This window comes from Pseudomonas alkylphenolica (assembly GCF_000746525.1).
GTDB lineage: Bacteria > Pseudomonadota > Gammaproteobacteria > Pseudomonadales > Pseudomonadaceae > Aquipseudomonas > Aquipseudomonas alkylphenolica.
Genome location: NZ_CP009048.1, coordinates 2,785,190 through 2,840,992, shown reverse-complemented (window position 1 = coordinate 2,840,992; position 55,803 = coordinate 2,785,190). Strand labels below are relative to the sequence as shown.

The following is a 55,803-nucleotide window of genomic DNA, read 5'->3' as shown; positions in this document are numbered from 1 at the left end:
GTCGGCCATGCCGGAATTCAGGCTGCGCCGTGATGGGTTGATGGCAGGGGCGCTTGACTGCGTTGCTCGCAGAGGCTTTTCAGGCGTTGGGTGGCGCGCTTCATGCGTCCGCCGATGATCAGCCGCATCAGCCATTGCGTACCGGGAATGCGGGCTTTGAAACGAATGCTGTAGTCAACGAAAACCCGGCCATCAGCGTGCTCGTGCAACTCGATGCGACCGAAGTGGAACTTCACCGGAGCGCCACTGATCACGCGGTAGTCCATGCGTTCCAGCGGCTTGAAGGCGAGTACTTCCTCGACCACCCGCTCGTTCAAGTAACGCAGTTCACGCTTTGCCCCGACACCTGCCGGATGGTCGCTGCCTTCTTGCAATACACGGCCGCGGTAGCACCACCAGTCGCCAATGTTGGCGTGGTCGGCCAGGATGTCCCAAATCAGTTGGCGAGGTGCACTTACCAGTTCCTGGTGATGCACCAAGGTGTCGAAATGACCGGCCGTGAACCCCATGAAACGGTCGTAGTAGGGGCGCACATTGAGCAATTCGTAAGAAAAGCCCTGCGTGTCTTTGACGTAGGTAACGGCCCAGTGGAAAACACTGAGCGGGAAGGGCAGTCCTGCCGTGGCACCTGAATTGATGGTGCGCTTGAAGACCCGACGCATTTCGCTTTCATGACGGAAACCAAATGCAATGTTGAGAATCCCAAGATCACTGATCAGGTAGTCTTCAGGTTGCGGCCGACCTATGGGTTGCTGGTACTGCACGACTTCGATCAGGATGTCGTCGGCCCAGAACAGCGCGCTTTCACGCTGGGCGCCGGGCAGCCCCCACATGGCCTCGTGCTCGGGACCGTGCAGGCGGGAGTCATGGGACTCCACCAGATTCAGTGCGCGGGTGAAAAAATCCCGTGTTTGTGCGATGTCAGCGACCGACATCGTAATGGAACGTACAGTGGAGCGCTGGCCGCCGCGTGGACGCACACGGGGGTTGGATGAACGTGGATCATCTTCCATCAGTTCCAGTACGGCCCCGTCGGGATCGCGCAGGCAGACACGACGTTGTCCAGGAGCACCGACGATATCGCCCATCAGCGGCGTATCCAGGAATGTGGCGCGCTCAAGGGCCGCATCGAAGTCAGGAACATGAATGCCGACAAGGTTGTAGCCGATGTCGCACATGCGCCAGTCCTGGGGCAAAGGGCGCGCGACCGGACGCTCATACTCGAAGAGTTCGACCTGAAACTGCTCCTGGGTGTCCAACAGCCACCAACAGGTGGTGCGGGCACCGGGCACACCTTGAACTTTGGAGCAAGCCCAACCTTTGAACGATTCGGTGCCATTGGCAGGCGTAAAACCGAACAGATCCTGGTACCACTGGTGAGAGCGTCTAAGGTCGCTGACGCTAAAGGCTATCTGGCAAAGCCGCTGGCTCATGGACGGGACCTTGATTGTTGTGATTAAAGGGGGTCGTTCCGTTGCCCACGCGTTTGGCGGGGTTGTCGAATTATTCGGTGGGCGTGCCGGGGAAACTTGGCCGATGGCGCCATTGGATGTGCATTACGTGACAAAGCGGCGCAGTGAACGCGCTGGACATTAGCGTGCGGCATTTACTCGCGCGCGCAGTACGGTCTGCGTGGGATTGGGCGCAAATGGGGCCAAAGGCCGAGTTATTGGCGCGATTTGCTAAATAAGTAAGGCCTTCGCCGATTAGTCTGCCTTTAGGCCAGGCAGGCGTGTCTGTCGTGCCCCTATCTTTAATACACAGCGAGTCGAGATGCTCATGCATTACAAAGCAATTACTTTTGTTAAGCGCCCCACGACCGACATCACTCCTGACACGTTTGAAACGATCACCTTGGAGACACCTGCGCTCAAGGAGGGTGAGTTCCTGGTCAAGCAGACGCACATGTCACTCGATCCGGCAATGCGCACCTGGATGCAGGACAACCCCAGCAGTTACATCCCGCCGGTTGCTATCGGTGAGGTAATGCGCGCCTTCGGCGTGGGTGAAGTTGTTGAGTCGAAGAATCCGGCATTTACCGTAGGGGCTCGCGTGGTTGGCGTTACCGGTTGGGCCGAGTACGTGTTGGGCGGGCCAGATATGCAGGTGGTTCCTGCCGAGCTGCCTGTCGAAGCGCTGCTGTGCGTGCTGCATGTACCCGGCCTGACCGCCTATGTTGGCTTGATGGAAATCGCCCGTCCCAAGGCTGGAGAGACCCTGGTCGTGTCTGGCGCCGCCGGCTCGGTGGGCTCGTTGGTCGGGCAAATGGCCAAGGCCGAGGGCCTGCGGGTAGTGGGTATTGCCGGTAGCGAAGAGAAGTGCCGCTGGCTGGTCGAGGAGCTCGGTTTCGACGCTGCTTTGAACTACCGCTCTGCGAATCTGGCTGCTGAGTTGGCCGAAGCCACCCCGAATGGCGTGGACGTCTACTTTGAAAACACCGGCGGTGCCGCCCAGCATCTGGTCTTTGATCGACTCAACCGTTTTGGTCGCGTGACTGTCTGCGGCATGATTGCCGACTATAGCCGCGAAGTACCAGCACCAGGCCCAAGCTGGGTCGACATCAACATCAAGGCGCTGCGCGTCGAAGGCTTTGTGATCGTTGATCACTACGACAAGATTCCTCAGGCTACCCAAGCGCTGAGCGGGTACCTGCAAAAAGGCCAGCTGAAATACCGTGCACACGTGCTCAAGGGCCTGGACAGCGCCATCGATGGCGTCAATCTGCTGTTCAGCGGCGAGAACAAAGGCAAGTTACTGGTCGAACTCTAAATTATCGGGGCTGCCCTGCAGCCCTCTCAGCACACAAGGCCGCGCCTACCTAGTGATTGGGTAGGCGCGGCCTTTTGCCGTGTGTGGGGGGCAAAGAAACGCGCCGGTGATCAGAGGTCACCGGAGCGTGATGTTACTCAACGAATGACGGTATCGCCGAAGTGGCGGGGAAAGCGAGGTTGACCGTTCCAGGCGGTCACACCACCGTCCACGGCGATTTCCTGACCGGTGACGTATGAGGCCAGGTCCGAGGCCAGGAACAGCATGACCTTGGCGATTTCCACGGGTGAGCCGGCTCGGGACATGGGGATATTGTCCATGTAACTCTGCAGTACGTCCGGGTGACCACGCAGCGGCGAAGTCAGCGGGGTCTCGATCAAACCGGGGGAAATGGCATTGACGCGTATGTTGTCCAGCGCGTAATCCAGCGCAAGACCACGGGTGTAATTGATCACCCCGCCTTTGGCTGCGGTGTAGGCGTTGAAACCATAATCGGCGCGGGTACCAGACACCGAAGCGGTGTTGATGATGCTACCGCCTTGTTTCATCAGGTGGGGTACGGCATGACGGCAGGTGTGGTACAGGGCATTAAGGTTGACGTCGACAATGCGATGCCAGTCTTCAGGGTCGATCAAATGAGTGCGGCCGTAGATGCCGTAGCCTGCGTTGTTGATCAGGATGTCCAGTCCGCCGAGGGTTTCCACGGCTTGTGCAATCATGGATTCAATTTGCTTCGGTTCGGTGAGATCGACCGCGCAGAAATGTACGTTCTCACCCAGCTCGTCGGCCAGTGCCTGGCCGAGTTCTCTGTTCCGGTCTGCAATCACCACGTGCGCGCCGTTTGCTACAAACAGGCGAACTGCTTGTTCGCCGATGCCAGAGGCACCTCCGGTGATGATGGTCTTCTTATTATTCAGCAATCCCATGAGAGGGCTCCTGTAGGGGGGGAATTCCCGGCCTTTTTGGCTAGCCGTCCAACGGGTGTCGGTGCACGGTGACAGTGTCAGCGCGCCGACGTGCCGCATGGACTGGCGAGCAGGCGGGTCAAATAGAGACTATTCAGGGTTGAGGTAGCGAACTTTGCAAAATGCGCCGCAAAGTTGACATTTGAATGGAGGAGGGCACGGGGGTGCCCTTTGATGAATCGCTGAAGCTCAGCGCAGTGCGCGCAGGTGACGACTGCGCAGCAAGCGCGGCTGTAGTCCTGGATGTTGACGCTTTTTCCACTCCCTGGGGGTGACCCCAAACCAGCGGTGGAAAGCGCGGCAGAATGCCGTCAGATCCGCGTAGCCGAGTAATCCGGCCATCTGTGCAACGCTGATGGAGGCGTCTTCGAGGTATTGCTGGGCCAAATGTTGACGCGTCTGATCCAGCAGCACCTGGAACGCGGTATCTTCTTGAGCGAGTTTGCGCTGCAGCGTTCGTGGGTTGAGGGCCATGCAGTCAGCAACTTTTTCGATGGTCACCCGACCGCTGGGCAGCAAGTTGCGTAGCAGTTGCCTGACGTAGTTAGGGAGCTCGTCCGGTGTCAGGCGCTCCATGCACTCGATGTGCTGAGCGATCAGTCCATGCAGCATCTGGTCTGATGCCGCCAGCGGCAGCGCAAGGACCGCAGCGTCGAACATCAAGCCCGGGCAATTCGCACTGAACGTCGGAAGGAAGCCCAGTGTGCGTCGGTAGGCGGCCGGCTCTGCTAGCGGCAGATGACGCAAGAGCACAGCACCTGGTTGCCAGTGGCTACCGACCAGGGTGCGCATCAGTTGAATACCGATGCCGGTAGCCAGCTCTTCAGCCTGGGCGACCCCGCTCAGCTCCTGATCGCTGATGTGGTAACTGAGCACGGCCAGGGAGCCTTCGATCTCGAAACCGACTTCGGCTGCGCCATTTTGCAGGGAATAGTTCTGGCGCAGTTCTTCCAGTGCCTCCCCTACGGTGCTGGCGTTGCGAATAAGGTAAAGCAACGGGCCGAAGATGCTGACACCTTGATGCAGGCCGTACTGCAACCCATACAACGGGTTGCCCGACTCACGCGCGCACAGCTCCAGCAGGGCACAGAAACGTCGGTAGGACAGAATGCCCTCCTGGCGTTTGAGTAACTCTAACGGAAGTGAAGAACGACGCAGCATGTCGTCAGCCTTGAGCCCCTGACTGCAGGCAAAGTCCTCGAAATGGCACAGACTGAGGGCGCGAACAAAGGGATTGACAGCCATTTTTTTGTAATTCTCGCTGTATTAGAAGTCGACGCAGGCAAGCCCCGCTGGCAGGGCACAGACATCAAGCGATTACTTCTCGGCTTGACGTTTTACTTGAAGATGTCGGGCGTAGTTCCTGGCGGTGGAGCTTTTTCCACTGGCGTGGACTGAGCCCATTCCAGCGGGTAAAGGCGCGGGAAAATGCACTCAAATCAGCATAGCCGAGCAGGCCTGCCACCTGGGTCATGTTGATGGACGAGTCGCAGAGGTAACGTGACGACAAAGATTGCCGGGTCTGGTCCAGCAGCTCCTGGAAGCTGGTGTTTTCCTCCAGCAGATAGCGTTGCAGGCTCCGTTGGCTGATCATCATGTAGGCCGCGACTTGCTCGATCTTCACTTTGCCGTGAGGGAGCATGTCACGCAGCAGCTTCTGCACGAAAGCTGGCAGCTCTTGCAGCGAGAGCTGCGACAGTTCTTCAATATGCTGTTTGACAAGTTGCTGCAGGTGTTCATCTGCAGCGCTTAACGGGATCTCCAGTAGCGCAGCATCGAACACCCAAGCGTTGTAAGGGCAATCGAATCGTGGGCTTATTCCGAGCAAGCGTCGATAGTCGGCGACGGCAGCCATGGCCGAGTGACGAAACTGTAAGGCACTGGGGCGCCATCGACGTCCCAGCAGGCTTTGCATCAGTTGCTGGCCGACGGCCAAGGCTAGCTCCACGTCCGGGCGCACTGAGGTTACATCGCCAACGGTAATCTCATAGGACAATCGCGCCTGTCCGCCAAACAGCTCGAGGTGAATCTCGGCACCACTGTTGTGGATGTGGAAGTACTGTCGCAGTGCTTTCAGTGCCTCTCCCACGGTGCTTGCGTTCTGGATCACGTACAGCAAGTTGCCCAGGATCGCAACGCCTTGATGAAGCCCGAATTCAAGCCCAAACAGCGGGTTGCCAGAGCGCTTGGTCCCCAATTCCAACAAGGCATTGAACTGGCTGTAGGGGATAACGCAGTCGAGATGATCCTGGGCATCGGTAGGCAACCCCACCTCGGATAACAATTGGCTGGCGTGCAGCCCCTGTTCAGTCGCGAAAGGGGCAAATCCAAGGAGTGCGCTGCCACGGACGATTGCAGTCATAGTCAAGTTCGGCCTGAGTCTGCTTGCGACCGACGGCGCCATCAGGTAAGCGCATCCGGTCGAGCCTGTCATTATTTTTATGGTTAGCCCGGCTAATACCGACAGCGGGGATAGTTCGGCGATGCCAGTGAAAGCTGATCCTACTCCGACTATGGCGCAGGTGATAAGGGTGGCGTGAAAAGCATAGTTAATGGCGCCAAATGCAAAGTCATAAGTTGTAGTCACGCCACAGAATCGGGTTACCAATAACAAGAAATACTTCGTCTGGCGTGTAGCCGGATGTTGGAGGCTACAGATGCGCCAAGCCCTGTTCGTATGCCTTGTGACCGCCCTTATCGTGAGCGGCTATCTACTCGCTTGCCCACAAGCACAACTACCGACTCATGCCACTGTTGGCGTACCTATTGCTGATATCGGGGCTGTGTTCAATCGAAACTGAGCCCTGGAATCGAAAACGGGTCGGCAAGCATCGACGCGATGTTGATGAGTACAGCGACAGCTGGTGCTTCTCCGATCTTTGGTCAACCTCCCCTGAAAGGCGTCTTGCATGACTCACCTGAGCACGCGTTTAAAGCACTGGTGTGTGGCAACCTTGTGTGCAGCATCCATGTGTTCCACCGCGCTGGCAGTTTCTGCCGAAAAACCGAATATCCTGGTGATCTTCGGTGACGACATCGGTATCACCAACATCAGCAAGTACAGCCACGGCATGATGGGCTACCAAACCCCCAACATTGACCGTTTGACCAATGAAGGCATGATGTTCACCGATTATTACGGCGAGCAGAGTTGCACCGCCGGTCGCGCAGCGTTCATCACTGGTCAGCACCCTGTGCGCACCGGCTTGACCAAGGTCGGTATGCCCGGCTCGCCAGTGGGTATTCAGAAGGAAGATCCAACGCTGGCCGAGCTGCTTAAACCGTTGGGCTACAGCACAGGTCAGTTCGGCAAGAACCATCTGGGGGACCGCGATGAATTCCTTCCCACCCAACACGGCTTCGATGAGTTTTTCGGCAACCTTTATCACCTCAACGCCGAAGAGGCGCCTGAAGATCCGGACTGGACCAAAAACCCGGCTATCGACAAATTGGTGCATCCACGTGGCGTCATTCACAGTACCGCCGATGGCAAGGTCGAAGACCTCGGGCCGCTGACCAGCAAGCGCATGGAAACCATCGACGACGAGTTCCTCGCAGCGTCGATGAAGTTCATTGATCGCGCAGCCAAGGACGACAAACCGTTTTTTGTCTGGTTCAACTCGGCGCGCATGCACTACTACACCCACATAAGTGACAAAGTCGCAGGCAAGTCGGGGCAGGATTTCTATAACGATGCGATGCTTGAGCATGATGGACATGTCGGCCAGTTGCTCAAGCAACTCGATGACCTGGGCATCGCCGACAACACCATTGTTCTCTACACCACCGATAACGGCGTGCACTTCAACCAGTGGCCGGATGCGGGTATCACCCCGTTCCGTGGCGAGAAGAACACCAACTGGGAAGGTGGTTTCCGTGTGCCAGCCGTTGTGCGCTGGCCTAACCATATCAAGCCCAACAGCGTATCGAATGAAATCATGTCGCACCAGGACTGGGTGCCGACTTTGATGGCCGCTGCTGGTGTCAACGACATCAAGGGGCAACTGCAGAAGGGCTACCAGGCAGGCGCCAAGAAGTTCAACGTGCACCTGGATGGCTACGACTTCCTGCCATACTTGGAGGGCAAGGCACCGAAAGGCCCACGCACCGATTTCTACTACTTCAGTGACGACGGGCAGTTGCTGGCCTCGCGCGATGGCGATTGGAAGCTGGTATACGCCGAACAGCGCGCACTGGGCTTCGACGTCTGGCGCGACCCTTTTGTCGAACTGCGAGCTCCCAAGTTGTTTAACTTGCGCCGCGATCCGTTCGAGCGCGCTGACAAAGAGTCCAACAGTTACAACCTCTGGTGGGACAAAAAGATCGCCGCTGTCGGCTTTCCTGGACTCATTCGTGTGCAGCAGTTCCTCGCCACGTTCGAGAAGTCCCCTCCGCGCCAGCGTCCGGCAAGCTTCACGATCGACCAGATGGTGGAGAAGTACATGCATTACCAGAAGTAAGAGGCAGTGAGCTAAGCGCTGCGATCGAACTTCTTAGAGACAGGTTCCATGTACCTTTGCGGCCTTCGGGCCGCTTTTTTTCGCATGATGAGGAAATAGGACAATGACGCAGTCACTGTGGGCGGCCACTTATCAGTCGCTGGGCATCGTGCCGCGAATTGAAATGGGCACAGAGGTTTCACTGGTGTCGGCACTGGATCAGGCATTGTTGACCTATGCCGGTCGCGCAGCCTTTCAAGTGCCGCAAGGCAAGTTGAGTTACGCCGAACTGGATCGTCAGTCCGCAGCCCTCGCAGCCTGGTTGCAGAATCAGCTGGGTGTACAGCGCGGCGACCGTATTGCAGTGATGCTGCCCAATATTCTGGCGTACCCGGTAGTAATGCTCGGTGTGCTGCGCGCGGGTTGCGTGCTGGTCAACGCCAATCCGCTGTACACCGTGCGTGAGTTAGAGCATCAGTTGCACGACGCAGACTGCAAGGCGATTTTTGTATATTCCGGCAGCACTGCAACCCTGGCTCAGGTACTTCGCAACCCGGCGCTGGCGAGTGTCATCTGCGTCGGGGACGGGCTGCCGGGCGCCGGGCATGGGTGCCTGGGGCTGAACGACGAGCAAATCGACGACGCTCTACACCTGGAGCAGGTACTGGCCGTCGGCCGTCAGATGCAGCGTACCCCGGTATCGCTAAGCGCAGACGACCTGCTGTTTCTTCAGTACACGGGCGGCACTACTGGCCTGTCCAAGGGCGCGATGCTTAGCCACGCTAACTTGCTGGCCAACATCGCCCAGTACAAGGCTGTGATGCCATCAATGCTGCGCCCCGGCGAAGAAGTACTAGCTACCGCGATCCCGCTCTATCACATCTTCGCCCTAATGGTCAGTCTCACCTACATGACCGTTGGCGCCACCAATTGGCTGGTGGCCAACCCGCGAGACATGGACGGATTTATTGAATTGCTCAAACAGGCTCGGCCGAGTGTGTTCATGGGTGTCAACACGCTGTATGCCGGCTTACTGGCACAACCGCGCCTGACCGAAGTGGATTTCAGTTACTTGCGATTGTCTATTGGCGGAGGGGCGGCGATCCAGGCGGCAGTTTCCGAGCGCTGGCTGGCAATGACCGGTACGTTCATCCGCGAAGGCTTTGGTTTGAGCGAAACCTCGCCGATGGTGTCATTTAACCCGGAAGCCATTACTGAGTTCACGGCGACCACCGGGGTGCCAGTGCCAGGCACCGATGTGCGCTTGCTCGACGACGATGGCCGGAATGCCGCAGCGGGCGCGCCGGGGGAGATCTGCGTCAAGGGGCCTCAGGTCATGCAAGGGTACTGGCGCCAACCGGACGCCAACGCCCAGGCCTTTACCGCCGACGGCTACTTTCGTACCGGTGATATCGGCACCTTTGATGCACGCGGTCTGTTGAAGATCGTCGACCGCAAGAAGGACATGATCATCGTCTCGGGCTTCAACGTGTTTCCCAATGAAGTGGAGGAGGCCGCCTCTCGGCATCCAGGGCTGCTTGAATGCGCATGTGTTGGAGTCCCTGATGACAAGACCGGTGAAGCGGTCTGCTTGTACGTCGTGCGCCGCGTCGGCAGCTCGTTGGAGGAGGGGGAACTGAGCACGCACCTTCGCGAATATCTGGCGGCCTATAAGGTGCCTAGACGTATTGTGTTCGTTGCCGAGCTACCCAAGTCCGGAGTAGGCAAGATTCTGCGTAGAAAAATTCGTGAATTGGCCTGACAGCAGCCGGTCCCGTTGCCTCAGGGCCGGTATTAGGCCCTGGGCAACGGACTTATTGAGACCCCGCGCCCAATCCTTTGACCACTGCTCTGACAGAATGGATACACGATGACAGGCTAGCCGCTTACCTCCAAGGTCACACACTCCGGCTTGCTGATAGCCTGGTGTGTTTCCTGCCGCCACGGACGCCGCAGCGTTCAGCCGAATCGGTAACTGCTGCTTAGCAAAATTATCGCTGGGACATAATTATTGTTGAGCCATAATTTCAAATAATTCCCCACGTCCATGATCAGTCCCCTGCTATTTGAGTGGTGACCTGATTCTAAAAGGGTTCGCACGCAATCTAACGGGGGAGTGCGGTAGGCGGCGTCCCACCGAACATTCAAAGGGATGTTTGTAGACCTCGGGGCCACCTGTCTGTGCCAAAAGGGAATTGATCTTCGGGCTCAAGCAGCATTGAGTCGAGCTTCAAGTCGCTTGTGTCGGTACTTTTCAACTGCCCTAGAGGCGCGGCGATCTCATCCGGCAGAAACCTGCGCTTTACCTGAGTGGTCGAGTCCAAGGACAGTGAAGGTAACAGCTACTCAATCAAGTCCTGGACGGGCTGCAATGGTTCTTATACCGAGCATAGCGACGGCAATGCAGCTTCGGAAGGTGTCGAAAAGATGCTGAGAAGGATTTGGCTAAACTTGTGCGGAGGTGCTGCCGTTCGACCTCTGCCAGCCAGAAGACCTCACAGAAGACACTTCGTTTTGATAGTCTGCTCACAATTGCTTGGCCCTTCGAGTACCAGGTGCAGAGCACTCATATCCGAACAATCTGAATGATGAAAGGGAGATTCACCGTGACCGCCACCGACCGCCTGAGCCTGCTTCAGTTTGAACACTTAAGTTTGGGCGGGGATGCCGCTGCCCAGTTCAATACCTCCTTAAGTGCGCTTCGTGCGTTGAAGCTGTTGGAGCGCTACGAACATCCTGCGGCTTTGTACTTGGGAGACATAGCCGATGCTAGGGATCGTGAGGAGTTGCTTTGCGCAAAAAGCCTGGGAATGGGTTTTACGCATGGATTGATCGCCGCCAGGGTGATTGTGGAGCTCGAAGCCGAGAGTCTTCGGCGGGTGTTTCATGATGCCACTGAGCGGGCCCTGGCAGGGCTTGCAAGTAGGCCCATGCAGGTACCGGATCGCCGGGAGTGATCTTTAATCCGCACATCTATGGTTATCAACGCTGCGGAGATATTTGCAAGTCAATGCAAGATTTTCGCTTAAGGCCTCCGGGGATGTGGGCTTAGTGTTTGCGGTGCCATTTTTAGCAGTCATGAATGCTCGTTTTCAGAGCCCCCTTTCAGGAGAGAAAGTTTGGATTGTGGGTTGGATGGAAATAGTTTTACTGAAGCAGCAAACCAGCCCACATCGAAGTAATAATCACGAGTTGGCCGACTATTACGTAGGCCCCAAATTTTTTTCCTCCGCTGACCCAGGCGAGGACACATTTGGTCAGCGTATTACTGCTCATCGCGGTCAGCGACGGTATGACAATATCTGCTGTCGATAGCTGCCCGGATTTCACCACCGAAGCGATAGAAGCTGCCGTCGCGTGCGCATCAGCCAAACCACTAACCAGCGCGGCAATCAGTACACCTTTATGTCCGAAGACAGATAGGAGTGCTATCGCAGCCAGTGGCATGGCAACCGGGGGTAGGGTACTGCATCACCTGAAGGCGCTGGCTCCCAACCCGCGCAATACGTTGTTGTTTTTTGGGTTTCAGGCCGGTGGTACTCGCGGAGCGGACATCACTGCTGGAGTTAGGACAATCCGTATGCACGGTGAGGATGTCCCTATGAAATCATGCAGTGGTTGCGAGGCTTCAAGAGGCCCCCTCGGCATACCTTTGTGGTGCATGGTGAACCCCATGCAGCTGATACGCTGCGGCGCCGAATCAGCCTTGAGCTTGGCTGAAGGTGAATGGATTGAACTTGGAGAGGCCCAGTTGTGATGGATGAAGCAGTCAAACAAGCCACTCCCTCACTGCCCGATGCGAGCAAGCTGATAAATCTCGGCAACAACCGCTGGTCATTCAAGCCCGAACTCGGGATTTCCAAGCGTCTGGGGCCAGTAACCGTGGAGTTATCCGGCGCGGGAACCTTTTACACCGACAATGACGAGTTCCTCCGCGACCACACATTTTCCCAGAACCCGATTTACCAAGTACGGGGGCATCTTATCTATGCCTTTAGCAATGGTGTTTGGGTGGCGCTGGATACGACCTACTTCGCTGGCGGGAGTACTTCAGTAAGCGTCTGGTCAATACATCTGGGCATTGCTCTCATCCCCGTGCTGGCGCTGCTGGGGAGCCTTCACAAGTGACCAGATTTCCTGGCCTTGACACCATCGTCAGCCTTAAGCTTATGCCAAGGTAAAGCACATCATTTCACACTAGACGACCTGCACTTGGCGCAGCTGTAGGGTATCGATGCCAATGCCGAACTCAGCCCATAACCAGGGACGATTCAAGGCGAGGCTTGACCTCGATCAACAAGTCGTCAATTAGTTTGATTTGGATCAATCTCTCCATTGCTTTGCTAGCTAGACTGAAAATCAACACGACGTAAAAAGTCGAGGTTGTACTTCATGTACTGGTTCCGCCGTCACCGCCGAAGCCTATTGCACCTTACCCTCGTGGTATGGGTGTTAGCTGTGGCCGTGATGGCAATCCAGGGGTGTTTGGTGCAACCGGATCACAATTTAGCCGCGCCACACGATGCCGAGCAGTATGTGGTGGATGGTCATGCTCTCCACGCCAGTGGTTGCCTTCAGAACTGTGAAGACACCGCCACGGCGATAAAACCTGCCTTGCAGATTCCTGCATTAGACCCCATCCATTGGGCCGCCCTTTTGCTGCTAACTGCGGCAGTAATAATAGTGCTTAACCCTGAGGAGAAATCCTCCTTCGCCGCTCTTGCACTGAAACGCCCCGCACCGCCGGAAGGCCCAGTCCGCCTGATTTTCGTTCGTTCCAACGATTAACCCCTACTTCAGAGTGTCCGGGCACCGGTCGCTCTGTCTTGTTGCGCGCGGCTTTTTCGCGACTCAACTATTTCTGCTTATCCCTCACATTCCCTGGAGTTCATCATGCAAACGCATTCCAAATTTGTTCTAGCTGCCATCCTGGCTAGCAGTGCGTTCATAGCCTCTGCCGAGGATGCACACCAGCCGGCCGACGCACCAGGCGACTCAACCGAGAGCACAGCACCAGCGTCGGCGGCTACCACTAAAGCCATGACCGATCAAATGCAGAAAATGCAGGCTGCGCATGACAAAGCAGCGGCGGCTAAAACTCCCGCCGAGCGCCAGGCGGCCATGCAAGAAGGCATGAAAACGATGAAGGACAGCATGGCCATGATGAGCAAGGAGCAGAGCGCAATGGGCTGTATGAACATGTCTGGAGCTAAGGACGGCGGAGGTAAAGGGATGATGGACATGATGATGCAGATGATGGAGCAGCAGTCGTCCATGATGGAAATGCCAATGAAAAAGTAGATGTGCAGTAGAGCTGCTGCAAATTACAAAGCATTGGTGCTGGCTGGGTTAACGCAGACCGCACCCATCTGATGGGTGTTGCACGAACAGCAAACACACCAGGAAAATGAGGAGCACCAACCATGAACCATACTGAATCGGCCTACGGTCTTTGGTCGCTGGTCATCATCAACTCATTAGTGTTTATCTTGTTCGCCTTCAGCTTCACCCGGCCCAGGACGAGCCGCGATTGGCGCTCCTTTGGCATGTTCTCGGCGTTCCTGGTGGCTCTGTTTACAGAGATGTACGGTTTCCCGCTGACTATCTACCTGTTGATGCCCTGGCTCACTCGTAACTTCCCTGGCATCGACTTCCTCTCGCACGACGCAGGGCATTTGCTCGAAACAGTGATGGGCTGGAAGGTCAATCCGCACTGGGGTCCATTCCACTTAATCAGCAATCTGCTGATCGCTGGCGGCTTCTGGTTATTAGCGGCCGCCTGGCACGTGCTCTACAAGGCCCAAAGTACTGGGCAACTAGCGCTCGACGGGCCTTATGCGAGGATCCGTCACCCACAGTACGTCGGCTTCGTGCTGATCATGTTTGGCTTTTTGTTGCAGTGGCCGACATTGATCACCCTGGTGATGTTTCCAATCCTCCTGGTGGTCTACGCCAAGCTGGCGAAGCGAGAAGAACGGGAGATGCTTACGCACTTCGGCGATACCTACCGCACTTACTGTCAACAGACTCCGGCATTCCTGCCCTGGTCAGCCCCTCACAGTCCCAACACCCCTACTGGCGCCCCTCCAAGCTCAGGAAAACAGCCATGAACGCTCCCTGGAAAACTGGCATTTCTCTGGCCCTGACCATGGCCGTTTCCTACACCATCTGTGCGCTGCTCTATGCGCTATGGCCGGCGCAGGGTATCGCTTTTCTCAGCGCTTTGTTCCATGGACTCGACTTTGGTCGCCTTCAAGCTCCCCAAGACTACAGTGTGGCGACTTTCGTCGGGCCACTGCTGGTCTTGAGTGTATGGGGCGCGATGGTCGGCACTTTGTTTGCCTGGCTGTCCGCCAAGCTCCATGGCAGGCCTTGATAGCCGCTTCGAGTAGGAGGCAGCGATGAACGAATCACACATGCAGCACAGCCAACATCCGCAGGCAGTTGCATCAGGAAAAATGGCGAAAGATCCGATCTGCGGGATGATGGTAGATAAGACCACAGCGTTGTCACGAGAGCGTGGCGGGCGCAGCTATTACTTTTGCAGCGATACCTGCCTGCGCACCTTCGAGTCGCCAGAAAGTGAACTGAAGGCGATGAAAACCCGCGTCACCATCGCCCTGACTGGAGTACTGGCTTTGGCGCTGCTGCGTGCAGGCGCCTTCATCGCGCTGGCCGCGGGTGCCACATTGCTGACTTGGGTACCGATCCCGGCGCTCCCTTGGTTCACATGGGGTATATGGCTATTCCTGCTGGTAACACCGGTGCAGTTCATCGGTGGTTGGAGTTTCTATAAAGGGGCGTGGAACGCCATTCGCACCCGTAACATCAACATGGATTTTTTGATCGCCCTCGGCACGTCAGTCGCCTATTTCTACAGTGTCGCGGTGTTGTTTTTCCCGGACGTCCTCCCGGTCAAGGTGGCCGAGCGCGACGTCTATTTCGAAGTGTCGGCGGTGATCATCGCCTTCGTACTGCTGGGTAGGTACATGGAGGAGATCATCAAGAAAAAGTCTTCGGCCGCAGTACGGCGCTTACTTGATCTCAAACCGGCGATCGCGCATGTGATTCGTGATGGGCAAGAGGTCGACCTGCCCGCTGAAAACGTCATGGCCGGCGAGTTCCTGGTAGTCAAGCCTGGCGAAAAAATCCCCACCGATGGCGATGTCAGTGAAGGTCAGTCAACGGTAGATGAGTCCATGCTGACGGGCGAGTCGATGCCGGTCGACAAACACCCGGGCAGTCCGGTGATCGGAGGTACTCTCAATGGCAGTGGTGTGCTCACTTTCAAGGCGAGCAGGATCGGTGCCGATACCGCACTGGCGCAGATCATCAAGATGGTCGAAGAAGCACAGACCAGTACGGCACAGATCCAGCGGTTGGCCGATCAGGTCACGGGTTACTTTGTGCCAGCAGTGGTAACGGTCGCACTGCTGGCCCTGCTGGGCTGGTCTCTCGCGGGGAACTTTCCGCAGGGGCTATTGGCCTTTATCGCGGTTTTGATCATTTCCTGCCCCTGCGCCCTGGGCGTGGCGACACCCGCCGCGTTAATGGTCGGTGTTGGCAAGGGGGCCGATAACGGCATCCTTATCCGCGGCGGCGAAGTATTGGAGCGGGCAGAAAAACTGAGTACGGTGGTGTTCGACAAAACCGGCACGATTACCCGAGGCGAACCCAACGTAACCGATGTGATCCCGCTAGGCGCAGCGTCGGAACACGAGGTCTTGATGCTCGCCGCCGCCGTGGAGTCCGGTTCAGAACATCCGCTCGGCGCAGCGATAGTGCGCGCCGCCCGGCATCGCGGCATCAGCCTGCCGAATGCGATCGGCATCAATGGGATCGCCGGTCACGGCATCGAAGGCAGTATCGACAGTCGCAAAATCTGGCTGGGCAACCGGCGTTTATTCGCCCGCCAAGGTATTTCGACCGAGGCTGCCGAGGAGCACCTCATCGGCCTGGAAGCCGATGGCAAGACCGCTATGCTGGTCGGGGTCGACGACCGCTTGCTCGGGGTAATTGCTGTGGCCGATACCATAAAACCTGAAGCGGCTGAAGCCGTTGCGGCATTGCAGGCAAGCAGCATCAAGGTCGTGCTACTGAGCGGCGACAACCACCGTACTGCCGAAGCGGTCGCGCGGCAGGTCGGCATCGAGCGAGTGATTGCCGAGGTCTTGCCGGACGACAAGGCCGCAGTGATCCGTCAATTGCAAAGCGAAGGGCAGGTCGTGGCCATGGTTGGCGATGGTGTCAACGATGCGCCTGCCCTGGCCACCGCTGACATCGGCATCGCCATTGGCTCGGGTTCCGATGTAGCCAAGGAAACCGGCGGCATTATCCTGCTCAAGAACGACGTACGCGACGTGGTCACCGCGATCAAGCTGTCGCGCGCAACGATGGTCAAGATCAAACAGAACCTGTTCTGGGCATTCATCTACAACAGTATCGGCATTCCAATCGCGGCCTTCGGACTGCTTAATCCCATCATCGCTGCCGCCGCGATGGCACTCAGCTCCCTGTCGGTAATCGCCAATTCCGCGATGCTGAAACGTGCCCGTATCGGCTTGAGTCAGGAGGCTAAATCATGAACCGCGAAGTTTTAATTATCTGCCTCCTGGTGAGTGTTGTGGGCATCGCCACCGTGCTTTACCTGTTGGGGCTGACCGGAAAATCGTTTGTCATAGCAGCGATTTTCCTGCTGTGCCCGGTCTTGGTCGGAGTGCAACTTTTCCGTGGCGTCCGCCAATTTGATAAGGACATGGCCGAGGCTAATCGGCAACTGAAAAGGAAGAATCTGCCTTGATACTTTATGCGACTCACCACCCTAAATTCCCGACGCATTGGACAGGTAAACCGATGCTGTGGCTCGCTATGCTCACACCTGCGATAGCGTTTCAGCTGAATTGGAAGTGGCCTTGCGTTATAGCCGTCCCTCCCGTTCCCTCCAAGGAGTGCCATCATGAATCAACATAACTTGCCCCAACACCGCGCAAGGGGTACCAACTGGTACTTTTTAGGCTTCCTTGCCATCGCCGGTTATTTCCTGTTCACCGAGCACAGGGCTCACGTCCTTCCATATCTGCCATTCCTGCTACTACTGGCCTGTCCACTGATGCACTTTTTCATGCACCGTGGGCATGGGCATGGCGGACATGAATACGGTGAAAGTGGTGAACATGACAATTGCTGTGGCCATCAGCACACCAGCGCTCGCAACAGCCAAGAGGAGCACGATGGTCTACCCGATAATCAGACGAAATATCCCGATCGCCCTGCATGACGGATTCGTCGTATATGCGTAATGCCATGAAGCAAATCGATCTTCGGTTGGCTCATGGCCTGATTTTTTGATACGGCGCATGAGTAGAATCAGGGTAAGCGTATGCCGAAGTCTCCCTGCTTAAGTTATGCAGTTACCCACTGATGCGGCAGCAATTGGCCAATCTCACTCGCCCGCTGCGTCGGCAGCCGAGTCAGTACATCCTTCAGATACGCATACGGATCATGCCCATTCATGCGCGCCGATTGGATCAAACTCATGATCGCCGCCGCGCGTTTTCCGCTGCGCAGTGATCCTGCGAAGAGCCAGTTCTTACGCCCTAACGCCCATGGTCGGATCTGGTTCTCGGCCCAATTGTTGTCAATGGGGACGGCCCCGTCATCTAGGTAGCGCGACAGCGCTGACCAGCGTTTCAGGCTGTAATCGAGTGCTTTGCTGATAGCCGCCCCCTCGGGCACGAGGTCGCGCTGGGCGAGCATCCAGGCATGCAGCATATTCATCCATGACGTGGGCAAGTAGTCCGGCGGTCGGGATGCCCTTGTCGATGACCTGTGCCGGAACGGGTGCCTGGATCAGCGTTTCGCAGTCATCGCATACCCACTTGCCACGGACATGGCGCTCGACGGTAAATACGCCGGGCGTGTAGTCCAGCTTCTCGCTGACATCCTCACCGATGCGCTTGAGTGCACAGCCGCATTGGCAGTGGGTGTTGTCCGGTTCGTGATGGATCAACGTGCGTGGAAATTCTGCCGGCAATGCGGTGCGCTTGGGCTTTTGCTTTTTCTCGGTCGGCGTAGGGGCTGTTTGCAAGGCTTGAAGCTCAGCTTCAATCGCCGCGATATCGGTATCGATCAAGTCATCGAGCAAGCTGACCTGCTGCGGATTCAACTGCTCGCTACGTTTGGCAAACTTCAAGCGCTTGAGTTGCGCGATCTCATGGGTCAATTTCTCGATAACCGCCTGGTCGCGGTTGATCTTCTTGCCCATGGTCTCGACCGTCTTGCCCACCGTCTCGACTTGCTGGTCGAGTGTCTCGACACGCTGTATTAACTGCGCCGCCAAAGTGCGCAGTTGTTCAGGGGTAAGGTGATCGAGATTGGGGAGCGAAGTCATTGTGCCGATTTTGCCAAACCAGGTAATTCGCGGCGATAGGCCGATAGGCTAATGGCAGCGGTTAAAGCAGTGTGATCATTCCGCCGGAGCCCGCGCGCTGCCATGGCAGGCCCAACACCAAGGCCTGGAGTTGCTCGGTATTCAACTCTATTTCAGCGCCATGGCGAATGCTTGGCCAATGGAACTTACCTTGGTTCAACCGGCGAGCAGCCAGCCAGATACCGAAGCCGTCATGCACCAGAACTTTCATACGAGTGGCGCGGCGGTTGGCGAACAGATAAGCACAGTGCGGCTTCGCCGCACCGAACACCGAGATCACTCTGGCCAACGCAGTCTCGGTGCCAGCTCGCATGTCCATCGGCTCGGTGGCGAGCCAGATGGAGTCGATGCGGATCATCGCAGTAGGTCTCGAAGAAAGGTCGCGCAGGCAGCAGCACTTTCGGTTGGCCAGTTCACTTTGACGGTGCCGCGCGGGTGCTGGATTTCAACGCAGATATTCGATGCTACTGCGTGCGAATATGCTACGGCCAGCTGCATGGGTAACGGAATGAATGCAGGTTGCAGCGCCGTGCTTCTCTGCGCTTGCACCCGAATCCATTTGTGCACGAGGTTTGCGTTGAGGCTATGGCTGAGCGCGATGCTGGCAATCGAAGCGCCGGGCTGAGCACACTCTTGAATGACCTGGGCTTTGAAGGACTTAGAGTAGGAACGGCGTTGTGGCTGCATGAAATACCCGCTTAAAAGGCTAGAACTGGTGCCCACTTAAATTTAAGTGCACACCATGTCTTGGCTTTGCGGGGGGGAGTAGATGACTTGGCCGGACGGATACGTACTTCAGTCGATGGCGTCGGTAACCACGACTTTCAGGAAAATACACGCTACGGATGCACCCTCACGCTGCCGTTGAACCGGAACCATTCGGTGAAGCTGAATGCGAGTAATGGCGGACATACTCGCACGGGCAGCGAGTACGATGTCATTGGCATAGTCTGGCAGTATCGCTTCGGCGGAGGGCTTTGAAACTTAGGGCTTACGCTACATTCCATTCATGCATTAGTGAGGCATTTGTCTGATGCTGGTTGTTTACTAATGTCCGGTGGTGGCTTAGGGAAATCGAGAGTCACCTGGTCTGATTCGATGGATAAAGACCGGCAAGCCGCGCTATCACAGGATGGTGGACCGGACGCCCCGTTGCAGCAGGATCAACACTTTCAAACCCAAGTACACCCAGGTCGAGTTCATCGGCGAAAACGTCGACCACTCGGACTGGACTTTCTTCGGCTACGTAATCGTCCAGGCACTCCGGCAGAAGCGTCACTTGCGTCCGAGTCTCACCTTCGATGAATCGTTTCATGATCGTGGCATCAAGCAGGATTTCGAGCAGCCGCACATTGGGGCGCGTCGGTTCTGTGCGTAATACCTGGGCTTCGTTGGGCAGGGTCGGTGCGGGATGCTCGACCCCGACATAAGCGGTCGTCTGCGCCAGAAATCAACTGCGGATAAACGCCCGGAGATCAGCATTCAATTTATCGATCGCGGCTTTGAAATCCTTCGTGGTGATTTTCTGGCTCTCGTTCGAAAGCTGGCTGCCAAAGACCTTGCGCACTACTTTGGCCACGGTCTGATTGGTTTTCGCGTCGATGAACTCGGCTTCGATGAACAGGTTAGTGTCCTGATCACGATGACCAGTGGCAGCTTGGGTCGCCCCGACTACGGCCGCAACCGGCACCACTTCATACCATTTCATGCCTTCATTCGAGGCGCTCACCCCGGTGATCGCTGCGCGAAGGATCAGAGGGGTTGACCCGACGGGTGCTGCGCTTTCGTTCGATACCACTCGGTATTTCTGGTCCAGCACGCCTTTGGCCTTGTTGGTCATGTAGTTCTGCAATTCGTCGAGTGTCTGCTGGTTGACCCGCTCGTTGGGTTTGGGCGCCGGATAGAGTTCTAGTTTGTTGAACACTACTGTGTCATACGCATTAGGGTTCCATGACGGACTCACCCAACGCATGGCTTTCTCGCCAGTGGTAGTCGTTACTTCTTGCAGATTGTTGTAGTTGGGGAGGAAGCCGGAGTATTGATCTTGTTCGGTGACTTGCGAGGTGCAACCGCCGAGCAACAGACCGGCCAGTGCGGCAACGACGGGCAGGTTTAGGGACAGGTTCATAGTGGTGGGTGCTCCATGGATAAAGTTGTTTTTTTCGTTAGCAACGCTTCAGAATCGCCAGGTCATGTTGCCGGTCAGCGCTTGAATCCAGGCATTGTCGAACTGGCCGGAGATTTGATTGCCCGAGATCGACTTGGTCTGGTCCACCGGCATTTCGCCAAGCCAGACCATGGCCCAGCTGACATTGACATCGGTGTCTCTGTTCAGAGCATAGGTGGCTCCTGTGGCAATCCGCCAAGATTCGCCCATGGGCACGATTACGCTGCGTTTGCTGTCTGAGACTGCGCTACTGTCGTAGGCCACACCAACATTCCACAGCCATTGCTCAGTGGCTTGGTACTGCGCGCCAAGTGACAAGTGCCAGGTGTCCTTGAAACCGGTGTCGACCGATTTCGATTGCGCCCCGAATGCGGTGGTGTCGACCTGTACGCCGATATCGCCGAACTCCGACCAGTCCTGCCAGTTGGCTGAGGCCAGTAACGCCCATTGCCGGTCCAGTTGCTGGAAAAGGCTCAGGGTCACGGTCTGCGGTACTGTCGTGTCGAGTTTGGTGTTGGTGTTGTTGACGCGCCCCAGCAGACGGCCGTCGCCTTTCACATCCAGCCGGTCTTCGAAGTTCAGGTCGACTTTGCTGGTATAGGTAAGGCCGATGCGCGTGCCGGCTTGCGGGGCGTAGATCACCCCAACGTTGGCGCCATAGCCCCAGGTGCCATCCTCGTATTTGTACTGACCGTCCGTGCGGTCGGTGAAACCGAAGGGGGAGCGGTCGATAGCCGTTTGCGCCTGCAACATGCCGTACATGGCCTTGATGCCCACCCCCACCGACCATTGTTCGTTGAAGCGGTACGCCACGCTGGGCACCAGGGACAAACCGAGCAGGCTGGAGTTTTGCGCGAAGTAACGCCCGGACCAGTCGTTGTCATAATTGACCGCCAGGCCGAAATCGCCGTACTGGCCGAAACCGATACTCCAGTGATCGTCAATCTCATGCGTGATGAAGAAGCTGCCGCCGGGAATTGGATCGAGGGCGTTGCCACTTCCGCTACCGGGGTCACTGGTGCCGGAACCTCGATCGAAGGTCAGGTCACCGTAAAGCACTTGCAAACCGCCGGTGATCTGCGTGCCCGGCAGGTAGCTCATGCCCGCTGGGTTACTGGCGATTGTCGAAGGGCCCTGAGCGCGGGCGGCTACACCGGCGTTGGCGAGGCCGGCGTTATCGGTGCCGATTTCGTAGAGCATGATGCCGCCAGCCCACGCTTGCTGACAGCAAAACGCAAGGAGCGTAAGGGCGGGCAAGGCGGTTGTTCTGGCTTGCATAACTACCTCGGCAAATCCATTTTTGAATTAGCGTATCTGATGTCCACCTGTCGATGGACTCATCAATAGTTGCCCCTCGCACCCTCTTGATCAGTCATTCCGCGTCAATCTTCCAGCACCGATGGATGCAGAACATCGGTGCTGGCCTCGGCGCTACTTGACCTCCTCAACCTCATAATTCACGTAGCCGAACTCGTTGCTGCGAGCCGCCATGTATTTGCCGTTTTGCTCGAATACCGTGACCTCGAAGGGTGTGCCGCTGAGCGTTGTCATTAGATGCCCATCCTTGATTTCATATTTGGCCGGCACGCCAAACTGTCCGTCATGCAGCATGTTTAGGTATTCCCCTTGCGCAGGCGGCTTGCCATCGACACTGGTGATCAGGCGTTGCCCGTCGGAGCCATAAACGATTTCAAACGTCTGGTCGGTGACCGTGTTGCGCACCTTCAATGTTTTGCCCTCCACGTAGGCTTGCAACTGCTCGTTAGTGAGCGCTTTGGCACCTTCGGTTTTCAGCTGATCGATGGTTTTGCCACCAGTGACAAGCTTGCTGTCCTCAGCATTCGGTGTGTACCAGATCGGCGAAGTCCACGCGCGTTCCTGGACGGTGGCCGAAACGTCGGCCGGCGGTGGTACTTGCAGCTTGGCCGCGTCATAGGTACTCCAACGCGGTGTCGGGATCTGTAGCACGCGGGCGTAGTAGAACGCGTGCTGGGCCGGATCGAAATCCGGATCGACCCAAACTTTTTTCAGCTCTGTGGCACCGATGGTATTGGTGTAAGTCGCCTTGGAAACATCGACCGTCGAGCTTACCGGCGGGACTTGGCCGGTGACCGGGTCCGGTTGGCGATCACCGGACCAGGCGACGTCGTAGATCCTCTCAAAGGTCTGGCCGTTTTTGGTCCAGCCCTTGATGATCTGGATTCGATCGAGGTTGCCATCGTCGACATCCTTGACCGCCCACACCACGAAGGACGGCACCTGCTTGCCCTGTTTTGCTGACAAATCGCTGCCCATGGGAACGCCCTTGGCATAAGCGGCATGCACCCAGTCTTTATCGTTCCACAGACTGTTGTCGAAGCCCCAGCCACCAAACATACGCACGGGGATCCGCACGCCGCTGGTGCCATAGACTTCTTTACGCTTCATGGCATCGAAGATCGATTCACGGGTGTTTTCCTCAGCCCAAACGCCAGCCAAACCGGATGTGCTGGTTTGCAACGCCACCATGCCCGAGTTCTGTTTGCCAGAAATGCGCGCCGCCGGGGTGCTGTCGGTAAAGCCGTGGGAACCGAAGTTGTTGTCCTGCGAATAGGGGATCACCCCGTTGTGCGAGTCGCTGGCGCCGACCACGCCCATTTTGTAGGGGTTGTAGCCACGGTTCTCCTGCAAGGCCATGCCGTTTTGCCAGGCTTGCCTGATGTAGCTGCCATTGAGTTTCGATGTGCTGTTGTCCATGCCAAGCAGGAAATTCATGATTTCATAATTGGCAAACTCGTCGGTCGGCGACAGTTCAGGATGGGTTTCCGAGGTGCCCTTGACCTGGTGAATTTCAGTGAGGGATTCATTGCGCATCCGCGTCTCGGCCCAGGCGGCATCGATGGGGCGACCACGGTCATCTACGTCCACCGGAAACATCAGGCCGTTGCTGAGGTTGGCATTGTGGGAGATTGCCAGCACTTCGTTGCCTTTTTTGCGTTGATCGTCCATCCAGCCCCACAAATCTTCGGGTTTGTCCGAATCGATGGCCGTGAAGGGTAGGTCCGGCACCTTCTTCGAGTCGCGGAAAAACACATTGCGGTGCATGTTTTGATTGTTGGGGGCTGAGGTCCATTCATACGCGACAAACGTGGTGAACTTGCCGGGCTTGTAGTACTTGTCGGCGACGGCGATGTTCTGCTGCCAGATATTGCCGGCAACCTTCGGATCAATCAGCTCCTTGATCGGGTGGCTCAAGCTGCCGGCGATCCATTTGAACACCCGGTTGAAATCTTCCGGGGTTTTGACAATCAGCTTTTGCGCGATGGGCTGCTTGCTGAAGTCTGACTTCGGATCGTTGGCCAGGGCGATCACGCCCACGTATTCCGAGTGGTCGGTCACGCCATGGAAATCCAGCGGGCGACCCTTGAGCTGCACTTCAAACCCCATTGGATGCTTGATCGGCATCCCAAGTGAGTATTGGTACGTCTGCTCGGGATCGACCTGGTGGTTGCCGATCAAATAGGCATCAATCGACCAGGAACTGTGCGAATGCGTCTGCCCAAAGTAAATCTCGCGATCCGGGTTGCCTTCTGCTAATGCCAGCATGCTGACAGTTAGCACGGCACAACCGAGCAGTGTTGGCGCGGTGAAGTGTGTAGGGGATTTCATATTCCACGTCTCCGGAATACGGCAATGACAGGGTGCAACTTAGGACAAGAAACTCGAGACTCTCTCGAAAAACCAGAAAGCAGCCAGCGTACCCAACCCGTAAGAAGCAATCGGTCGGGCATACAGGACTGCGGGCCATGGCAGTCGACAACGCAGCAACAATGCGCGCAGGCTCAACACGACGGCAACGAACATCAGTTGGCCGATCTCGACGCCGACATTGAAGGTGAGCAGCGCCAGCGGCAGGTCGCGCTGCGGCAAACCGATTTCCGCCAGCGCACCGGCAAAACCGAAGCCATGCAACAAGCCAAAGCAGAACGCCACCACCCATGGCCACTGGAGGGTGAAACTGGTTTCATCACGGTTCTTGCGGGCGATTTCCATCGCTAGCAACAGAATGCTCAGCGCAATAGTCGCCTCCACAGGCGGGCCGGGAAGCCGCACCGCCCCCAATGCTGCGAGCGCCAGGGTGATGGAGTGGGCGAGGGTGAACGCGGTGATGGTCTTCACCAGCATCCAGCCATTACCCACCAGCAGCAGGAGACCGAAGATGAACAGCAAGTGATCGAAGCCCCCCAGGATGTGCTGGATGCCATGGACCAGAAACGCACCAGCCACCGAGAACATTCCCGGCGTGGCAGCGATTTCTATCCAGGGTTGCGCAGGGTGGACGAGGGTGGTGGTCAGGCTGCCGTCGAGGCGCGAGACACGCACCAGCACATCGGTGATGCTCGCTTGCAGGCCGACAAACTCGATGCGCTGCCTGACCAGACCGGCGGGACCGGCATCAATGACTCGGCGCTCGATCAGTGAGTCGTTCAGTTGGCTTTCCACCGGGTCAACGACAGTGCGCACACCTTCGGCAAACCGCAGCGCAATCGGCAATCGCATGCCTGACAGCACCGGCGTGCGCCACAGTACGTCATAGCGCCCGGCAGTCGTTTCGTTTAGTTCCAGGTACGCGGGACGCGACTCATGGGCCATGGCGCTCAGCCCCATGAACCCGAGCAGCAACAATAGCCAGACCCTGCGCCTCATCACGGCCGCTCCGTTGGTATGGCGGCAATGCCACTGCCGGAAGCCGGCATCATTACCACGACTTCATAGCGAGCTTTGAGTGCATCGAAATTCGTGCGTTTCGATTCGCTGCGTTGCTCGGACAACCAATCGGACTTGACCTGCTGGGCCACGGTTTCGAAAGCCGGTGCCGGTAGCTTGGCCAGCGTATCGATCCACACCAGATGCCAGCCAAAACCGGACTCCACAGGCCCCACCCAACTACCCGGCGTTTGCTGGAACAATGAAAGGGCAAACTTTGAACCAAAGACCCGCGCCACTTGATCCTGGGATTGTTCGGTGTAGGCGCTTTTAAACATGAAGGCATCGCCTTCACCACTGTTTTTGTCTGTCAGGCCACTTAATGCAGCCTGAGCCTGCACTTGTGCATCCGAGCCGCGTTTGTCCATAGCGAAGAACAAATGACGGAAGGTCGCAAGTGGCGGTGGGGAATATTGGTCCTGATGCTGGTTGTACCAAGCCTCAAGTACGCCGGGCGCCGGTTCGCGAAGTGAGGCGACATCCTCGGCGAGGAAATCCATTTTTTGCGCCAGTCGGCGGCGAATGATGGTGTCGTCTTTATCCAGGCCAAGTTTCAGTGCTTCGCGATAGAGGATTTCCTCTTTCACATAGTCATCAATCAGGGCCTGCAACTGTTGCTCCGAGGCGGGGCGTTGCCATCGTGCCAGCCAGGAAATCGCGATCCGCTGAACAACTTCAGGGGTAATTTCGACGCGTTGCGGATCTTGATTGACCGTTGAACGGTGCAAACCACCGTACAGTACGAAGAGTGCAAAACCGGCAACTAAAAAGTGTAGTAACGGCTGGCGAAGGCATCGCTTGATTAACGAAAGGCGAGATTCTTTCGCTTCGCAGACGCTTAAGCTCATGACTTATTGCCCCACGTTATACTGCGAGAAGATTTCGCAGCAGAGTGGAGTATTGCTGCTGTACCGGAACTTTCCACCAAGGCTAATCACGATAAGCACTAAGGCTTAGTCGCAATCGGATTAACCACTTTCCCAAGGCCGTCCAGTCTTGCACCTATACAGCCCGGGACGGAGCGCCCATGTGATGAAAGGACTGCTTGTTTTCACCGCGATCATCGAGGCAGCTACTGGCGTGGCGCTGATACTTGTCCCGTCGCTGGTAGGGCAACTTTTGCTGGGCATCGAACTAACGGGCGTCATCGTCCGCATTGCCGGTATCGCCCTCATCGCATTGGCCGTCGCCTGCTGGCCCGGCTCACCCTTGTTCGGCATGTTGATCTATAACGCAGCCGTGACGGTGTATCTCACCTACGTTGGCATCTCGGGCAATTCGAGTGGGGTTCTCTTGTGGCCCGTGGTCATCCTGCACGGAGTGATGACGGTACTTTTGATTCGAGCAATGACCAGGGAGACTCCACATTGAGCCAATTCTGTTGAAAAAGTCGACTTCGGTTGTCATGGCTGAAAAGTACGCGCTTGAGATTAAAGTCGGAGACTTGCGCAGAAGATTCAGGACCAGATTTGATGTAGCCGCGTGCAAAAAAAATGCTTTCACCGTTCAATGCATTCCTAGCCAGGACCGGCCGACTTTTTCGTCACAATCGGCCGATTGCAGTCTGTCGCGAAGGGTTGAAATGAACCTATAGCGGACTATCAGCGGTGCCCCCGAAGTCAGGGGAAATTCATCGCGTCTGGGGGCAGTGCCTCGGGGGCTCCGGACTTAGCACCAAGAATTTGAATCAGTCAAAGGTGTTCATCCGCCGCACTGACACTGATTTTAGCTTCTTGGGCGAAGCGAAGCAGACCCACACCGAGGAAGAATGTGGCAACTACAAAAAGAAGGCCGGCACCATAGGCGTACTTGAAGCCCATGAACTCAGTTAAAAAGATGACAGCGAGCAGCAGGGTGGCGCAAAGTCCACCGCGCAAAGAGGACAGGATACCAGCGTTTAATAATTCAGCCCGCCGCCTCAATCGCTCCAGATCGGCCCTGAGGTGCGCACGCCTCTGGTCGTCTTCGGGGATCGCATTGAGTACCCGTGTACGGTCGATGACAACTGATAACCTCGAAGTCATTAACGAAACGAACGCAGCTATTGCACCGAGGAAAAACGTCGGGGCTGTTGCTTGTGAAAAGATTTGCGACAACCGCACAGCGTCAGGAATGAATTCGTTCAATTTAGGGACCACCTATAGGCCGAATATTTGCACTTCTCCATTTGACATAATTCGCGGTAAAAAGGTGGGGCGCATCCCTGTTATCAGCTGAGGGTCTCAGTACAGTCTTGGGGCTGAGTATTACTGACAACAGGGCACCAACGTCAGGCCAAGCCTGCGAGTTGGTCCGGACGTCCTGTAGTGGAGCGTAGAGCAGTCTAGGAGACTTTCAACAGTGAGCAAACGTTTTTATGCATTGTAGTGGGGCATCCTGACACCAATGAAAATAAATACAGCCCCCTCGAATCTTGTTGCTGGACACTTGCGACTGGCTTCTATTGGCTCAGAGTGTGTAAAAACGCCTTCGCGAACACTTGCTATGATTTCTGAGGGTTTCATCGCAGGGATCGCCCATGAAGCGCTTTATCCAAGGTGAACATCGAGGCCAAGGCACCTTACTTCCCGAGAGCTTCGACGACTACGTCAGCGATACCAATCCGGTGCGCGTAGTCGAAGTCTTTGTCGACGAACTCGACCTGGTCAACTTGGGTTTTGAAGGTGCCATTCCAGCCGATGGAGCGAGAAGCCCAGCGCAATTTCACCAGCGCCAAACTGAAGCGGCGAATGGAAGAAATAGAATCGAGCATCAACCGTTACCTGACGGCACTCGATGCTGCCGATCGGCAAGAACCAACAGCTTACGAGCTCAGTGCCGTGCTGCTGGAAGAGAAAATCGCCAAGCTCAAAACTCAAATGAAAGAGCTTCAGGCGATCGAAATCCAGCTTAATGAATCGCCGGATAAACAGGTCTCACTGACCGATCCAGACAGCCGCTCCATGATGACGCGCGGCACGGGAATCGTCGGCTACAACGTGCAGACTGCGGTCGATACTCAGCACCATTTGATCGTTGCTCACGAGGTGCTAACGTCGGTTCCGACCGCGATCAACTCAGCTCGATGGCCAAGCAGACCCGCGAGGCGATGGCGTCAGATACGTTGTCGGTAGTGGCTGACTGAGGTTACTTCAAAAGCGAACAAATCCTCGCTTGTCACATGTGCCCAAATCGATGACCTCTGGAGCCAAGGCTGACGGGCGTTGCAATAACGATTCCTTCATCTACGACGCGGCAAAAAACGAATACATTTGCCCAGCTGGCGAGGCGCTGATCTGGCACTACTCCTACGTTGAGAAAGGCCAGAAGTTGCATCGTTACTGGAGTTCGAAGTGCCGGGACTGCGGTTTGAAGTCGCAATGCACACCGAGCACGGAAGGACGAATTCGGCGCTGGGAGCATGAAACCGTATTGGAGGAAATGCAGCTTCGGCTGAGGAAAGCCCCGGAGAAGATGCGAGTCCGAAAACGGACGGTTGAGCATCCCTTCGGGACACTTAAACAATGGATGGGGGCGACGCACTTCCTGACTCGAAAGCTGGCCGGGGTCAGCGCGGAGATGAGTTTGAATGTGCTCGCCTACAACATGAAACGGGTCATAAAAACCATCGGCGCTCACGGTTGAAAGTGCTGTCGGCATAAAAAGGCTGGTTTTGGCCCATCGCCCCAAGACGATGAGGTCAGAGCGTTTTACACACTCTGGGCCATTAGCGGACATACTGCAATGTCGCACGCAGCGGGAGCGGCACCTCACACTCGCTTGAGTAGGACGGGTTGACAGCGTGCGCTTACTGCCACTCAAACCTGAGTATGGAGCAACGACTTTCTGCTTTTTACTCTGGCGCCTAGACTTGTCTATTGGGATGAGGTTGAGCCCGCGTGCATGAAGGTGCGCTGGTTGGCTGTAACGCTCCTACTCTGACGATGCTCTGAATCTACCGATAGCCTCATACCTCAAGCATCACCCTGGCTCAGCGCAACGTATTACTTTCCGCAGTATTGGAGCCGTTCACCACACAGTGGGAGCGTGAGCATGGTTGGCCTGTCGCTGCAACGTCGCCCCTGGCCCCATCGTGCGACGCACTTGCGGTTGTTCCTAGCCGGAGCGGCGGCAGTTCTTTGGCCGTTGTATATCGACTCTCTCCCAGCTGCTGATGAGATCAAATCCTCAGAGGCAATACCCTCGGAGATGCTCACCGTTGATCCGAGAGAGATCCAGAAACCTTGGATCGGTGATCTAGAGGCGATGAAGGAGCGGCGGATCATTCGCGTCCTCACGATCTATAGCAAGACCTTTTACTTTGTCGACAAGGGCACGCAGCGCGGCGCAACCTACGACTGGTTTGGTCTGTTCGAGAAGGAACTGAACCAGAAACTGGCCTCCGCCAAGTCGGGAGCCAAGAAGCATCTGAAGGTTCATGTGGTCTTCGTCCCGGTCCGGCGGGATGAACTGCTCCCGGCGCTGGTTGCCGGCAAGGGCGATATCGCAGCGTCCAACCTTACTATCACTGCTAGCAGGCAGGAGTTGGTGGACTTCTCCGCGCCGGCGTACACCAATGTCAGCGAAGTGGTCCTGTCCGGCCCCGCTTCACCACAGGTCGCCGGCATCGACGATCTGGCGGGACAGGATGTCTATGTCCGCAAGTCTTCCAGCTACTATGAGAGTCTCGTCGAACTCAACAAGCGCTTTGCTGCGGAACAGCGGCCCTTGTTGAAGATCAACCTCGCCCCGGAGGAGTTGGAGGACGAGGATCTAGTCGAGATGCTGAATGCCGGACTGCTGCCGCTCATCGTCATGGACAAGCACAAGGCAGACCTCTGGAAACAGGTCTTCCCCAAGGTAACAGTTCACGAAGGGATTGCCATCCGCACAGGGGGCGAAATTGCCTGGGCGATTCGGAAGGACAGCCCACAGCTCAAAGCAGCTGTCGATGACTTCGTCACTCGTCACAAGAAAGGGACCACGACAGGCAATATGATTTTCGTGCGCTACCTGAAGAACGCGAACTACATCAAGGACGCGGCATCCACGTCGGAGCGGAAGAAGTTCCTCGAGCTGATTCAGTTCTTCAAGCGATACGGTGACAAATACAGCGTGGACTGGCTGCTGATGGCTGCCCAGGGCTACCAGGAGTCGCGGCTTGACCAGTCTGTCCGCAGCCCGGTGGGCGCCATCGGAGTGATGCAGGTCATGCCGGCAACCGGCAAGGAGCTGAACGTCGGTGATATCAGGCGTACCCAGCCGAATATCGAGGCGGGGGTAAAGTACATGCGGACGATGATCGACCGGTACTACGGTGACGAGCCAATGACCGAGCTGGATAAGGTCCTGTTTACCTTCGCCTCCTACAACGCCGGTCCGGCCAGGGTTGCCCGGCTACGCGAGGAAGCCGCCAAACGTGGCCTCGACCCGAATGTCTGGTTCCACAACGTCGAGTATGTCGCCGCTGACCGGATTGGTGCGGAGACGGTGACTTACGTCAACAACATCTACAAGTACTACATCGCCTATCGGCTGATCATGGGCTCGCAGGAGGCAAAGCAGCGCGCTGTGGAAAAGGCCAGACCCCAGCCTCAGTAGAACGGCTAGGAAGTCGCCTAATGTTGCACGCGGGCCGTGCGCAGAAAACTTGATTGATTGTAGCAATCGGAGGATTTCTTGCCTGGTAGCGGGCACCCGAAGTGAGAGCAGTCGACCCGATTGAGCTGAGTGAGGAATAGCGCAGAGTTCCCGAGAATTGCTGTTGCCTGCTTGTTGACATTCGGTCCCGACAAGAGTGAGCGCAAGCACCGGTCGGACAGAAAGCCCCACTAAGAGTCAGAGATATCTGGGGCATCCGGGTCAGACTCCAGCTCGCGGAGAACACACGGGATCTGGCTCTCTTTAACCTGGCTATCGACAGCAAGCTGCGCGCCTGTGACTTAACCAAGCTGCGTGTAATGTGTTGCATCCACCGGTTGAGTCCAAAACCCAAAGTGGTCTGTCAGACTGAATCCTCTCACATCCATTCGCGACTAGAATTTCACTGCCGACTCTTCTAAAGCCTGGTCAGATTTCAACAGTGCAACATCAGGTATCGAGCGTTGTTTCAGTCACGGGGAAACAGGTATGACAAATCCGCAGGATAAAGCCGAATCCGACGAGGATTTAGGTCAGATGGTAATAGGGCGAGGGCCCTGCACCTATCTATTGCTGCTCTTACTAGGATTGATCCTCCTGTTTCCCTTTCTTGAGGAAGGTATATTCGCTCGCACGTTGCTCGGCATTTTGTTTTCAATCATTCTGCTCGTAGGCGCTTTCGCTACTAGGCAGACTAGGCGGGGGTTCATCCTAAAACTGGGGCTGGCGTTGCTTGGAGTTGGCCTTCAATGGACGGCCTTGTGGACTGAGAGTATCGAGATTCTTTACCTTGCTGGGATATCTTATGCGGCATCTCTTGCAGTCTCGTTTAGCGGAGTGCTTCGCTATATTCTCAAGCGTGGGCCAATTACAGCCGACAAGCTGCATGGCGCGCTTGCGGGTTACATCTTGCTGGCATTCGTTTGGTCCTTCGTCTATGCCTTGGTAGAGGTATCCAGCGCTGGCTCATTCGGCCCTGGCCACCTCGATTTCGTACAGCCCGGCACTTTCTTCAAACTGATCTATTTTAGCCTAACAACGCTCACGACTACCGGTTATGGTGATGTTATCCCATTGACCAACCACGCCCGCTCACTTGTGATGGTCGAAGAATTTTCGGGCGTCTTTTATGTTGGTGTTGTGATAGCGCGGCTTGCCGGTCTTTATCCGGTGAGTCAGACTAAGTGACTCTCAATTTGCCTGAGCCACCTCCGGGCATTAGTGAAACGCCTAGTTTTGAGTCCGGAAAATGTCTATTGGAGTGGGGGAGTCCATGCTAATAGCCGATACACGCCTGCCACGAAGTACCGCAATCGACAGATTATGTTGAAAAATCTGCCATGGAGTGCGCAGCAGAAAAGTGCGCGTTTGAGATTGAAATCCTTTCTTTTGGCAGAGGCTACCTGGCTCAGATTTCATGTGGCAGCATGCAGTAATGACGTTTTCATCGGTCAATATTCGGAAAGTTTGATCGGGCCGACTTTTTCAACAGAATCGACCAAAAGTTGCTGCTCACGTAATTGGCTTCAAACAACTACACACCTCCCTGTGGAGTTTCTGACAAATATCAATGATCACGACTGGCCAGCCGTGCAACCCATGGATTGGCACTTAGACCGTGTAATAGCACGCTTAGTAAAACGGTACAGACAGCAGTGGCCACTAAGGTATGACTTGCTTGTAGAGGGTATGTCAATATCATGACGGCGAAGACAATGCTGGCCAGACCTCGCGGGCCGAACCAACCGATGAAGAGGCGGGTTTCGAAATCGAAGCAGGTCCCCACCAGACTGATCAGCACGGGCACTATGCGAATCACGGTCAGGCTGAGTACCGAGTAAAGCCAGATGTTCAGGGTGAGACTGTTCCAGGCCCAAGGGATCACCAGTGCGCCAAATACGACCCAGGTAATGACCGATAACAGGCTGGCGAACTCTTCGCTGGCCTTGAGCATCTGATGCTTTTGCTCGATGAACAGAAAACTTGCGAGCAACCCACCGACGAACGCGGCGATAAACCCGCTACCACCTAGTGTTTGTGCTGTGGCAAAGCACAGAATGGCGAGCCCGGGAAGGGTCAACTGTGACCACATGGGAGTTTGCCACTGGTGTTTCCCGGAGTAGCGCTGCAACCGCCAGGCGATGAGAGTAAGGGTAATACCGATGAATGCACCGATGCCCAGTTCCTCGATAACTAACTCTAATGCAAGTGAGATAGGGGACTGTGTCCGTTGTTCGACCAGCAATGCCAAAAACATAAGCAACACTGGAACGCAGATTCCATCATTCAACCCGCTCTCAACGTTTAACCCTTCTCGCACGGGCGCGGGAACCTTGGGATTGCTTACAACGGCTTTACCGAGCGCAGCATCGGTGGGAGCCAGAAGGGTTGCCAGTATTGCCAGTTCCAAAGGTGGGACCTGTGGGAGCAGCCAGGCGCCAACTAGCCAGCCACCCGCTATGGTCAGCGGTAGCCCCATCATTAGCAAGCGCAGCGGAAGTCCTTCATTGGCCCGCAGGACCTTCAGGTCGGCGTTGGCCGCATCGCTGAACAGAACAATCGCCAGCGTCAGCTCAGCCAAGAACTTGAGTCCCTCCCTGTCAATTCGGGGTTGCAAAATGCCCAGAAATACCGGACCGAGAAGCAAACCGGCAAGCATGAACATAAGCGGGCCATTGAGCAGGCGTGACTCGAAGCGCCCCGCAAATATGCTGTAGGTGAGCAGAAAGGCGGCAAGCAGCGCTAAGTTCTGATACATCGATGACCTGCCTGCTCAGAGTGGTCGGCTGGAACACGCAGCCTTGAAGTAAATAACTTTAGGGTAGTCCCGGTGCGCATTTTCGTGGAGAGCATTTGGCGGATCGCGATTGGTCAGGTACCGACCTCGGACGGTGCTGCCAGCTATTCGGGTCAGGCACGGATTGACGGATTGCCCGGCTGCGGTACGCCGTTGGTCGTTCAGTTCAAGCACATCGCTGGCTCCAGTTGCGGAGCATTTCGCCGTCCTGCGTGGCTATCGCGGCGCTAGCAAGCACCAGCGGATCGAGGCCATGCTTGAGCTGTTCGACTTGGAAACGGTTCGCAAACAGACGATCGCCACATTGTCAAAGGGCTACCGGCGGCATGTGGACCTAGCCCAAGCCCTGCTCCATGACCCACAGGTGCTGGTGCTGGACGAGCCAACCGACGGTCTCGATCCGGCGCAGAAATACCATGTCCGTGAACTGATCAAGGGCTTTTTTCTCTTAATATATGTATGAGTGCGCAGATATGAATGAGTCGAGTCGTACTTTGGATGTGGTTGTCATCGGGGCAGGGCAAGCAGGTCTGGCGTTTGGGTTGACCAAGTAACGGAACTTCGCCTCGGCGACTCTCAGGGGCGTGGGTGCTGACGCCAGTTACCTGACGCCACGACTGCTTCATCAGTTGAACCTTGAACGGGCGATGAAGCAGGGGGGACGTCCGTAGGTACTACCCGTAGGCATTTTCGACCGACCACTATTGGCCGTTTTTGGCCGGTCTGACGTGAAGGAGCCCCTTGGCTAACTGATTGAGTCACAGCGAACCTCTTCAACAGTCATATCGGCTCCAGGTCATACCACGCTTCTCGACCAGGTCGGGTGCCCCCCCAATTAATGCCATTGACGCTTTATGTCTTGCCATTGGTTGTCAGACAGCCACTTATCTGCCGTCGGAAAGAAAATATTTTCCTCGGCGTCCATATGATCGTAATATTTTTTGATGTAATCATCGATAATATCAGCAATGACTCTCGTTTCCTTTGTTGTGCCCTCCAACATCTTCAGCTGCCCAGCAATACGCCCAAATGCCTGATGGTCTCGCTCAATATCTTTGACCCGTTGGTGGATCGGTGCTTCAGTCGCTAGCAAGGCCCGCCGGATAAGTTCTTCGTTTTCATGGTGGTGGCGCTCTGCATCACCATGCAAGGCTTCCAGCAGCTTGAACAACAGCATGCAGTCTTCAGCGCCATCGGATTCATGTCTCAGCTTCCTCAGCAACTCTTTAATCTGAGTGATTTTTTTAGCCACATCATGATGATAGGCGTGAAGTTCGTTTAATAATATGTTCATCACCAGTCCTCTTCACGACACCAAGCACTACAGAAGAATATTTTTACCAGCAGCCTCCAAGGATAACGAGGCTATTAAATTTCTTTGATTTCAATATCTTGCCAACGCGTTCGAGGTCCACCAGCCTTCCGATACCCCGCACCACTGCGCCGTGGCCCAAACTCAGGGAGTCGAGCATTGTGCCTGTGTTGCGTGCTGAGATCGGCAATCGTGATCGCCATGCTCCAGCGCCATCAGCGCTGGCAAATCCAGAATTTCCACCACTCGACCGCGTAGCTCAACTATCCCCAGTGTACGCAAGCGCGCAATCGATCGGCAGATAGTTTCCAGTCGCAACCCCAGGTAAGAGGCCATGTCCTCGCGTGACATGCGCAATACAAAGCCATGGGCGGAAAAGCCGCGCTTGACGAAACGGTTGGATAAGCCAATGAGAAAATTGGCAAGTCGTTCTTCCGCGCTCAGATTGCATAGCATTAGCACACGTTCATGCTCGCGCACGATCTCGCGGCTCATCATGCGGTTGAGGCTTTGCTGCAGGTCGGGAAACTCGTGGGCCATGGCTTGCAAGCGGTGATAGGGGATGGGGCAGACCTCGCTGTCCTCCAGTGCTATGGCATCGCAGACATGGTGCTCGGTAGCGATGGCGTCCAGCCCAAGCACGTCTCCAGGCATCCAGAAGTTGATCACCACGCCCAGCCCCTCGGCGTTGTTCAAGCTAGTTTTAAAACTGCCGTAACGTACTGCATAGAGGGTACTCAGGGGGGTGTTGGCATGAAAGAGCGCCGCACCTTTGCGAATGCGAATGCGCGGGCCGACCAAGGCGCCCAGATAGCTGTTGTCGAGTACCGGTAGCCCGGTTGGCAGGCACAGCCCGCTTACCCGGCAATCCCTGCAGGCCGAGCTTACAGGCTGCAGATGAATAGGGGTGGCCTTGCACAACGGTGAAGGCTGTTCTACAAGCTTAACGTTGATTCGACTAGTCATCTCAAGCCTCCTGCGCGCGTCGACGCGGCGCCTGATCCGACGCGCCACGCAGCCCGATACCCGTGTGAGGCGATGCCAGTAGCGCGTGGTCTGCAATCATGTCCCTGGAATGAGGTGCATTGATGCGGGCGGTTAACTTCGCGACGAATTGCCTGGCTTCGTTTGCGGTCTTGAAGCTTATCCGCCATTCATCCATCTGCACCCACCAGCGATCCTGTTTCGGATTTTTCTCAACGTAGACGTTCATCGGCCTTACTCCAGAGCGTGCATTAGCAAAGACGAGCGTTATCCATTTAAAGCATCAGCGTCCTTGCCTGCGACACAGCGAGTTCAGGGCGTGATCGCCACTTTCATAACGCCGTCGCGCTGGTTGGCAAATAATTCGTAGGCGGTTTCGATTTCCTCGAGCCGGAATCGGTGGGTAACCAGAGGCGATACATCCACCCGACCGCTGGCCACTACCTGCATGAGCCGACGCATGCGCTCTTTGCCGCCCGGGCAGAGCGTGGTGACAATCCGGTAGTCACCTAGGCCGGCGGCGAAGGCATCGAGGGGAATACGCAAGTCGCCGGAGTAGACTCCCAGGCTAGACAGGGTGCCGCCGGGACGTAGCACTCGCAGCGCCCATTCGAATGTCGACTGGGTGCCCAATGCTTCGATGGCCACGTCCACCCCTCGTCCATCGGTGAGCGCCATGATCTGCTCCACCACGTTGCCTTGTTTGAAGTCAACGAGATAGGAAGCGCCGAGTTGGCGGGCCACCGTCATCCGTGCGGCGACCGTGTCGACACCGATAATGGTGGTGGCACCGAGCATGCGTGCCCCTGCTACCGCGCACAAGCCGATAGGGCCCAGGGCGAATACAGCAACTGTGTCGCCGATACCGACGCCACCACGTTCCGCGCCAGAGAACCCGGTGGACATGATGTCCGGACACATTAATACCTGTTCGTCGGTGAGCGAGGCGGGGATAGGGGACAGGTTGACCATGGCATCAGGCACGCAAACAAACTCGGCCTGGCAGCCATCGATGACATTGCCGAATTTCCACCCGCCGATGGCCTTGAAACCATGAAGGGTGCCAGCGCCGTCCTGGGAACTACAGCCGCATAAGCAGGCGTTGCTGTGTCCGCTAGGGGTGATGGCGCCGGCGATCACCCGCTGGCCCTCATGAAAACCCTGGACCTGCGTTCCGAGTTTCTCGATGATCCCGACGGGTTCGTGACCAACGGTCAAACCCTTGGCGACCGGGTACTCGCCGCGCAGGATGTGCACATCGGTACCGCATATCGTTGTCGTGGTGATACGGACCAAGGCATCTAGCGGTCCGACTTCAGGGATAGGTTTTTCATCCAGTACGATTCGGTTCTTATCGACGAATACCGCAGCTTTCATGCGAGCCATGGCCATACCTCCGGAACGCGAAGTAACACTTTTTATTTTTCAATAGCGTGCGCCGAAAAACCGGCGAAACGTTGATCCGCGTCAAATTGTGTGCAGAACCCTGCGACCGTACGTCTGCGCTGTCGGCAGTCGCGGTTTTGATAAAGATCAAGTGCGTGGGCGAAGCGCAGAACACTATTGAATAACCAATTTCCGCCACCGAGGTGTGCCATGACCAATACGCAAAGACTCTTACTGGTTGCTTCCCCACTGATGCGTCACGCGCCAGCCTTCGATCGCGCTGCAGCCCTGGCCAAGGCCAAAGGCATGGCGTTGCACATCGTGGCGTTCGATTATCTCGAAGGCCTGGCCACGGCTGGCCTGGTCAATGAGCAAGCCCTGGCGGTAATGCGCGAGGGGTACGTAAAGCAGCACCGCGAGTGGCTGGAGACCCAAGCGGTGCCTATGCGGCGTGCGGGCCTGACGGTGACCACCGAGGTGGTCTGGGTACAGCATGCGCTGGATGAAATATTGATCCATTTGCGTGAGCAACCGTTTGCCATGCTAGTCAAGGAACTCGAACACGAATCATGGTGGATGCGGGCGATGTTCACCCCGCTGGATGTACAGCTGTTGCGCGAGTGTCCGGTGCCGGTGCATTTCGTGCGGAAAACCAGCTATGCCTTGCCGCGTAAAATAGTGGCAGCGGTCGACCTGTCCCTACCTGAAGATCAATATGAGGGATTCAACGATCAGCTCATCAGCGAGGCCTTGAAACTGGCCCTGCAATGCAATGCACAGATGGAGTTACTGTATGTTTATGACCTTGGTGCCATGTACCAGGAGGCAGACGGCTACGGGGAGCATTCGTTCCTGTTCGATTCGAACTTGGCCCAGACCCTGCACGAAGCTCAAAGCGAGGCATTTCAGGACCTGGCCGAGCGCAATGGTATCAATGCGGAGCACCGCCATTTGCGGGTAGGCGATCCAGCCAAGGTGTTGACGTTGTTTGCTGAAAATCATGACATCGATGTAGTGGTAATGGGGCGTTACCACCACCGTGGTATCGGTGCGTTCATCGGTAGTACGACGGAGAGGGTCTTGTACAAGTTGCCCACCAGCGTACTGGTTATCTCACCAGAACACTCCCTTGGTTAATGAGCAAGGCCCCTGAACGGGGCCTTTGTTCATTTTTGCAGATCCAGCTCGTGGAAGAGCTCGGTGACATCACCGCCTATGTAGCGTGAGGTAAACCCCAAGGCTTTCACCATCCGGTGCATGGCGTAATTGTTCGACAAGTCTCGCGATACCATATGTTGATAGCCATTGCGCCGGGCGGCGTCGATAAGATGCCCCATTAGCAGGCGCCCAAGGCCCTTGCGCTGCCAGTGTTCACAAACGGCGACGGCACACTCGCAATTACTGCTACCGGGTATCGCCGCGTAGCGGCTTACACCTATCTGGCATAACTGGCCAGACTTATGGGTAAGGGCGACATAGGCCATGCGTTGGCGGTAATCGACATCCATCAATTGCACGGCCATGTTCGGCACTCCCCCACTGAACCCTGCAAGGAAACGAAAGCGCCGGACTTCGTAGTTGAGTGCGCCCATAAAACGCTTGTCGCGCTCATGGTCCTGCGCACGCAGGGGGCGAATCAGTACGGCGGTACCGTCCGAAAGGTGCTCCACCCAATGCTCACTGGCAAATACATCGTCGCTTGGTTGCATGTTCATGTCGCCCTCCAGGGACGTCGGGAATGCTGCCTGGAGTCTTTGTACCGCGCCGCGTCAATCAGGACCTGACTTTGATCAAATCGGCGTACAGACGCGATTTTTCTGATCTGCATCAAGCAACGAGGGTCAAAGGCTTCGATGATCAATGGCAGACACCATTATCGCCGCGTCCGGCTGGAGGTTTGCAATGGGCCAGTATCGACAGCTACTTGTACTGCTTACCGAGGTCGACAAGCATTCGGCCGCCTTGCGCAGGGCACTGGCATTGGCGCAGGTTAGTGGCGCTGCGGTACATGTTCTTGGGTTGTTCGAGCCCGTCGAGGAGCACACGCTGCAGGAGGAGCGTCTAAATGAGGCGCAAATAGAGCGCCAATATGCGCAATTTCGCGAACAGCTAGCACAGATGCTTGAGCGGCAACGGCCCGGTGCTATTCGCCTGACATACGAGACGGTGAAAGCAGACGACATTCGCAGCCAGGCTATCGACTATATTGCTGAATTCGCCCCCGATATGGTGATCAAGGACGGCGAGGCCGTGCCAGCGCTGGCGCGTCTGTTCAGTACCCCGCTCGATTGCGCGTTGATGCGAGGCGTCCGTGGACTGACGCATTTCCTGCCACGATCGGCGGCAGGTTTGCCTAAGAATGTGTTGGTGGCAGTGGACACGAGCCTGCACGACAGCGAGGCCCTTCAAGAAGTATTCAACAAGGAACTGATCAGGGTCGCCCAGACGCTGGCCTTGCAATGTAATGCTCAACTGCATCTATTGTCGGCATACGACCTGGCCAGGGTTTTCGTCGCCGATATCAATGTTGCCGAGGCGTGGGTTCAAGAATTGCGCGACACCTTGCAGCAACCCTTCGAGACGTTGGCTGACACCCTGGGCGTGCCGCTCGATTGCCGGCATTTCATTGAAGGGTCGCCGGTGCAGATAATCCGTGAGCAGGTCATCGCTCTGGAGATTGATGTTGTGGTGATGGGGGTAGTACAGCCCAAGGGGCTGGACAAGTTGTTGGGTGATACCACTGAACGGATCGTCAGCAAGCTGCCCTGTAGCGTATTGGCCGTCCATCCTTGCCTGATCCAGACCTGGGAGCCAACACCATGCAACTGACTTTTCTGGGTGGTACCGGCACTGTGACCGGCAGTAAATTCCTGCTGACCCGAGACCGTACCCGGGTACTGATCGACTGCGGGCTGTTCCAGGGCTACAAGCAATTACGCCTGCGTAACTGGGAGCCGCTGCACCCGGCACTGCGTTCACTCGACGCAGTAGTGCTTACCCACGCTCACCTGGACCATAGCGGTTTCCTCCCGGTGTTGGCACGAGAGGGCTACCGAGGGCCAATTTACGCCACCCCAGCCACCTGCGCCTTGGCCGAAATCCTGTTGCTCGACAGCGCGCGCCTACAAGAAGAGCAAGCCGATCACGCCAACCGCCATGGCTATTCCAAGCACTCGCCGGCTCGTCCGCTCTATACCGAGCAGGATGCCAAACGGGCATTAACCCTGTTTCGGCCGGTGGAGCTGCACCAGTCCACACCCATTGCCGAGGGTATGGACCTTCTGCTCCGCACGGCGGGGCACATTCTCGGGGCGGCCACCGTGCAGATTTCGGCGCAAGGGCAGACACTGGTGTGTTCCGGTGATCTTGGACGTCCCCAGGACCCGATCATGCGGGCGCCCGAGCTGATTCCTACGGCGGATGTGTTACTGGTGGAGTCCACCTATGGTGACCGTTCTCATCCCACGGAGTCGACCGAGCAATACCTGGCGCAAGTGATCAACAAGACGGCTCTGCGCCACGGTATCACGCTGGTTCCGTCGTTTGCCGTCGGGCGCGCGCAGTTGCTGATGTACTACCTGTACAAGCTGAAACGCGACAGGCTTATCCCCGATATTCCTGTCTACCTCAATAGTCCAATGGCCACTGATGCCACCAGCCTGTATCAGCACTTCGCAAGGGAACATCGCCTGACTGCTGCGGAATGCGCGGCGATGTGCCAGGGTACACATATCATCCGCACGGTCGATGAATCTAGACGTCTTGACCAGTTGCGCGAACCGGCAGTCATCATTGCCGCCAGCGGTATGGCAACCGGAGGTCGGGTACTTCATCACCTGAGGGCATTGGCACCCAATCCACGCAACAGCATTCTATTCTCTGGCTTCCAGGCCGGAGGCACGCGCGGTGCCGATATCGTCGCCGGCGCGCGTAGCGTTCGCCTGCATGGCGAAGATATACCTATTCGTGCCCAAGTCTTCGCCATGGAAAATCTCTCCGCCCACGCTGATGCGGACGAAATCATGCAGTGGCTACGCGGCTTCACCAGGCCGCCGCGGCAAACCTATGTCATTCATGGCGAACCTCATGCCGCTGATACGTTGCGTCGACGTATCAGCATTGAGCTCGGATGGCAGGTTTGGGTCCCGGAATACCGCGAAACGGTTGCACTGGACCCAATAGAGTAGCCAGGCAGAGAGGAGCGCGCCGATGAACACTCAAGCACGGACAAAACTGACGGCCTGGCTGAGGCGCCCCAGGGGCAGTCTCGGGTGGGTGGCGGCCATTGTTTTCTTCATGACATCGGCTTCCCTTTACAGGGCATTCCAGCCTGCGTCGCTACTAACCATCCATGAACCTTTGGTTATGCTGTCATTGGCAGTTTTCAGCGCGATCGTGGGCCTGGCCGTACAGCGCAGGTTCACCCGTAGCGTGGGCGAAACGATCTTTGCCAAGGGCTCCTCTGGCTGGCAGCGCAAGCTGACATTGCTCAATGCCGCTGCCAGGGAGTCCAATGTCCTGCTGGGCACACTGGTACTTCTGGCCTTGCTTGGTACTTCCATACTGTGGCTGGCCGGGCGCTCCGTAGAACACATCGTCAATGCCTGCGAGGCAAACCTGCAGGCACAGATCGATACCCCGAACGGGGGGCCGTTGGTTGCGATGATAGCCAAGCCCGTGTGCCAGTGTCTCGCACAAGTTTTCCTTGATCGCAATGGAGTGATTCGCCTGGCTTTGTTCGATACTTCGGTGCTTGAAGTGACCGCGTTCAAGGGGGTGACCGAAACCGATGAGCAGAGGTGCCTCGAACAACTGGACCTGCTGCCCGAGGAACCCACTGCAATGATAGTGCCTCAGGCCAGCGACAAACGGTGAATAACCTGGCTAGTGTCGTCCGGGTCCCTTACTGTCGAGAATCCGGCAGCCTGGGCCAGATCCCGCATCGCCACGTTAGCCGCAGCGTCGATCGAGTACATCAACTTGAAGCCTTGGGCGCGCGCATGGTCGATCAGATGGTGTAGTAACAACCTGCCCAAACCATGGTGTTGCCAGCTATCCATTACCGTCACCGCGCATTCGCACTCACCCGCGCGGGGGGCGGCCGCATAGCGGGCGATGCCGACTTCTTGTAGTTCACCGTCGACATGTGCCAAGGCCACATAGGCCATGTTCTGGCGTTGATCAACGGTCATCAACTGATCAAGCATTGCTTCGCTGGGTTCTTTGAGCTGACAGAGAAAGCGGAAATGACGAGACTGTGGCGACAGCCGCTCGATGAATGCTATTTCACGTTGCCGGTCTTTGGCTTGCAAAGGCCTGATGAGTACATGGGTGCCGTTATCCAACGCTTCGATCCAGTGTTCACCGGATGTGACAGGAAATGTTGAAGTGTGAGCTTGTTGTGTAATTTCAGCTGCCATGGCAGGTCTCCTCGCGGGCCAAATAAGAGATTGCGAGGTTTTTTTAACGCTAAATCGCTTGCTGGACTTGATCGTTGTCAAATGCACAAGTGATCTGCGGACGCTGGGCGGGTCCTTTAATCGGACCGCTTCGATTTATGCTCCAGAACACCTACAGTTAAAAGATGACCGCACGAGAAGTGTGGAGATGGCAGCATGCCTAGCGCGCCAAGTCCAACCGCAAGGCCTCAGGTAAAGTGCCTTGCCTGCTCCCTCAGTCGACTTTGTCTTCCGGCCAGTCTCTCGCTGGATGAAGTGGATGAGTTGGAGCGTATCGTTCGACGCAATCGCCCGTTGAAGAAGGGCGAGCACCTGTTCACGGCTGATGAACCTATGGACCAGGTATTTGCACTGCGTTCGGGCGCGATCAAGAATTACCTGCTTGATGCCGAGGGTAACGAAAGGGTCGCAGGCTTTATTTTGCCAGGGGAAATGCTGGGGTTGGACGCTATTGGCGCCAGCCACTATCGAAGTTTTGCATTGGCGCTGGAAGTATCAATGGTTTGCTCAATCAAGCTAGACCAATTGATGGAACTGTCAGGTCATATTCCGGGGTTACGCTACCAACTGCTGCACATGCTCAGCCTGGGTATACAGAGCAAAGACGAACACCTGCGCTGCTGTCACGGACGCGCAGAGCAACGTCTTGCATTGTTTTTGCTAGGATTGTCTGCCCGTTATCATGAGCGAGGATTGCGCCCGGACCTCTTCAGTTTACCCATGTCCCGAGGCGACATCGCCAACTACCTGGACCTGACCCTGGAAACGGTCAGTCGGTTATTCAGCCGATTCAACCAGGAGGGATTAATTGCGTGTCTAGGTCGAGAAGTGCGTATTATCAATCTACAGGGTCTGGAAAGTCTCTGCCAACTGGGGCGCTAGTGCAGCCGCAGGGCAGGGGGCTTCAGTATCGGGCCGCCAGCACCCGGTCGAAACGGTGCACTGGACCATCCCATGGGCTCACCGGTCTATCCGCAGACACTCCCACATGATCCGCCCGTATCCAGATTCGCTGCGCGCAGACACCCTGTTCAATACAGCGTCGGGCAAGCTGAAAGGCCAGTTGCGAGGGGGCACAGCAATAAACCATATCGGGTTTGAGCGTTACCACGTAGTTTTTTAGCTCTGCTTGCGAACCAAAGGGGTATAGGGTCCTGCTGAACACCTTCATAGCGGCCAGCCTATGCCGATACTCCTCTGGCAGATACGTCAAACTGGCTGCGTCGTACAGCAAGTGGATTTCTACCCAAGGCAGCCAGCATGAGATTTCGTCGAGTACGCAGAGTAGCGGCAGAAAGCCGTACCCACGAGTGATCGCCAGTAGTCGCCTGCCCAGCAGGGGCACCGGCCATCCCGAGCCGATGGGGCCCGAGTAGGACAACCACTCACCATCCACCTCCAGAGGGGTTGCTCTGGACGTTACCACCAGAAACTCCCGAGAGCGTCCGGGAACACTGACATAACTGCACGGTTGAATGCGCTCATGACTGCTCAGCAGGCAGTACTGGCCGGGCATCACTGCTGTCTGCTCCCTATACGGGAGCGCTAGTCGAAGGCACTGTATCGCACCCCGGCCAGGCAGCTGTTGCAGCAACCGAACCCGGCCAACCTCTTTACGCACCATGTGATCCTCGGCTGTGGCATCACCCATTGCGTCGTCATTTACTCAAGTTAGAAGGGCTGCAGGTGACTGCTTTGATCTTGGTCAAAATGTCGCTTGATGGCTGCGTCACCGAATTTGATAAAGATCAAACGCAGAGGCTGGGCCAGATGCAGCATTAAGACGTCTCCATGGGAGACAACCATTTTTTGAGCCGAGGAGGTCACCATGTCCGAAGTAGCCAAAAAAGTACCTGTAACGTCTGTTTCCAGCCAGCCAGGCAAAGCGATGCCATCGAGTACCGAGTCCGCTGAGCTGTGGCGTCCGTTCCAGCAGTTACGGCGTCAGATTGATAGTCTGTTTGAGGACTTCGGACGCCGACCGCTGCGTATGCCTTTCAGCCACACGCCATTTGATGTCGAGCCTTTCTGGCGGCGCGATCTGTTCACTCATGGCTTGCCTGCGATGGATATCAGCGAACTGGCGGAAGAGTACCGAATCAGTGCCGAGCTGCCTGGCGTGGACGACAAGGATATCGAGATCAAACTCGTCAATGGCAACCTGGTCATCCGCGGGGAAAAACACGAAGAAGTCGATGAAAAGCGCAAAGAGTATCACCTCTCCGAGCGTCACTATGGCAGCTTCGAGCGGGTGTTCCAGTTGCCGCGCGAGGTCGATGCCGAAAAGATCAATGCCCAGTTCGCCAAGGGCGTGCTGCAGGTGCGTTTGCCCAAGCGCGCCGAAGCGATTCAGCCGGAAAAAGTGATTCCGATCAAAAGCGGCAAATAGCAGACGGACGTAGGTCGCTCTGGGAGCAGGACGCTCCCGTCCTTTGGCTGGAATGGCAGCAAACCAGGCGCATAGGGGTTGATCATGAAGGATTTTCTGAGCACTGAAGAACTGGAATTGCTGGACGCCTACTGGCGTGCGGCAAATTACCTGACGGTCGGACAAATCCACCTCAAAGACAATCCGCTGTTAAAAGTTCCCCTGAAGCTGAGCCACGTTAAGGCCAGGCTGCTGGGTCACTGGGGTACAGCGCCCGGGTTGAACCTGCTCTATACCCATTTGAATCGTCTGATCAGGCAACACGATTTGAACATCATGTTTATTGCCGGCCCAGGTCACGGCGGCCCGGCTATCGTGGCCCAGACCTACATGGAAGGTACCTATACAGAGCTGTACCCGGCAGTGGAACGCAACACCTTGGGTTTGAATCGATTGTTCCGGCAGTTTTCCTGGCCGTATGGTATCGGCAGCCATGTTTCTGCACAAATCCCGGGATCCATTCACGAAGGCGGCGAGTTGGGCTACTCGCTGGCACATGCCTATGGTGCCGCATTCGACAATCCTGACCTGATCGTGGCGTGTGTCATTGGCGATGGCGAAGCCGAAACGGGCGCGCTGGCGGCCAGTTGGCACTCCAACAAATTTCTCAATGCGGCCAGGGATGGCGCGGTTCTTCCTGTTCTGCACCTCAATGGCTACAAAATTGCCAACCCGACGGTGCTGTCCAGAATCAGCGAAGACGAACTGTCCAGCCTTTTGTATGGCTATGGTTACGATCCCTATTTCGTCGAAGGCGAGGAGCCCTTGGAGGTTCATCGAGCGTTGGCCAGAACACTGGATACGATCCTGGAGAAGATCCGCGAGATCCAGCGCATGGCACGGCAAGCCAACACGGGGCAACCGCTGGAGCGACCTGCTTGGCCGATGCTGGTACTACGCACGCCAAAAGGCTGGACAGGACCCAAGTTCGTCGATGGCCTTCAGGTGGAGGGCACTTGGCGCGCCCATCAGCTACCGCTCGCCGGGCTCGACAAACCACAGCACCTTTTACAGCTTCAGACTTGGCTGGAAAGCTACCGTCCCGATGAGTTGTTCGACCCTGATGGCGCACTGCTGCCCGAGATCGCAGCGCTGGCTCCCACAGGGCGTCGACGCATGAGCGCCAACCCCCACGCCAATGGTGGCGTGGTGCTTCGCGCACTGGACTTACCGTGTTTCAGCGATTACGCGGTACGCCTCGAGGCGCCAGGGCGCTTACGTGCCGAGGCCACGCGTGTGCTCGGCGCCTATGTGCGCGATGTGATGAAAAACAACCTGGTAGCACATAACTTTCGCCTCTTCGGCCCCGACGAAACAGCGTCCAATCGCCTGGACGCCGTCTATGAAATCACGGCCAAGGTCTGGATAGACCTGCTGTCTTCCGACGACTGCCACCTGGCTCCAGATGGCCGGGTTATGGAGATACTGAGCGAGCAGGTATGTGAAGGTTGGCTCGAAGGCTATGTCTTGAGCGGGCGGCATGGCTTGCTGTCCTGTTATGAGGCCTTTATTCATATCGTCGACTCGATGATCATTCAACACGCCAAGTGGCTGAAAATTGCGGCCGAAGTGCCATGGCGCAAGCCCATTGCCTCGCTCAACTGCCTGCTTACCTCCCATGTCTGGCGCCAGGATCATAATGGTTTTTCGCACCAGGACCCTGGCTTCCTCGATCTGCTGGCTAACAAGAAAGCCGACATTGCAAGGATCTATCTGCCGCCCGATGCCAACTGTTTGCTGTCTGTCGTCGATCATTGTCTGCGCAGTCGCAACTACATCAACCTCATCGTGGCGGGCAAACAACCGGAATGGCAATGGCTGGACATTGACGCGGCGACCCGCCATTGCCAGAGGGGCATTGGCCGTTGGGACTGGGCCTGCCAGGACGACGAGAACCCGGATGTGGTGATGGCGTGCGCGGGCGATGTGCCGACGCTGGAAACACTGGCCGCCGTGACCTTGTTGCGCGAGTACGCGCCCGACTTACGTATCAGAGTGGTAAATGTCGTCGACCTCATGGTGCTGCAACCGTCGCAGCAACACCCGCATGGGTTGCCTGACCACGAATTCATCGCGCTGTTTACCCAGGATAAACCCGTCATTTTTGCCTTTCATGGCTATCCGGCCTTGATACACAGACTGGTGTACAAGCGCGCAAACAGCGAGCGCTTTCATGTGCGCGGCTTTCGTGAAGAAGGGGCAACGACAACGCCGTTCGATATGGCTGTCATCAACAACCTAGATCGCTTCCAGCTGGTGCTGGATGTCTTCGAACGGGTACCGCGTCTGCACGACCGACTGGAGCAGGCAAGGGCGCGCTATTGGTCGGCCTTGGAGAAGCACAAGCTTTATCTGATCGAGCATGGTGAAGACATGCCTGAAGTGACGAACTGGCAATGGACACCTGCGGGCACTGTTTGACGCCGGGGGCACGCCAGACGACTGTTGGCTTAGCCCGCGATGAAGGTTCAAGTGACAGATCAACCCTGCTTATCAAGCAATTGATTTTTAGGTGCTTTGGATCGTGTTGGCATCAGCGCGGGAAACTCTTCAGGGGTGATGGTTTCTTTTGCCAATAGCAGTTGGGCTCCGGCATCCAGGTCGGCGCGCCGTTGTGCCAGCAGCGTCTTGGCTCTGCCGTAGGCCTCGTCAAGCAAGGCACGGATGCCCAGATCAATCTCGCGGGCGGTCTGTTCCGAGTAGTCTTTGTCCATATGCTTGTGGATTGAGTCGCCAAGGTAGGTGGCTTGCTGACGCTCCAGCACTGACTGGCCGAGTTCAGCGCTCATGCCAAACCGTGTGATCAATTGGCGGGCAATATCAGTGGCACGTCCCAGATCATCGGCGGCTCCCGTGGAGATTTGGCCGAAGACCAAGTCCTCGGCGGCACGCCCAGCCATTAATACTGCGATGCGGTCCTTGAGCATCTGGCGACTGAGCAGAAAACGATCGTCGGTGGGGCGTTGCAGGGTGTAACCCAGCGAGCCTGCAGCGCGGGGAATGATTGACACTTTATGCACCGGATCCATCGCCGGCAGGCTGCTGGCGGCCAGGGCATGTCCCATTTCATGGTATGCCACGGTCTGGCGCTCATCAGTGCGCAACACGTTGCTTTTGCGTTCTATCCCGACCACCAGGCGCTCGACAGCGACGGTGAAGTCCTGGAGTTCGACGCTGTCACTGGCGCGGCGCGTGGCGACAATAGCAGCCTCATTCACCAGATTGGCCAAATCGGCACCGGTCAAGCCAGGGGTGATTTCTGCAATGCGCTCGCAGTCCAGGCCAGGGGCACAGACGATCTTGCGCAGATGAACTTTGAGAATCGCCTGGCGGCCGTTACGGTCAGGGCGGTCGATCAATATCTGCCGGTCAAAACGCCCCGCCCGCAACAACGCCGGGTCCAGCACCTCCGGGCGGTTGGTCGCCGCCAGCAGAACCACCCCCTCGCGTGGATCGAAACCGTCCAGCTCCGCCAACAGCTGATTGAGCGTCTGCTCTTTCTCATCATTGCCGCCCAATGCGCCGATACCGCGCATTTTCCCCAATGCGTCCAGTTCATCGATGAAGATGATGCAAGGCGCGGCCTTTCTCGCCTGATCGAAAAGATCACGTACACGGGCGGCACCGACGCCAACGAACATTTCTACAAATTCCGAACCGGAGATCGAGAAAAATGGAACCGCCGCTTCGCCTGCGATGGCTTTTGCAACCAGCGTCTTGCCAGTGCCGGGTGGGCCGACCAGCAGCGTGCCCTTGGGAACATGGGCACCAAGGCGTGAGTACCACGCCTGGTTTTTCAGGAACGAGACGATTTCAGTCAGCTCGTCCCTGACGTCGTCGATACCTGCCACGTCGGCGAACGTCACCTTGGTATCGTGCGAAACGTATACCTTGGCCCGTGACTTACCCACGGTCATGAAGCCTCCCAGCCCTTGCTTATCGACCAGCCCACGCAATAGGAAATGCCAAACCACCAGCATAATGACCAATGGCAACAGCCATTCCAGCAGTGGCCCGGTGCTGGAGCGGTCGGAGGCGCCAGTGAAGGTGACGCCCGCACGGCCGAGTTGCTCGGCCAATGCCGGGGCGACGCGCACCGTGGAAAACTGATCATGACCATCGATGGGAACGACCAGCTTTCCGACGATGCGATTCTGTTCGACCCGTAGATCGCTGACTTTTTGCTCTTCCAGCAATTGCAGAAACTGACTGTACGGTATGGCTTGTATCGTCGGGCGGGTGAAAAGGCCGAACTGGATGAAGGCGAGCACGGCGAGTGCGATCGCCAGGTAATAGAGCTTCCATGGCTGATCTTTTTTCATGGTCGTGCTCCTGAGGCGAAAGAGCCGGTGGGCGGGTTTGTTTGCCGGCTTCGCCCCCGTCGAGTCAGGCAATCAACAGGTAGTCATCGACTTTTCTTACCCCCGGTACTGACCAAGCGGCCCGTTCCACGATTTGCCGCTCCCGCAACAGATGAACCTTGCCTTCGAGCCGTACCACGTCGCCATTGACCTTGACTCGAATATGACTGGCATCCACCTCGGCGCTGCGTTTGAGCGCGTCCTCGATACTCCGTTGGATATCGGCCACATTAACCCGCGGGCGCAGGGTAATCAGGTTGTCCACCCCAACCACACCCGACAAACGCCATACGGCGTGTTCCATCACTTCCTTCTGGTACTGCCAGTCCACTTCGCCCTCAAGGGTGATCCTGCCGTGTCGTACAGTGACCTTGATTGCGTCCACATTGGCGTCCGAACTCCAGGCGAGGATCTTCAACGCGCGGTTGGCAATGGTGTCATCCGCCGTGCCTTCACCTTTGTTCAGCCTGACCTCGATTTCTTCAGCGAGGGCCCGTACGCCTTTGATCGCCTTGACCGTGCGCTCAGCGGCGATTTTCTGGGCATAATTGCTGACATGGCCTGACAACGTCACAACGCCATCCTCGACAGTTACACCGATATTGGCCGCGTTGATGTCAGGTTGGAACTCCAGCTCTTCAAGAACGAGTTTACGAAGGTTCAGGTCTTTCATGATGGTGCCCTGCTTCCTCGGAAAGGGGTATGAGCAAGTTGCCCTTAATCAAGTTTTTACCCGCTCTTGCCTGGCCGCGATTGACTTAGGTCAAACCCGCTATAGGGTCGATATTGCGTAGCCAAGGCCCAGTCGGCTTGACAAAAATCAGATGCGTGGGCGCACAGTGACAGATACTCGTGACACATACGCTATGTACCTGTCACGTGAGGGCATCATCATGTATAGGTTCTTGCTGATAGGGCTCTATGCCCTCTTGCTGATGTTCACCTCCGGTTGTAGTCATCGAAACGCCGAGGAAATCGATGCGCGTCTGGAGTCTGCAGAAGCGAATGCTGCGACGGCGAGACTCAGGGCGGATCAGGTTGACAATAGACTCGAGAGGGTAGAGGCGATGGCTGCTGAGGCGCTACGCATTGCCAACCAGAACAACGAGCAGCTTCAACGGCTGAAGAAGCAGAGTAAACACAAGTAGCAGACAACCGACGCCGCCATTGGAGCCTCTACAATGAAAGCGCAACGCTGGCGTGTTGTGCTCGACAAATGGCACAACCCTTTGCTGTTGGCGGTGTGTGCCTTGACCTTGATGGTCGGGGCAGGTGCCTACGTTGCGCAGCGCCAGGAGTGGGCCGCGATCAGTTGGGCGGCTGGAAGCTATTTGATGGGGGCGGTGCTGATGACTGAAATCATTCAGCGCCTGGCTCGAAAAGAAGCAGGGGTAGACCTGATCGCTTTGCTGTCGATCGCCGCCGCCCTTGCCCTGGAGCAGATGCTCGTGGCGGCGGTTGTGGCCCTCATGCTGGCAACCGGAAGAACCTTGGAGTCCTTCAGCAAGCAGTACGCTGAGCGTGAGTTGCGGGCCCTGATTGAGCGAGCGCCGCGCTACGCCTCGATCCAGGAAGCCGATGGGCTACGCGAGGTTCCCGTGGAGCAAGTCAGGCCAGAGCAGACGGTACTGGTCCGGCTGGGTGAGGTGCTGCCGGTGGATGGCCGATTGCAGAGCCCTGTCGCCAACCTGGATGAATCTGCCCTGACGGGTGAATCATTGCCCGTCACGCGCCATGCCGGTGAGCAACTGCTCAGTGGGGTCACGAACGCCGGCGCCCCGTTCCTGCTGGTCGCCACGCATACGGCGGCCCAAAGTACCTATGCCGGTATCGTGCGCCTGGCCGAGGCTGCGCGACAGTCGCGAGCGCCTTTCGTGCGCATGGCTGACCGCTATGCCTTGGCGTTTATCCCATTGACCTTGCTGACTGCCGGGTTCGCCTGGTTTTTAAGTGATGACCCTTTACGGGTGCTTGCGGTACTGGTGGTTGCCACTCCCTGTCCGCTAATTCTGGCTGTGCCGATCGCCATTTTGTCGGGTATATCCCGCGCGGCGCGGCGGGGGATCTTGATCAGGGATGGCCTGACCCTGGAATCCCTGGCGGGTATCGAGCAGGTGTTTCTCGACAAGACCGGTACGCTGACCAGCGGCCATGCCGGCCTGCAGGCGATCGAGGTAAATGGCCAGGACGAGCCACTGCATCTGCTAGGGCTTGCCGCTTCGCTGGCCCAGGCGTCCACCCACCCGATTGCCAGAGCTATTGTCGATGCCGCTCATGAGCATCATTTGCCGCTAATAAAACCTCAACGGGTGCAGGAAAGCCCAGGGGAGGGACTATGCGGCGAGGTGGACGGCCAGCAGGTGCGTCTGGGGGCTTTGGAGTATGTGCAAGAGCAGGCTGGGGTCAGCGACTGGGCTGCAGCCTGCTTGCGTCAGATGGATTACCTGGCCTGCAGCGGTAGCTTTATTGCTGTACAGGGGCGGTTGGCGGGTTTACTGAGGTTTGTCGACGAGGTGCGCAGGGAAACGCCCCAGACTTTGCGGCGCCTGCGCCAGCGCGGCATCGACAGGATCGTCATGCTCACCGGTGATCGCCTGCAAACTGCCGAGATGGTTGCCTTGTCGGCCGGAATCGACGAGCTTCGTGCTGGCTTGACCCCCGAAGACAAAGTGCGGCTTGTGCAGGAAGGTTGCCGCATCAGCAGTACTGCAATGATCGGTGATGGCATCAACGATGCGCCGGCGTTGGCAGCTGCGAATGTGGGTATCGCCATGGGTGCAGGCGGAGTGACGGCCTCTGTGCAGGCAGCCGGCGTGGTGCTGCTTGTCGATCGCCTGGATCGTCTGGTCGAAGCACTGGATATTGCCCGGCATGCTGTTCATATCGCCCGGCAAGGGGTGTGGGTGGGAATGGGCCTGTCAGCGCTGGCCATGATCGTCGCTGCAGTGGGCTACCTGCCTCCCTTGATTGGTGCGGTGGTTCAGGAAGGCATCGATGTAGCGATCATTCTCAATGCCTTGCGGGCCCTGGGGCCCCTCCAAGGACGCAGGCGGGCAGGTATCGCCATGGAGTACATCGACCAGTTGCAGAGCGAGCACCAGCAGTTGGCCGGTGTATTGAGCACTCTTCGTCAAATGGCTCGCGACTTCGCCCTTCGGCCCCCCGATCAGGCTCATGCTGACCTGCGCACATTGGTCGAGGCGCTTCAAACGTTGCTGGTCCGCCACGAGCGCGATGATGAACGTACATTGTACCCGCTGCTGGGCCGAAGCCTGCCGGGGGAGGACCCATTGTTCGCCATGAGCCACACGCATCGAGAGATTTTCCGGCTGATCCAGTTACTGGTTCGCATGAGCAGTGATTTCGGCACTAGCCCTCCCTCCGTGACCGCCGATGCCATCCAGCATCAGTTGATTCGTCTGGACACGCTGGTCAGCCTGCATTTCAACCAAGAAGAAGAACTATTCCGTTACCTGGACCGACGTTAGCTACGCTTTATTCAAAAAGGAGCAGGTCTGGCGACAACAGATGGGGGCAACGTTCAGGTCGGTACTGATACATAGTGCGTGGGGCAGACGAACTGTATCAGGCTCCTTGCAATAGTAACTTTGCCACTAGTGCGGTGCTCTCGAGTACCTCAAGCTGAGGGTGCATACCGGCTGACTGCAGGCGAAAGGGCGGCACACTATCGGTGATTACGATGCGCTCGAACAGTGAGGTGTCGAATAATTGGCTGCCTGTTGTGAATAAGCCATGGGTCGCGGCGGCGAACAGGCGAGTGGCGCCAGCATTGCGGCAAGCTTGGCCGGCACGGATCAAGGTTTGGCCGGTGCTGATCAGGTCGTCAAAAACGATGACAGTGGTACCTGATACATTGCCAACCAGGTGCGTACCTGTCAGGGAGGTTTGATCACGATGCTTCTCCATCAGGGCGCCGCCTACCGGTTGTTTCAGCAGGCGTTCAAGGGCCTGGCGAAACAGTTCGGCCCGCTTGATGCCTCCAGTGTCCGGTGACGCCACCACCACCGGTGCGTTGTCGACAATCGTCGCGAAATGCGCCGCGAACAACTCCGTGCATTGCAGGTTCCACGCCGGGATGCGCAAAGCATTATCAAAGGCCGACGGATTATGGACATCCAGCGCGACCAGCTGGTCCACGCCGCAGGCCTCCATCATGGCCGCTACGTAGCGAGTGATGGTGGCGTCCTGGGTTTCTACCCGGCGGTCCTTGCGTCCATAGCACAGGTAAGGGGTTACAACCTTCACCTGGCAGGCACCAGCATCCTTGAGCGCGTTGCAAAAGAACAACAGGCGACAAAGCTTGTCATGGGCACTCTGTCGGTCATCGCTGTAAAGTGAATGGATCAGCACGACCCGGTAGCCATTGACCGTCGCTGTTGGCCAGCATTTGTGCTCGCCGTCTTCATAATCGCGTTCTTCGTGCGACGCCAACTGCCACCCGAGCCGCTTGGCCACACCCGTTGCATAGGCTTCACTGCCCTGCAGGGCAAACAAGAGTGGACGGCTGTTATTCATGCTTGGCTCCACTGACAGATTAGCTGTGGATCGCCAGGATGCTGGAGCGCACCTTGTAGAGCGCCTGCTCTGTCGTACTGCCGACAATCCTGGTGATCCCTTCGTGATAAAGGGTACCCATCACCACTACATCGAATTCGTTCTGGTTGGCATAGTCACTGATGACACAGGTTGCCGGGCCTTTGATCATGTGCTGATGCCCTGCTTCAATGCCGAACCGTGCGCCGAGCTGATGCATGCGCTCGTTGGCATGTCCGGTCATTTGATCCAGCAGTTGCTCACTCCACGCGATGGGCCCAGCGGCATAGGCGACAAAGCTTCGGCTCCAGTCGTAGGCCTGCAGCAAGTGCAATTGCGCTTTGCACTGCTGTGCCATTGCTTTTGCCGACTCGAGGATCCGGGTATTGAGTTGCTCCATGGCGGGGTCATCCTGGGACAAGTCCACCGCTGCAAGTACCCGGGTCGGTAGCTGGTGCTCGGCGTGGGCCACCAGATGCAAGGGTATTGAGGATTGGCGTAACAGTTGCCAATCAAGCGGTTTGAGCAGGGCACGGCTCAAGGCCGTCTCATAGGTGATGTCCTTGATGATCATATCGATATGATGCAACCGTACCAGGCGCATAAGGTCGTTCAGCGGATCATCCTCATCCACTGCCTCAGCATAGGCCTTGATACCTAGATTGCGTAGTTCATGCACCTGTTCGTCCAACCAAGCCTGGGAGCGTTGCTGTTCTTTTTGGTGGGCGCTGCGGTGCAAGGCATGGTTCAGCGTGGTAACCCGCGAAGGCAGCTTACCGAGAACTACCAGGTGCAGCGTTGCTGCGGTGCTTTTGGCCAACGCCTGTGCGCGGGTCATGGCCACGGATGCATGAAGTTCTGGGTGGCAGATCAGTAGCAGTCGTGAGAAGGTTTTCATGGTGACCTCCAGCGAGCATGGGGCTGGTTGCAATGCGGGGGTATGTATTCAGCGTGACCTTGTCAGCTTGCGCAGCCTTGATTTTTATCAAGAGGAACGCAGTACAAGCCCCGATAATTGTATTGTTCGGGGTATTCCCTCGCAGGAGGTGGCGAATGAGCCAGTACCGCCAGCTATTGTTGATCCTCGAAGAGGTCGATCCGAGATCAGCTGCACTGCATCGGGCAGTATCGCTAGCCAAAGCCAGTGGAGCGGCACTTCAAGTGTTGGGGGTGTTTGAGCCCGCTGAACTGCGCTTGCACCATGAACTGCAATACCCACAAGTAGCTGAGGCCTCACTCAAGCATTTCAATAAGTCTTTGAACGACCTGATGGAGGAGCAGCGAGACGATGGCGTGCGACTGACCTGCGTGGTGATGCAGGCCGAGGATTCGGGTCGCCTGGTGTTGGACTACATCACAGAATTCAATCCAGACATGGTAATTACTCG

At 56.6% G+C, this 55,803-nt stretch carries 50 protein-coding genes and 6 pseudogenes (1 of these 56 running past the window's edge); 30 read left to right on the top strand and 26 right to left on the bottom strand.

Annotated elements, in window-relative coordinates; all coding sequences use genetic code 11:
- Nucleotides 1-17: 17 nt before the first annotated feature.
- The gene (locus PSAKL28_RS12955) at nucleotides 18-1,433 is read right to left on the bottom strand and encodes a VOC family protein (protein ID WP_051939352.1); all 1,416 of its coding nucleotides are present in this window, start codon (nucleotides 1,431-1,433) and stop codon (nucleotides 18-20) included.
- Nucleotides 1,434-1,773: 340 nt separating this feature from the next.
- On the opposite strand from PSAKL28_RS12955, the gene PSAKL28_RS12950 reads away from it, so the two are divergent.
- Nucleotides 1,774-2,769 carry an NADP-dependent oxidoreductase gene (locus PSAKL28_RS12950; protein ID WP_257011891.1) on the top strand — a complete coding sequence of 332 codons (996 nt, stop codon included), beginning with the start codon at nucleotides 1,774-1,776 and terminating at the stop codon, nucleotides 2,767-2,769.
- A gap of 137 nt (nucleotides 2,770-2,906) precedes the next feature.
- Here the strand turns inward: PSAKL28_RS12950 and budC are convergent, their stop codons facing one another.
- From budC to qhpR, 3 genes are all read right to left on the bottom strand, one after another.
- The gene (budC, locus tag PSAKL28_RS12945; RefSeq protein ID WP_038610915.1) at nucleotides 2,907-3,695 is read right to left on the bottom strand and encodes a meso-2,3-butanediol dehydrogenase; all 789 of its coding nucleotides are present in this window, start codon (nucleotides 3,693-3,695) and stop codon (nucleotides 2,907-2,909) included.
- A 228-nt stretch (nucleotides 3,696-3,923) separates the two neighbouring features.
- Nucleotides 3,924-4,979: an AraC family transcriptional regulator gene (locus PSAKL28_RS12940; RefSeq protein WP_038610913.1), complete on the bottom strand. Its 1,056-nt coding sequence runs from the start codon at nucleotides 4,977-4,979 to the stop codon at nucleotides 3,924-3,926.
- Between the two features lie 64 nt (nucleotides 4,980-5,043).
- Nucleotides 5,044-6,096 carry an AraC-like transcriptional regulator QhpR gene (gene qhpR / locus PSAKL28_RS12935; RefSeq protein ID WP_051939349.1) on the bottom strand — a complete coding sequence of 351 codons (1,053 nt, stop codon included), beginning with the start codon at nucleotides 6,094-6,096 and terminating at the stop codon, nucleotides 5,044-5,046.
- A 547-nt stretch (nucleotides 6,097-6,643) separates the two neighbouring features.
- Between qhpR and PSAKL28_RS12930 the strand changes: the two genes are divergently transcribed.
- From PSAKL28_RS12930 to PSAKL28_RS12920, 3 genes are all read left to right on the top strand, one after another.
- Nucleotides 6,644-8,194, top strand: a complete 1,551-nt coding sequence (locus tag PSAKL28_RS12930) for an arylsulfatase (protein ID WP_051939347.1) — start codon at nucleotides 6,644-6,646, stop codon at nucleotides 8,192-8,194.
- A gap of 103 nt (nucleotides 8,195-8,297) precedes the next feature.
- Nucleotides 8,298-9,935 carry an AMP-binding protein gene (locus tag PSAKL28_RS12925; RefSeq protein ID WP_038610910.1) on the top strand — a complete coding sequence of 546 codons (1,638 nt, stop codon included), beginning with the start codon at nucleotides 8,298-8,300 and terminating at the stop codon, nucleotides 9,933-9,935.
- A gap of 844 nt (nucleotides 9,936-10,779) precedes the next feature.
- Nucleotides 10,780-11,130 carry a hypothetical protein gene (locus PSAKL28_RS12920; protein ID WP_257011890.1) on the top strand — a complete coding sequence of 117 codons (351 nt, stop codon included), beginning with the start codon at nucleotides 10,780-10,782 and terminating at the stop codon, nucleotides 11,128-11,130.
- Nucleotides 11,131-11,320: 190 nt separating this feature from the next.
- Here the strand turns inward: PSAKL28_RS12920 and PSAKL28_RS12915 are convergent, their stop codons facing one another.
- The gene (locus PSAKL28_RS12915; RefSeq protein ID WP_038610908.1) at nucleotides 11,321-11,620 is read right to left on the bottom strand and encodes a DUF4010 domain-containing protein; all 300 of its coding nucleotides are present in this window, start codon (nucleotides 11,618-11,620) and stop codon (nucleotides 11,321-11,323) included.
- Here PSAKL28_RS12915 and PSAKL28_RS26945 point away from each other — a divergent pair.
- The 9 genes and pseudogenes from PSAKL28_RS26945 to PSAKL28_RS28400 all read left to right on the top strand — a co-directional run.
- A pseudogene (locus tag PSAKL28_RS26945) lies at nucleotides 11,604-11,893 on the top strand (MBL fold metallo-hydrolase RNA specificity domain-containing protein); the annotation flags it as partial. The gene PSAKL28_RS12915 and the pseudogene PSAKL28_RS26945 sit on opposite strands and share 17 nt — an antisense overlap.
- 36 nt (nucleotides 11,894-11,929) lie before the next feature.
- Nucleotides 11,930-12,301, top strand: coding sequence for a transporter (locus PSAKL28_RS12910; RefSeq protein WP_051939345.1), 372 nt, complete (start codon nucleotides 11,930-11,932; stop codon nucleotides 12,299-12,301).
- Nucleotides 12,302-12,565: 264 nt separating this feature from the next.
- Nucleotides 12,566-12,961: a hypothetical protein gene (locus PSAKL28_RS12905; protein WP_038610906.1), complete on the top strand. Its 396-nt coding sequence runs from the start codon at nucleotides 12,566-12,568 to the stop codon at nucleotides 12,959-12,961.
- 105 nt (nucleotides 12,962-13,066) lie between these two features.
- Nucleotides 13,067-13,474: a hypothetical protein gene (locus tag PSAKL28_RS12900; RefSeq protein WP_038610903.1), complete on the top strand. Its 408-nt coding sequence runs from the start codon at nucleotides 13,067-13,069 to the stop codon at nucleotides 13,472-13,474.
- A 122-nt stretch (nucleotides 13,475-13,596) separates the two neighbouring features.
- A complete protein-coding gene (locus PSAKL28_RS12895; protein ID WP_038610900.1) occupies nucleotides 13,597-14,283 on the top strand; it encodes a methyltransferase family protein in 687 nt (228 codons plus the stop codon).
- Complete coding sequence (locus PSAKL28_RS12890) at nucleotides 14,280-14,549, top strand: DUF5676 family membrane protein (protein WP_038610897.1); 270 nt, start codon at nucleotides 14,280-14,282, stop codon at nucleotides 14,547-14,549. The genes PSAKL28_RS12895 and PSAKL28_RS12890 overlap by 4 nt, the downstream gene beginning before the upstream one ends.
- A gap of 25 nt (nucleotides 14,550-14,574) precedes the next feature.
- Nucleotides 14,575-16,758, top strand: a complete 2,184-nt coding sequence (locus tag PSAKL28_RS12885; protein ID WP_038610894.1) for a heavy metal translocating P-type ATPase — start codon at nucleotides 14,575-14,577, stop codon at nucleotides 16,756-16,758.
- Complete coding sequence (locus tag PSAKL28_RS12880) at nucleotides 16,755-16,973, top strand: hypothetical protein (RefSeq protein WP_038610891.1); 219 nt, start codon at nucleotides 16,755-16,757, stop codon at nucleotides 16,971-16,973. The genes PSAKL28_RS12885 and PSAKL28_RS12880 overlap by 4 nt, the downstream gene beginning before the upstream one ends.
- A 156-nt stretch (nucleotides 16,974-17,129) precedes the next feature.
- Nucleotides 17,130-17,450 (top strand): DUF2933 domain-containing protein, encoded by a 321-nt coding sequence (locus PSAKL28_RS28400; protein ID WP_096335667.1) that lies wholly within the window; start codon nucleotides 17,130-17,132, stop codon nucleotides 17,448-17,450.
- A gap of 125 nt (nucleotides 17,451-17,575) precedes the next feature.
- Here the strand turns inward: PSAKL28_RS28400 and PSAKL28_RS12875 are convergent.
- The 9 genes and pseudogenes from PSAKL28_RS12875 to PSAKL28_RS12840 form a co-directional block, all read right to left on the bottom strand.
- Nucleotides 17,576-18,563: pseudogene (locus tag PSAKL28_RS12875) on the bottom strand (IS66 family transposase).
- 61 nt (nucleotides 18,564-18,624) lie between these two features.
- Nucleotides 18,625-18,960 carry an IS66 family insertion sequence element accessory protein TnpB gene (gene tnpB, locus PSAKL28_RS28165; RefSeq protein ID WP_038610888.1) on the bottom strand — a complete coding sequence of 112 codons (336 nt, stop codon included), beginning with the start codon at nucleotides 18,958-18,960 and terminating at the stop codon, nucleotides 18,625-18,627.
- On the bottom strand, nucleotides 18,957-19,289 hold the full coding sequence (tnpA, locus tag PSAKL28_RS26935; RefSeq protein ID WP_075226515.1) for an IS66-like element accessory protein TnpA: 333 nt from the start codon (nucleotides 19,287-19,289) through the stop codon (nucleotides 18,957-18,959). Before tnpA ends, tnpB begins: the two co-directional genes overlap by 4 nt.
- Nucleotides 19,290-19,725: 436 nt before the next feature.
- Nucleotides 19,726-19,917 (bottom strand): annotated as a pseudogene (locus tag PSAKL28_RS26925) (IS5/IS1182 family transposase); the annotation flags it as partial.
- A 135-nt stretch (nucleotides 19,918-20,052) separates the two neighbouring features.
- Nucleotides 20,053-20,730: a DUF3313 domain-containing protein gene (locus PSAKL28_RS12860; RefSeq protein ID WP_038610882.1), complete on the bottom strand. Its 678-nt coding sequence runs from the start codon at nucleotides 20,728-20,730 to the stop codon at nucleotides 20,053-20,055.
- A 48-nt stretch (nucleotides 20,731-20,778) separates the two neighbouring features.
- Nucleotides 20,779-22,047 carry an OmpP1/FadL family transporter gene (locus tag PSAKL28_RS12855; protein WP_038610880.1) on the bottom strand — a complete coding sequence of 423 codons (1,269 nt, stop codon included), beginning with the start codon at nucleotides 22,045-22,047 and terminating at the stop codon, nucleotides 20,779-20,781.
- Between the two features lie 153 nt (nucleotides 22,048-22,200).
- Complete coding sequence (locus PSAKL28_RS12850) at nucleotides 22,201-24,417, bottom strand: DUF3604 domain-containing protein (RefSeq protein WP_038610877.1); 2,217 nt, start codon at nucleotides 24,415-24,417, stop codon at nucleotides 22,201-22,203.
- Between the two features lie 39 nt (nucleotides 24,418-24,456).
- Nucleotides 24,457-25,455, bottom strand: coding sequence for a HupE/UreJ family protein (locus tag PSAKL28_RS12845; RefSeq protein ID WP_038610874.1), 999 nt, complete (start codon nucleotides 25,453-25,455; stop codon nucleotides 24,457-24,459).
- Nucleotides 25,455-26,363, bottom strand: a complete 909-nt coding sequence (locus PSAKL28_RS12840) for a peptidylprolyl isomerase (RefSeq protein ID WP_038610871.1) — start codon at nucleotides 26,361-26,363, stop codon at nucleotides 25,455-25,457. Before PSAKL28_RS12840 ends, PSAKL28_RS12845 begins: the two co-directional genes overlap by 1 nt.
- Before the next feature lie 184 nt (nucleotides 26,364-26,547).
- On the opposite strand from PSAKL28_RS12840, the gene PSAKL28_RS12835 reads away from it, so the two are divergent.
- Nucleotides 26,548-26,886: a hypothetical protein gene (locus tag PSAKL28_RS12835; protein ID WP_038610869.1), complete on the top strand. Its 339-nt coding sequence runs from the start codon at nucleotides 26,548-26,550 to the stop codon at nucleotides 26,884-26,886.
- 320 nt (nucleotides 26,887-27,206) lie between these two features.
- Here PSAKL28_RS12835 and PSAKL28_RS12830 read toward each other — a convergent pair whose 3' ends face one another.
- Nucleotides 27,207-27,641, bottom strand: coding sequence for a DUF2721 domain-containing protein (locus PSAKL28_RS12830; protein WP_038616595.1), 435 nt, complete (start codon nucleotides 27,639-27,641; stop codon nucleotides 27,207-27,209).
- A gap of 392 nt (nucleotides 27,642-28,033) precedes the next feature.
- Between PSAKL28_RS12830 and PSAKL28_RS12825 the strand changes: the two are divergent.
- From PSAKL28_RS12825 to PSAKL28_RS12815, 4 genes and pseudogenes are all read left to right on the top strand, one after another.
- A pseudogene (locus PSAKL28_RS12825) lies at nucleotides 28,034-29,139 on the top strand (transposase).
- A 408-nt stretch (nucleotides 29,140-29,547) separates the two neighbouring features.
- Entirely contained in the window at nucleotides 29,548-31,095 is a 1,548-nt protein-coding gene (locus PSAKL28_RS12820) for an MltF family protein (RefSeq protein ID WP_051939340.1), read from the top strand.
- Nucleotides 31,096-31,340: 245 nt separating this feature from the next.
- Nucleotides 31,341-31,517 (top strand): annotated as a pseudogene (locus PSAKL28_RS28550) (integrase); the annotation flags it as partial.
- A 106-nt stretch (nucleotides 31,518-31,623) separates the two neighbouring features.
- The gene (locus tag PSAKL28_RS12815; protein WP_038610866.1) at nucleotides 31,624-32,322 is read left to right on the top strand and encodes an ion channel; all 699 of its coding nucleotides are present in this window, start codon (nucleotides 31,624-31,626) and stop codon (nucleotides 32,320-32,322) included.
- A gap of 379 nt (nucleotides 32,323-32,701) precedes the next feature.
- On the opposite strand, the gene PSAKL28_RS12810 is transcribed toward PSAKL28_RS12815, so the two are convergent.
- The gene (locus PSAKL28_RS12810) at nucleotides 32,702-33,892 is read right to left on the bottom strand and encodes a cation:proton antiporter (protein WP_038610864.1); all 1,191 of its coding nucleotides are present in this window, start codon (nucleotides 33,890-33,892) and stop codon (nucleotides 32,702-32,704) included.
- A 72-nt stretch (nucleotides 33,893-33,964) separates the two neighbouring features.
- Here PSAKL28_RS12810 and PSAKL28_RS27670 point away from each other — a divergent pair, with 72 nt between their 5' ends.
- Both PSAKL28_RS27670 and PSAKL28_RS27870 read left to right on the top strand, forming a co-directional pair.
- Entirely contained in the window at nucleotides 33,965-34,162 is a 198-nt protein-coding gene (locus tag PSAKL28_RS27670; RefSeq protein WP_075226513.1) for a PrpF domain-containing protein, read from the top strand.
- A pseudogene (locus PSAKL28_RS27870) lies at nucleotides 34,125-34,370 on the top strand (ATP-binding cassette domain-containing protein); the annotation flags it as partial. The gene PSAKL28_RS27670 and the pseudogene PSAKL28_RS27870, both read left to right, overlap by 38 nt.
- Nucleotides 34,371-34,766: 396 nt before the next feature.
- Here the strand turns inward: PSAKL28_RS27870 and PSAKL28_RS12800 are convergent.
- The 4 genes from PSAKL28_RS12800 to PSAKL28_RS12785 form a co-directional block, all read right to left on the bottom strand.
- Nucleotides 34,767-35,225, bottom strand: a complete 459-nt coding sequence (locus PSAKL28_RS12800) for a hemerythrin domain-containing protein (protein WP_038610857.1) — start codon at nucleotides 35,223-35,225, stop codon at nucleotides 34,767-34,769.
- A gap of 162 nt (nucleotides 35,226-35,387) precedes the next feature.
- The gene (locus tag PSAKL28_RS12795) at nucleotides 35,388-36,209 is read right to left on the bottom strand and encodes a helix-turn-helix domain-containing protein (protein ID WP_038610853.1); all 822 of its coding nucleotides are present in this window, start codon (nucleotides 36,207-36,209) and stop codon (nucleotides 35,388-35,390) included.
- 1 nt (nucleotide 36,210) lies between these two features.
- Nucleotides 36,211-36,456 (bottom strand): hypothetical protein, encoded by a 246-nt coding sequence (locus tag PSAKL28_RS12790; RefSeq protein WP_038610850.1) that lies wholly within the window; start codon nucleotides 36,454-36,456, stop codon nucleotides 36,211-36,213.
- A gap of 83 nt (nucleotides 36,457-36,539) precedes the next feature.
- Nucleotides 36,540-37,613, bottom strand: coding sequence for an NAD(P)-dependent alcohol dehydrogenase (locus PSAKL28_RS12785; protein ID WP_038610847.1), 1,074 nt, complete (start codon nucleotides 37,611-37,613; stop codon nucleotides 36,540-36,542).
- A gap of 210 nt (nucleotides 37,614-37,823) precedes the next feature.
- Between PSAKL28_RS12785 and PSAKL28_RS12780 the strand changes: the two genes are divergently transcribed.
- Entirely contained in the window at nucleotides 37,824-38,750 is a 927-nt protein-coding gene (locus tag PSAKL28_RS12780; protein ID WP_038610844.1) for a universal stress protein, read from the top strand.
- Nucleotides 38,751-38,779: 29 nt separating this feature from the next.
- On the opposite strand, the gene PSAKL28_RS12775 is transcribed toward PSAKL28_RS12780, so the two are convergent.
- Nucleotides 38,780-39,328 carry a GNAT family N-acetyltransferase gene (locus PSAKL28_RS12775; protein ID WP_038610841.1) on the bottom strand — a complete coding sequence of 183 codons (549 nt, stop codon included), beginning with the start codon at nucleotides 39,326-39,328 and terminating at the stop codon, nucleotides 38,780-38,782.
- Between the two features lie 187 nt (nucleotides 39,329-39,515).
- Here PSAKL28_RS12775 and PSAKL28_RS12770 point away from each other — a divergent pair, with 187 nt between their 5' ends.
- From PSAKL28_RS12770 to PSAKL28_RS12760, 3 genes are read left to right on the top strand one after another with little or no spacing between them, the layout of a single operon-like run.
- Nucleotides 39,516-40,442 (top strand): universal stress protein, encoded by a 927-nt coding sequence (locus tag PSAKL28_RS12770; RefSeq protein ID WP_038610839.1) that lies wholly within the window; start codon nucleotides 39,516-39,518, stop codon nucleotides 40,440-40,442.
- Nucleotides 40,433-41,800, top strand: coding sequence for an MBL fold metallo-hydrolase RNA specificity domain-containing protein (locus PSAKL28_RS12765; protein ID WP_038610836.1), 1,368 nt, complete (start codon nucleotides 40,433-40,435; stop codon nucleotides 41,798-41,800). Before PSAKL28_RS12770 ends, PSAKL28_RS12765 begins: the two co-directional genes overlap by 10 nt.
- A 22-nt stretch (nucleotides 41,801-41,822) precedes the next feature.
- Nucleotides 41,823-42,488, top strand: coding sequence for a hypothetical protein (locus PSAKL28_RS12760; RefSeq protein ID WP_084589105.1), 666 nt, complete (start codon nucleotides 41,823-41,825; stop codon nucleotides 42,486-42,488).
- Here the strand turns inward: PSAKL28_RS12760 and PSAKL28_RS12755 are convergent.
- Nucleotides 42,467-43,033, bottom strand: coding sequence for a GNAT family N-acetyltransferase (locus PSAKL28_RS12755; protein ID WP_038610833.1), 567 nt, complete (start codon nucleotides 43,031-43,033; stop codon nucleotides 42,467-42,469). The genes PSAKL28_RS12760 and PSAKL28_RS12755 overlap by 22 nt on opposite strands.
- Nucleotides 43,034-43,228: 195 nt before the next feature.
- On the opposite strand from PSAKL28_RS12755, the gene fnr reads away from it, so the two are divergent.
- The 3 genes from fnr to PSAKL28_RS12735 all read left to right on the top strand — a co-directional run bounded on the left by fnr (nucleotide 43,229) and on the right by PSAKL28_RS12735 (nucleotide 47,921).
- On the top strand, nucleotides 43,229-43,954 hold the full coding sequence (gene fnr / locus PSAKL28_RS12750) for a fumarate/nitrate reduction transcriptional regulator Fnr (protein WP_038610829.1): 726 nt from the start codon (nucleotides 43,229-43,231) through the stop codon (nucleotides 43,952-43,954).
- Between the two features lie 946 nt (nucleotides 43,955-44,900).
- Nucleotides 44,901-45,461 carry an Hsp20/alpha crystallin family protein gene (locus PSAKL28_RS12740; RefSeq protein WP_038610823.1) on the top strand — a complete coding sequence of 187 codons (561 nt, stop codon included), beginning with the start codon at nucleotides 44,901-44,903 and terminating at the stop codon, nucleotides 45,459-45,461.
- Between the two features lie 84 nt (nucleotides 45,462-45,545).
- The gene (locus tag PSAKL28_RS12735; protein WP_038610821.1) at nucleotides 45,546-47,921 is read left to right on the top strand and encodes a phosphoketolase family protein; all 2,376 of its coding nucleotides are present in this window, start codon (nucleotides 45,546-45,548) and stop codon (nucleotides 47,919-47,921) included.
- 59 nt (nucleotides 47,922-47,980) lie between these two features.
- Here the strand turns inward: PSAKL28_RS12735 and ftsH are convergent, their stop codons facing one another.
- Together ftsH and PSAKL28_RS12725 are read right to left on the bottom strand one after the other, a co-directional pair.
- Nucleotides 47,981-49,822, bottom strand: a complete 1,842-nt coding sequence (ftsH, locus tag PSAKL28_RS12730; RefSeq protein WP_038610818.1) for an ATP-dependent zinc metalloprotease FtsH — start codon at nucleotides 49,820-49,822, stop codon at nucleotides 47,981-47,983.
- Between the two features lie 64 nt (nucleotides 49,823-49,886).
- Nucleotides 49,887-50,534 (bottom strand): BON domain-containing protein, encoded by a 648-nt coding sequence (locus PSAKL28_RS12725; protein ID WP_038610816.1) that lies wholly within the window; start codon nucleotides 50,532-50,534, stop codon nucleotides 49,887-49,889.
- Between the two features lie 193 nt (nucleotides 50,535-50,727).
- Between PSAKL28_RS12725 and PSAKL28_RS12720 the strand changes: the two genes are divergently transcribed.
- Nucleotides 50,728-51,009: an Lpp/OprI family alanine-zipper lipoprotein gene (locus tag PSAKL28_RS12720; protein WP_257011888.1), complete on the top strand. Its 282-nt coding sequence runs from the start codon at nucleotides 50,728-50,730 to the stop codon at nucleotides 51,007-51,009.
- Nucleotides 51,010-51,042: 33 nt separating this feature from the next.
- Nucleotides 51,043-53,349, top strand: coding sequence for a heavy metal translocating P-type ATPase (locus PSAKL28_RS12715; protein WP_038610814.1), 2,307 nt, complete (start codon nucleotides 51,043-51,045; stop codon nucleotides 53,347-53,349).
- A 97-nt stretch (nucleotides 53,350-53,446) separates the two neighbouring features.
- Here the strand turns inward: PSAKL28_RS12715 and PSAKL28_RS12710 are convergent, their stop codons facing one another.
- Nucleotides 53,447-54,397 carry a ribose-phosphate diphosphokinase gene (locus tag PSAKL28_RS12710; RefSeq protein WP_038610810.1) on the bottom strand — a complete coding sequence of 317 codons (951 nt, stop codon included), beginning with the start codon at nucleotides 54,395-54,397 and terminating at the stop codon, nucleotides 53,447-53,449.
- A 19-nt stretch (nucleotides 54,398-54,416) separates the two neighbouring features.
- Nucleotides 54,417-55,313 (bottom strand): universal stress protein, encoded by an 897-nt coding sequence (locus PSAKL28_RS12705; RefSeq protein ID WP_038610806.1) that lies wholly within the window; start codon nucleotides 55,311-55,313, stop codon nucleotides 54,417-54,419.
- 155 nt (nucleotides 55,314-55,468) lie between these two features.
- Between PSAKL28_RS12705 and PSAKL28_RS12700 the strand changes: the two genes are divergently transcribed.
- Nucleotides 55,469-55,803, top strand: the start of a protein-coding gene (locus PSAKL28_RS12700) for a universal stress protein (RefSeq protein ID WP_038610802.1). 565 nt of this gene lie beyond the right edge of the window; only the first 335 of its 900 coding nucleotides appear in the window; the start codon lies at nucleotides 55,469-55,471; its stop codon lies beyond the right edge, outside the window.

What these genes read in the sequence shown, in the direction of transcription:
- tnpA (WP_075226515.1), bottom strand. Translation starts at nt 19,289, where the DNA reads ATGCAGCCACAACGCCGTTCCTACTCTAAGTCCTTCAAAGCCCAGGTC.
- PSAKL28_RS12835 (WP_038610869.1), top strand. Translation starts at nt 26,548, where the DNA reads ATGAAAGGACTGCTTGTTTTCACCGCGATCATCGAGGCAGCTACTGGC.
- PSAKL28_RS12775 (WP_038610841.1), bottom strand. Translation starts at nt 39,328, where the DNA reads ATGAACATGCAACCAAGCGACGATGTATTTGCCAGTGAGCATTGGGTG.
- PSAKL28_RS12890 (WP_038610897.1), top strand. Translation starts at nt 14,280, where the DNA reads ATGAACGCTCCCTGGAAAACTGGCATTTCTCTGGCCCTGACCATGGCC.
- PSAKL28_RS12915 (WP_038610908.1), bottom strand. Translation starts at nt 11,620, where the DNA reads ATGCCACTGGCTGCGATAGCACTCCTATCTGTCTTCGGACATAAAGGT.
- PSAKL28_RS12955 (WP_051939352.1), bottom strand. Translation starts at nt 1,433, where the DNA reads ATGAGCCAGCGGCTTTGCCAGATAGCCTTTAGCGTCAGCGACCTTAGA.
- budC (WP_038610915.1), bottom strand. Translation starts at nt 3,695, where the DNA reads ATGGGATTGCTGAATAATAAGAAGACCATCATCACCGGAGGTGCCTCT.
- tnpB (WP_038610888.1), bottom strand. Translation starts at nt 18,960, where the DNA reads ATGATCCGCATCGACTCCATCTGGCTCGCCACCGAGCCGATGGACATG.
- PSAKL28_RS12770 (WP_038610839.1), top strand. Translation starts at nt 39,516, where the DNA reads ATGGGCCAGTATCGACAGCTACTTGTACTGCTTACCGAGGTCGACAAG.
- PSAKL28_RS12815 (WP_038610866.1), top strand. Translation starts at nt 31,624, where the DNA reads ATGACAAATCCGCAGGATAAAGCCGAATCCGACGAGGATTTAGGTCAG.
- PSAKL28_RS12850 (WP_038610877.1), bottom strand. Translation starts at nt 24,417, where the DNA reads ATGAAATCCCCTACACACTTCACCGCGCCAACACTGCTCGGTTGTGCC.
- PSAKL28_RS12790 (WP_038610850.1), bottom strand. Translation starts at nt 36,456, where the DNA reads ATGAACGTCTACGTTGAGAAAAATCCGAAACAGGATCGCTGGTGGGTG.
- fnr (WP_038610829.1), top strand. Translation starts at nt 43,229, where the DNA reads ATGCCTAGCGCGCCAAGTCCAACCGCAAGGCCTCAGGTAAAGTGCCTT.
- PSAKL28_RS12755 (WP_038610833.1), bottom strand. Translation starts at nt 43,033, where the DNA reads ATGGCAGCTGAAATTACACAACAAGCTCACACTTCAACATTTCCTGTC.
- PSAKL28_RS12715 (WP_038610814.1), top strand. Translation starts at nt 51,043, where the DNA reads ATGAAAGCGCAACGCTGGCGTGTTGTGCTCGACAAATGGCACAACCCT.
- PSAKL28_RS12780 (WP_038610844.1), top strand. Translation starts at nt 37,824, where the DNA reads ATGACCAATACGCAAAGACTCTTACTGGTTGCTTCCCCACTGATGCGT.
- PSAKL28_RS12900 (WP_038610903.1), top strand. Translation starts at nt 13,067, where the DNA reads ATGCAAACGCATTCCAAATTTGTTCTAGCTGCCATCCTGGCTAGCAGT.
- PSAKL28_RS12930 (WP_051939347.1), top strand. Translation starts at nt 6,644, where the DNA reads ATGACTCACCTGAGCACGCGTTTAAAGCACTGGTGTGTGGCAACCTTG.
- qhpR (WP_051939349.1), bottom strand. Translation starts at nt 6,096, where the DNA reads ATGACTGCAATCGTCCGTGGCAGCGCACTCCTTGGATTTGCCCCTTTC.
- PSAKL28_RS12895 (WP_038610900.1), top strand. Translation starts at nt 13,597, where the DNA reads ATGAACCATACTGAATCGGCCTACGGTCTTTGGTCGCTGGTCATCATC.
- PSAKL28_RS12765 (WP_038610836.1), top strand. Translation starts at nt 40,433, where the DNA reads ATGCAACTGACTTTTCTGGGTGGTACCGGCACTGTGACCGGCAGTAAA.
- PSAKL28_RS12760 (WP_084589105.1), top strand. Translation starts at nt 41,823, where the DNA reads ATGAACACTCAAGCACGGACAAAACTGACGGCCTGGCTGAGGCGCCCC.
- PSAKL28_RS12710 (WP_038610810.1), bottom strand. Translation starts at nt 54,397, where the DNA reads ATGAATAACAGCCGTCCACTCTTGTTTGCCCTGCAGGGCAGTGAAGCC.
- PSAKL28_RS12785 (WP_038610847.1), bottom strand. Translation starts at nt 37,613, where the DNA reads ATGGCTCGCATGAAAGCTGCGGTATTCGTCGATAAGAACCGAATCGTA.
- PSAKL28_RS28400 (WP_096335667.1), top strand. Translation starts at nt 17,130, where the DNA reads ATGAATCAACATAACTTGCCCCAACACCGCGCAAGGGGTACCAACTGG.
- PSAKL28_RS12705 (WP_038610806.1), bottom strand. Translation starts at nt 55,313, where the DNA reads ATGAAAACCTTCTCACGACTGCTACTGATCTGCCACCCAGAACTTCAT.
- PSAKL28_RS12950 (WP_257011891.1), top strand. Translation starts at nt 1,774, where the DNA reads ATGCTCATGCATTACAAAGCAATTACTTTTGTTAAGCGCCCCACGACC.
- PSAKL28_RS12940 (WP_038610913.1), bottom strand. Translation starts at nt 4,979, where the DNA reads ATGGCTGTCAATCCCTTTGTTCGCGCCCTCAGTCTGTGCCATTTCGAG.
- ftsH (WP_038610818.1), bottom strand. Translation starts at nt 49,822, where the DNA reads ATGAAAAAAGATCAGCCATGGAAGCTCTATTACCTGGCGATCGCACTC.
- PSAKL28_RS12885 (WP_038610894.1), top strand. Translation starts at nt 14,575, where the DNA reads ATGAACGAATCACACATGCAGCACAGCCAACATCCGCAGGCAGTTGCA.
- PSAKL28_RS12925 (WP_038610910.1), top strand. Translation starts at nt 8,298, where the DNA reads ATGACGCAGTCACTGTGGGCGGCCACTTATCAGTCGCTGGGCATCGTG.
- PSAKL28_RS12725 (WP_038610816.1), bottom strand. Translation starts at nt 50,534, where the DNA reads ATGAAAGACCTGAACCTTCGTAAACTCGTTCTTGAAGAGCTGGAGTTC.
- PSAKL28_RS12720 (WP_257011888.1), top strand. Translation starts at nt 50,728, where the DNA reads ATGTACCTGTCACGTGAGGGCATCATCATGTATAGGTTCTTGCTGATA.
- PSAKL28_RS12810 (WP_038610864.1), bottom strand. Translation starts at nt 33,892, where the DNA reads ATGTATCAGAACTTAGCGCTGCTTGCCGCCTTTCTGCTCACCTACAGC.
- PSAKL28_RS12845 (WP_038610874.1), bottom strand. Translation starts at nt 25,455, where the DNA reads ATGAGGCGCAGGGTCTGGCTATTGTTGCTGCTCGGGTTCATGGGGCTG.
- PSAKL28_RS12910 (WP_051939345.1), top strand. Translation starts at nt 11,930, where the DNA reads ATGGATGAAGCAGTCAAACAAGCCACTCCCTCACTGCCCGATGCGAGC.
- PSAKL28_RS12735 (WP_038610821.1), top strand. Translation starts at nt 45,546, where the DNA reads ATGAAGGATTTTCTGAGCACTGAAGAACTGGAATTGCTGGACGCCTAC.
- PSAKL28_RS12905 (WP_038610906.1), top strand. Translation starts at nt 12,566, where the DNA reads ATGTACTGGTTCCGCCGTCACCGCCGAAGCCTATTGCACCTTACCCTC.
- PSAKL28_RS12800 (WP_038610857.1), bottom strand. Translation starts at nt 35,225, where the DNA reads ATGAACATATTATTAAACGAACTTCACGCCTATCATCATGATGTGGCT.
- PSAKL28_RS12740 (WP_038610823.1), top strand. Translation starts at nt 44,901, where the DNA reads ATGTCCGAAGTAGCCAAAAAAGTACCTGTAACGTCTGTTTCCAGCCAG.
- PSAKL28_RS12840 (WP_038610871.1), bottom strand. Translation starts at nt 26,363, where the DNA reads ATGAGCTTAAGCGTCTGCGAAGCGAAAGAATCTCGCCTTTCGTTAATC.
- PSAKL28_RS12855 (WP_038610880.1), bottom strand. Translation starts at nt 22,047, where the DNA reads ATGCAAGCCAGAACAACCGCCTTGCCCGCCCTTACGCTCCTTGCGTTT.
- PSAKL28_RS12795 (WP_038610853.1), bottom strand. Translation starts at nt 36,209, where the DNA reads ATGACTAGTCGAATCAACGTTAAGCTTGTAGAACAGCCTTCACCGTTG.
- PSAKL28_RS12860 (WP_038610882.1), bottom strand. Translation starts at nt 20,730, where the DNA reads ATGAACCTGTCCCTAAACCTGCCCGTCGTTGCCGCACTGGCCGGTCTG.
- PSAKL28_RS12880 (WP_038610891.1), top strand. Translation starts at nt 16,755, where the DNA reads ATGAACCGCGAAGTTTTAATTATCTGCCTCCTGGTGAGTGTTGTGGGC.
- PSAKL28_RS12820 (WP_051939340.1), top strand. Translation starts at nt 29,548, where the DNA reads ATGGTTGGCCTGTCGCTGCAACGTCGCCCCTGGCCCCATCGTGCGACG.